General features: G+C 65.6%; 54 protein-coding genes (1 of these 54 only partly in view). 25 read left to right on the top strand and 29 right to left on the bottom strand.

The genetic code is table 11. The annotated features are described in order from the left end of the window. Together IT430_03055 and IT430_03050 are read right to left on the bottom strand one after the other, a co-directional pair. Nucleotides 1–671: the 5' portion of a serine hydroxymethyltransferase gene (locus IT430_03055; GenBank protein ID MCC6906896.1), read on the bottom strand. The gene continues 595 nt to the left of window position 1, outside the view; only the first 671 of its 1,266 coding nucleotides appear in the window; its start codon is at nucleotides 669–671; its stop codon lies off the left edge, out of view. Nucleotides 672–874: 203 nt separating this feature from the next. Continuing rightward, nucleotides 875–2,113, bottom strand: a complete 1,239-nt coding sequence (locus tag IT430_03050; GenBank protein ID MCC6906895.1) for a hypothetical protein — start codon at nucleotides 2,111–2,113, stop codon at nucleotides 875–877. Nucleotides 2,114–2,538: 425 nt separating this feature from the next. Between IT430_03050 and IT430_03045 the strand changes: the two genes are divergently transcribed. Genes IT430_03045 through IT430_02995 form a run of 11 tightly spaced genes read left to right on the top strand, consistent with a single transcriptional unit; the run spans nucleotide 2,539 to nucleotide 12,145 of the window. Then, on the top strand, nucleotides 2,539–2,826 hold the full coding sequence (locus tag IT430_03045) for a co-chaperone GroES (protein MCC6906894.1): 288 nt from the start codon (nucleotides 2,539–2,541) through the stop codon (nucleotides 2,824–2,826). Next, complete coding sequence (locus IT430_03040) at nucleotides 2,823–3,428, top strand: hypothetical protein (GenBank protein ID MCC6906893.1); 606 nt, start codon at nucleotides 2,823–2,825, stop codon at nucleotides 3,426–3,428. The genes IT430_03045 and IT430_03040 overlap by 4 nt, the downstream gene beginning before the upstream one ends. 8 nt (nucleotides 3,429–3,436) lie before the next feature. Then, nucleotides 3,437–4,780, top strand: coding sequence for a 3-phosphoshikimate 1-carboxyvinyltransferase (aroA, locus tag IT430_03035; GenBank protein MCC6906892.1), 1,344 nt, complete (start codon nucleotides 3,437–3,439; stop codon nucleotides 4,778–4,780). Beyond that, nucleotides 4,777–6,216, top strand: a complete 1,440-nt coding sequence (locus tag IT430_03030; protein ID MCC6906891.1) for a deoxyribodipyrimidine photo-lyase — start codon at nucleotides 4,777–4,779, stop codon at nucleotides 6,214–6,216. Before aroA ends, IT430_03030 begins: the two co-directional genes overlap by 4 nt. Next, a complete protein-coding gene (locus IT430_03025) occupies nucleotides 6,213–7,838 on the top strand; it encodes a hypothetical protein (protein MCC6906890.1) in 1,626 nt (541 codons plus the stop codon). The genes IT430_03030 and IT430_03025 overlap by 4 nt, the downstream gene beginning before the upstream one ends. Further along, nucleotides 7,838–8,542 (top strand): MBL fold metallo-hydrolase, encoded by a 705-nt coding sequence (locus IT430_03020; GenBank protein MCC6906889.1) that lies wholly within the window; start codon nucleotides 7,838–7,840, stop codon nucleotides 8,540–8,542. The genes IT430_03025 and IT430_03020 overlap by 1 nt, the downstream gene beginning before the upstream one ends. Nucleotides 8,543–8,570: 28 nt before the next feature. Next, the gene (gene thiE / locus IT430_03015; GenBank protein ID MCC6906888.1) at nucleotides 8,571–9,602 is read left to right on the top strand and encodes a thiamine phosphate synthase; all 1,032 of its coding nucleotides are present in this window, start codon (nucleotides 8,571–8,573) and stop codon (nucleotides 9,600–9,602) included. A gap of 55 nt (nucleotides 9,603–9,657) precedes the next feature. Then, entirely contained in the window at nucleotides 9,658–10,395 is a 738-nt protein-coding gene (gene lptB / locus IT430_03010; GenBank protein ID MCC6906887.1) for an LPS export ABC transporter ATP-binding protein, read from the top strand. A 15-nt stretch (nucleotides 10,396–10,410) separates the two neighbouring features. Continuing rightward, on the top strand, nucleotides 10,411–11,241 hold the full coding sequence (locus tag IT430_03005) for a hypothetical protein (GenBank protein MCC6906886.1): 831 nt from the start codon (nucleotides 10,411–10,413) through the stop codon (nucleotides 11,239–11,241). Nucleotides 11,242–11,273: 32 nt separating this feature from the next. Beyond that, nucleotides 11,274–11,789 carry an NADH-quinone oxidoreductase subunit C gene (locus IT430_03000; GenBank protein ID MCC6906885.1) on the top strand — a complete coding sequence of 172 codons (516 nt, stop codon included), beginning with the start codon at nucleotides 11,274–11,276 and terminating at the stop codon, nucleotides 11,787–11,789. Then, nucleotides 11,786–12,145 (top strand): DUF4286 family protein, encoded by a 360-nt coding sequence (locus IT430_02995; GenBank protein ID MCC6906884.1) that lies wholly within the window; start codon nucleotides 11,786–11,788, stop codon nucleotides 12,143–12,145. The genes IT430_03000 and IT430_02995 overlap by 4 nt, the downstream gene beginning before the upstream one ends. Here the strand turns inward: IT430_02995 and IT430_02990 are convergent. Genes IT430_02990 through IT430_02980 form a run of 3 tightly spaced genes read right to left on the bottom strand, consistent with a single transcriptional unit; the run spans nucleotide 12,099 to nucleotide 19,761 of the window. Continuing rightward, nucleotides 12,099–12,956: an rRNA pseudouridine synthase gene (locus IT430_02990; GenBank protein MCC6906883.1), complete on the bottom strand. Its 858-nt coding sequence runs from the start codon at nucleotides 12,954–12,956 to the stop codon at nucleotides 12,099–12,101. The genes IT430_02995 and IT430_02990 overlap by 47 nt on opposite strands. Before the next feature lie 30 nt (nucleotides 12,957–12,986). After that, nucleotides 12,987–16,784 (bottom strand): hydantoinase B/oxoprolinase family protein, encoded by a 3,798-nt coding sequence (locus IT430_02985; protein MCC6906882.1) that lies wholly within the window; start codon nucleotides 16,782–16,784, stop codon nucleotides 12,987–12,989. A 40-nt stretch (nucleotides 16,785–16,824) separates the two neighbouring features. Further along, on the bottom strand, nucleotides 16,825–19,761 hold the full coding sequence (locus tag IT430_02980) for an NAD-glutamate dehydrogenase (protein MCC6906881.1): 2,937 nt from the start codon (nucleotides 19,759–19,761) through the stop codon (nucleotides 16,825–16,827). A gap of 79 nt (nucleotides 19,762–19,840) precedes the next feature. On the opposite strand from IT430_02980, the gene ribF reads away from it, so the two are divergent. Beyond that, nucleotides 19,841–20,758 carry a riboflavin biosynthesis protein RibF gene (gene ribF, locus IT430_02975; protein ID MCC6906880.1) on the top strand — a complete coding sequence of 306 codons (918 nt, stop codon included), beginning with the start codon at nucleotides 19,841–19,843 and terminating at the stop codon, nucleotides 20,756–20,758. After that, nucleotides 20,755–21,756: a bifunctional oligoribonuclease/PAP phosphatase NrnA gene (locus tag IT430_02970; protein MCC6906879.1), complete on the top strand. Its 1,002-nt coding sequence runs from the start codon at nucleotides 20,755–20,757 to the stop codon at nucleotides 21,754–21,756. Before ribF ends, IT430_02970 begins: the two co-directional genes overlap by 4 nt. Before the next feature lie 24 nt (nucleotides 21,757–21,780). On the opposite strand, the gene pyrE is transcribed toward IT430_02970, so the two are convergent. After that, complete coding sequence (gene pyrE, locus IT430_02965; protein ID MCC6906878.1) at nucleotides 21,781–22,308, bottom strand: orotate phosphoribosyltransferase; 528 nt, start codon at nucleotides 22,306–22,308, stop codon at nucleotides 21,781–21,783. A gap of 144 nt (nucleotides 22,309–22,452) precedes the next feature. Between pyrE and IT430_02960 the strand changes: the two genes are divergently transcribed. Both IT430_02960 and IT430_02955 read left to right on the top strand, forming a co-directional pair. Continuing rightward, a complete protein-coding gene (locus IT430_02960) occupies nucleotides 22,453–23,640 on the top strand; it encodes a glycoside hydrolase family 57 protein (protein ID MCC6906877.1) in 1,188 nt (395 codons plus the stop codon). A 223-nt stretch (nucleotides 23,641–23,863) separates the two neighbouring features. Next, nucleotides 23,864–24,907, top strand: a complete 1,044-nt coding sequence (locus IT430_02955; protein ID MCC6906876.1) for a hypothetical protein — start codon at nucleotides 23,864–23,866, stop codon at nucleotides 24,905–24,907. A 126-nt stretch (nucleotides 24,908–25,033) separates the two neighbouring features. Here IT430_02955 and IT430_02950 read toward each other — a convergent pair whose 3' ends face one another. Further along, nucleotides 25,034–26,119, bottom strand: a complete 1,086-nt coding sequence (locus IT430_02950; protein MCC6906875.1) for a hypothetical protein — start codon at nucleotides 26,117–26,119, stop codon at nucleotides 25,034–25,036. A 257-nt stretch (nucleotides 26,120–26,376) separates the two neighbouring features. Beyond that, nucleotides 26,377–26,613, bottom strand: coding sequence for a 50S ribosomal protein L31 (gene rpmE, locus IT430_02945; GenBank protein ID MCC6906874.1), 237 nt, complete (start codon nucleotides 26,611–26,613; stop codon nucleotides 26,377–26,379). A gap of 598 nt (nucleotides 26,614–27,211) precedes the next feature. Between rpmE and IT430_02940 the strand changes: the two genes are divergently transcribed. Genes IT430_02940 through IT430_02915 form a run of 6 tightly spaced genes read left to right on the top strand, consistent with a single transcriptional unit; the run spans nucleotide 27,212 to nucleotide 33,174 of the window. Next, on the top strand, nucleotides 27,212–28,264 hold the full coding sequence (locus IT430_02940; protein MCC6906873.1) for an MFS transporter: 1,053 nt from the start codon (nucleotides 27,212–27,214) through the stop codon (nucleotides 28,262–28,264). A 56-nt stretch (nucleotides 28,265–28,320) separates the two neighbouring features. Then, entirely contained in the window at nucleotides 28,321–30,567 is a 2,247-nt protein-coding gene (locus tag IT430_02935; GenBank protein ID MCC6906872.1) for a molybdopterin oxidoreductase family protein, read from the top strand. Between the two features lie 39 nt (nucleotides 30,568–30,606). Beyond that, complete coding sequence (locus IT430_02930) at nucleotides 30,607–31,230, top strand: 4Fe-4S binding protein (protein MCC6906871.1); 624 nt, start codon at nucleotides 30,607–30,609, stop codon at nucleotides 31,228–31,230. A 41-nt stretch (nucleotides 31,231–31,271) separates the two neighbouring features. Next, the gene (locus IT430_02925) at nucleotides 31,272–31,820 is read left to right on the top strand and encodes a Rieske 2Fe-2S domain-containing protein (GenBank protein MCC6906870.1); all 549 of its coding nucleotides are present in this window, start codon (nucleotides 31,272–31,274) and stop codon (nucleotides 31,818–31,820) included. After that, the gene (locus IT430_02920; protein MCC6906869.1) at nucleotides 31,817–32,059 is read left to right on the top strand and encodes a hypothetical protein; all 243 of its coding nucleotides are present in this window, start codon (nucleotides 31,817–31,819) and stop codon (nucleotides 32,057–32,059) included. The genes IT430_02925 and IT430_02920 overlap by 4 nt, the downstream gene beginning before the upstream one ends. Further along, nucleotides 32,056–33,174 (top strand): tellurite resistance/C4-dicarboxylate transporter family protein, encoded by a 1,119-nt coding sequence (locus IT430_02915; protein ID MCC6906868.1) that lies wholly within the window; start codon nucleotides 32,056–32,058, stop codon nucleotides 33,172–33,174. The genes IT430_02920 and IT430_02915 overlap by 4 nt, the downstream gene beginning before the upstream one ends. Nucleotides 33,175–33,907: 733 nt before the next feature. On the opposite strand, the gene IT430_02910 is transcribed toward IT430_02915, so the two are convergent. Then, complete coding sequence (locus IT430_02910) at nucleotides 33,908–35,152, bottom strand: PAS domain S-box protein (protein MCC6906867.1); 1,245 nt, start codon at nucleotides 35,150–35,152, stop codon at nucleotides 33,908–33,910. A 539-nt stretch (nucleotides 35,153–35,691) separates the two neighbouring features. Here IT430_02910 and IT430_02905 point away from each other — a divergent pair. Then, nucleotides 35,692–35,964, top strand: coding sequence for a hypothetical protein (locus IT430_02905; GenBank protein MCC6906866.1), 273 nt, complete (start codon nucleotides 35,692–35,694; stop codon nucleotides 35,962–35,964). Between the two features lie 187 nt (nucleotides 35,965–36,151). On the opposite strand, the gene cadA is transcribed toward IT430_02905, so the two are convergent. Next, nucleotides 36,152–38,587, bottom strand: coding sequence for a cadmium-translocating P-type ATPase (gene cadA, locus IT430_02900; protein ID MCC6906865.1), 2,436 nt, complete (start codon nucleotides 38,585–38,587; stop codon nucleotides 36,152–36,154). A gap of 729 nt (nucleotides 38,588–39,316) precedes the next feature. Here cadA and IT430_02895 point away from each other — a divergent pair. Next, on the top strand, nucleotides 39,317–41,851 hold the full coding sequence (locus tag IT430_02895; GenBank protein MCC6906864.1) for a response regulator: 2,535 nt from the start codon (nucleotides 39,317–39,319) through the stop codon (nucleotides 41,849–41,851). Nucleotides 41,852–42,005: 154 nt separating this feature from the next. On the opposite strand, the gene IT430_02890 is transcribed toward IT430_02895, so the two are convergent. The 5 genes from IT430_02890 to IT430_02870 all read right to left on the bottom strand — a co-directional run bounded on the left by IT430_02890 (nucleotide 42,006) and on the right by IT430_02870 (nucleotide 47,250). Beyond that, nucleotides 42,006–42,290: a hypothetical protein gene (locus IT430_02890; protein MCC6906863.1), complete on the bottom strand. Its 285-nt coding sequence runs from the start codon at nucleotides 42,288–42,290 to the stop codon at nucleotides 42,006–42,008. Further along, nucleotides 42,287–43,936, bottom strand: coding sequence for a TerC/Alx family metal homeostasis membrane protein (locus tag IT430_02885; protein ID MCC6906862.1), 1,650 nt, complete (start codon nucleotides 43,934–43,936; stop codon nucleotides 42,287–42,289). Before IT430_02885 ends, IT430_02890 begins: the two co-directional genes overlap by 4 nt. Nucleotides 43,937–44,093: 157 nt before the next feature. Continuing rightward, the gene (locus IT430_02880; GenBank protein MCC6906861.1) at nucleotides 44,094–44,597 is read right to left on the bottom strand and encodes a cation:proton antiporter; all 504 of its coding nucleotides are present in this window, start codon (nucleotides 44,595–44,597) and stop codon (nucleotides 44,094–44,096) included. 145 nt (nucleotides 44,598–44,742) lie between these two features. Continuing rightward, nucleotides 44,743–46,548, bottom strand: a complete 1,806-nt coding sequence (locus tag IT430_02875; GenBank protein ID MCC6906860.1) for a chloride channel protein — start codon at nucleotides 46,546–46,548, stop codon at nucleotides 44,743–44,745. A gap of 351 nt (nucleotides 46,549–46,899) precedes the next feature. After that, a complete protein-coding gene (locus IT430_02870; protein MCC6906859.1) occupies nucleotides 46,900–47,250 on the bottom strand; it encodes a hypothetical protein in 351 nt (116 codons plus the stop codon). Between the two features lie 246 nt (nucleotides 47,251–47,496). Between IT430_02870 and IT430_02865 the strand changes: the two genes are divergently transcribed. Beyond that, complete coding sequence (locus IT430_02865; GenBank protein ID MCC6906858.1) at nucleotides 47,497–47,778, top strand: hypothetical protein; 282 nt, start codon at nucleotides 47,497–47,499, stop codon at nucleotides 47,776–47,778. 23 nt (nucleotides 47,779–47,801) lie between these two features. On the opposite strand, the gene IT430_02860 is transcribed toward IT430_02865, so the two are convergent. Further along, nucleotides 47,802–48,743 carry a hypothetical protein gene (locus tag IT430_02860; GenBank protein ID MCC6906857.1) on the bottom strand — a complete coding sequence of 314 codons (942 nt, stop codon included), beginning with the start codon at nucleotides 48,741–48,743 and terminating at the stop codon, nucleotides 47,802–47,804. Beyond that, a complete protein-coding gene (locus IT430_02855) occupies nucleotides 48,743–49,537 on the bottom strand; it encodes a hypothetical protein (protein ID MCC6906856.1) in 795 nt (264 codons plus the stop codon). The genes IT430_02860 and IT430_02855 overlap by 1 nt, the downstream gene beginning before the upstream one ends. Before the next feature lie 62 nt (nucleotides 49,538–49,599). On the opposite strand from IT430_02855, the gene IT430_02850 reads away from it, so the two are divergent. Beyond that, a complete protein-coding gene (locus IT430_02850) occupies nucleotides 49,600–50,097 on the top strand; it encodes an N-acetyltransferase (GenBank protein MCC6906855.1) in 498 nt (165 codons plus the stop codon). A gap of 5 nt (nucleotides 50,098–50,102) precedes the next feature. Here IT430_02850 and IT430_02845 read toward each other — a convergent pair whose 3' ends face one another. From IT430_02845 to IT430_02790, 12 genes are all read right to left on the bottom strand, one after another. Further along, the gene (locus IT430_02845; protein MCC6906854.1) at nucleotides 50,103–50,903 is read right to left on the bottom strand and encodes a hypothetical protein; all 801 of its coding nucleotides are present in this window, start codon (nucleotides 50,901–50,903) and stop codon (nucleotides 50,103–50,105) included. Next, nucleotides 50,900–53,239 carry a phage tail tape measure protein gene (locus IT430_02840; protein MCC6906853.1) on the bottom strand — a complete coding sequence of 780 codons (2,340 nt, stop codon included), beginning with the start codon at nucleotides 53,237–53,239 and terminating at the stop codon, nucleotides 50,900–50,902. The genes IT430_02845 and IT430_02840 overlap by 4 nt, the downstream gene beginning before the upstream one ends. Nucleotides 53,240–53,242: 3 nt before the next feature. Next, nucleotides 53,243–53,680, bottom strand: a complete 438-nt coding sequence (locus tag IT430_02835; GenBank protein MCC6906852.1) for a hypothetical protein — start codon at nucleotides 53,678–53,680, stop codon at nucleotides 53,243–53,245. Further along, complete coding sequence (locus IT430_02830) at nucleotides 53,677–53,895, bottom strand: hypothetical protein (protein ID MCC6906851.1); 219 nt, start codon at nucleotides 53,893–53,895, stop codon at nucleotides 53,677–53,679. Before IT430_02830 ends, IT430_02835 begins: the two co-directional genes overlap by 4 nt. A gap of 20 nt (nucleotides 53,896–53,915) precedes the next feature. Beyond that, a complete protein-coding gene (locus IT430_02825; GenBank protein ID MCC6906850.1) occupies nucleotides 53,916–54,437 on the bottom strand; it encodes a hypothetical protein in 522 nt (173 codons plus the stop codon). Next, entirely contained in the window at nucleotides 54,409–54,597 is a 189-nt protein-coding gene (locus tag IT430_02820) for a hypothetical protein (GenBank protein ID MCC6906849.1), read from the bottom strand. Before IT430_02820 ends, IT430_02825 begins: the two co-directional genes overlap by 29 nt. A 1-nt stretch (nucleotide 54,598) precedes the next feature. Further along, entirely contained in the window at nucleotides 54,599–54,742 is a 144-nt protein-coding gene (locus IT430_02815; GenBank protein MCC6906848.1) for a hypothetical protein, read from the bottom strand. Nucleotides 54,743–54,770: 28 nt separating this feature from the next. After that, a complete protein-coding gene (locus IT430_02810) occupies nucleotides 54,771–55,373 on the bottom strand; it encodes a hypothetical protein (GenBank protein MCC6906847.1) in 603 nt (200 codons plus the stop codon). Further along, nucleotides 55,373–55,804 carry a hypothetical protein gene (locus tag IT430_02805; GenBank protein MCC6906846.1) on the bottom strand — a complete coding sequence of 144 codons (432 nt, stop codon included), beginning with the start codon at nucleotides 55,802–55,804 and terminating at the stop codon, nucleotides 55,373–55,375. The genes IT430_02810 and IT430_02805 overlap by 1 nt, the downstream gene beginning before the upstream one ends. Before the next feature lie 16 nt (nucleotides 55,805–55,820). Further along, nucleotides 55,821–56,246, bottom strand: coding sequence for a hypothetical protein (locus tag IT430_02800; GenBank protein ID MCC6906845.1), 426 nt, complete (start codon nucleotides 56,244–56,246; stop codon nucleotides 55,821–55,823). Next, complete coding sequence (locus IT430_02795; GenBank protein MCC6906844.1) at nucleotides 56,243–56,629, bottom strand: hypothetical protein; 387 nt, start codon at nucleotides 56,627–56,629, stop codon at nucleotides 56,243–56,245. Before IT430_02795 ends, IT430_02800 begins: the two co-directional genes overlap by 4 nt. Before the next feature lie 6 nt (nucleotides 56,630–56,635). Further along, a partial coding sequence (locus IT430_02790; GenBank protein ID MCC6906843.1) for a hypothetical protein occupies nucleotides 56,636–57,060 on the bottom strand: 425 nt, incomplete at its 5' end.

Below are 57,060 nucleotides of genomic sequence, written 5' to 3'. Positions count from 1 at the left end.
ATGTGCGCATGCGGGAAGGGCGAAGGGTGCGCGCCGGTGGCGCACAACCCGGCGATGTGGGCGATGTCGGCCATGAGAATGGCGCCGCATTCATCGGCCACGGCGCGGAACTTCGCAAAGTCGATCGTACGCGGATAGGCCGAGTAGCCGCACAGGATCATCTTCGGCTTGTGCTCGAGGCACACGGCGCGCATGGCTTCGTAGTCGATGTGCTCGAAGCGCGGATTGGTCGCGTCGTAGACGAGCGGATAGTGCACGGGCTTGAAGTAGCGGCCGGAGAAATTGATCTTCATCCCGTGGCTGAGGTGGCCGCCGTCCTTGAGCACCAGTGACGCGAACGTGTCGCCGACCTCCATCATCGCCATGAAGACGGCCATGTTGGCCTGCGCGCCGCTGTGGGGCTGCACGTTGGCGAACTGGCAGCCGAAGAGCTTTTTGGCGCGTTCGCGGGCGAGGTTCTCGATCTGGTCGTGGAACTCGCAGCCGCCGTAGTACCGCGCGCCGGGATAGCCCTCGGCGTACTTGTTGGTCAGGCAGGTGCCCATCGTGTGCATGACCATCGTCGAGACATGGTTTTCGGACGCGATGAGTTCGAGCGTCGTCTCCTGCCGGCGTGCCTCGCGGGTGATGATCTCCGCGGCCTGCGGATCGCGTCCGGCGAGTCGGTTCAGAAAGTCGGCGGAAAGTTGGTCCACGGAAAGTTCCCTCGGTGGCGAAGATTCGCGAATTCGATGGTGCGCCGTCGAGCATGCTAGGAGGCAAGGGCGGGTTTCGGCATCAGGGCGGAGCGGCGCGTGGCACTGAGCATAAAAATCGGGGCCGGACTTGATCGCCGGCCCCGGAAAGAGTGACGGGTTTGCCTCACGCGCGGTCCTCAGCGCACCTGCACCACCTCGCTGGTCCCGCACGAGCCGAGGTCCAGCAGTTGAATCAGGCCGCCGCAGGCGGCTGCTGACATGTATCCCGTAACCTGCCCGGCGCCCTCAAGATCGGAGGTGAATGCGGGGCCGGTTCGGACGACCAGGCCGCGCGGCTCGAGCCCTATCACGGAGCCGCTGCAGGGGCGGCCCGGAGGAATCGTGAACTGCCCGGCTTGCGGTGAGAAGAGCAGCACGACCCGGGCTGTGGGCGTGCTTCCGGTCCAGGACAGCGTCGCCGCGCCGGAATTCGGACAGGACGTCGTGATGCTGCACGCGAATCCGCCTCCGGCCTGGAACTCGTAGCACCCGATATCGATGATGGGCGGGGGCCCGGCGCCGGTGTCGATCGTGTTGGGATCGTCGACGCGACGAGGCAGTCCGTCGAGGTCGAGCGTCATGTCGGGAGGAAGCGTCAACGTGCTGCCCGCATCGATGCACGGCGAGCCGGGCGCGAGCCGGTAATTGCCCGCGCCGGAATCGACAAAGCGAGGATCGACGCTGATGTTCCCCAGACCATCCTGGAGCGGATCGGTATTGCAGAACATGAACGTGGCCGTGCCGGCGATGGCATAAGGACCGTTGTCCCAGACGAGGCAGTTGGTGTAGGTTGACTGTCCGAAGTACGACATGTCCCAGATGCCGGCGCTGTCGACGCCGAGGTTGGCGACGACGGTGACGTTTGTGGCGTAGATGGCGCCGCCCTGGTTGGTGATGCCGCCGCCGAATCCCCACGAGAGGTTGTTGTGCGCGATCAGACAGTTCTCGATATAGAGGTTCGACTCGTACGCGCCCATTCCGCGGCCCTCATTGTTGGCGGAGATGCAGTTGACGACGTGCCCGCCGCCGCCGCGCGTCGAAAAGACGCCGTCTGCGCGCCCAGTAATGGTGAAGCCGTCGAGGCGGCGATCGACGCCATAGGCAGCGGCATCGAAGAAGACACCGCCGACGATGCGCGTGACGAGCGGACCCTGAGTGGATTGCACTGTGACGACCTTGTTTCCCCAGCCGAATCCCGTGTATGTGCCGGGATCGACAAGGATGAGGTCGTTGGGATGCGCTGCATTGATAGCGTCAATGATCTCCGGGTAATCCTGGGGCACGCGAATAGTGTCCCCGAAGACCGCACCGGCGAAGGTCGCGGCGACTGCAACAGCCGCGCGCATTGACAAACGGGACAGGGAAGCAGACGGCATGGAGCACCTTCTTTCAAAAGGGAAGATGATGAACAACCGGCTCGAGCAAGAGCCGCCGCCCATCACAGGAGATTAGCTTCGCCTGAGCGCGGGCGCGCGCAGGCAAGCCACCCTGAATGTCGCCTGCGACTGAAACGCAGGATCAAACGCGCTGCGCACGAATCGAAGCAGGGCGTGTCCGCAAGTTGGTGTCCTGAAAATGCAGCTGCGCTCTGCTCTCGCGGCGTTCTTTATGGCGCCGACTCCGCCGAGAGGATGAACCAAGGGGCAGCTCGCGGAAGTCTTGCAGATGCGGAGTCCCTATACTTGCCATTGAGTCGATCGTGCTTGCAGGCGCGAGTGGCGCTGCAAGCCGTGATCGCCAGGCAGGAAAGCCGCCAAACGTGAGCACGGATTCATCCAAACAGTCCACACCGAGCCAGTCGATCGAGATCGTCGAGCCCATCGGCGCGCGCGTGCTCATTCGCAAGGATGAGGACCGCAAGCAGACCAAGTCGGGTATTCACCTGCCCGACAAGATCGAGATCCCGACGCTGACCGGCCGCATCGTCGCGGTCAGCGCGCAGGTCGAGCATGACGAGGATTACCCGATCCGCCAGTACGACCGCGTGCTCTTCAACCCGAAGGATGCGATCCCGGTGGACTTCGAAGGCGACAACCGCCTCTTCGTCGTGCCGGTCGAGAATGTCGTCGCCGTATTTCGCAAGGAATGAGAGGCGCAGGCCTGGCGCTGCGTCTGCCGGCCCTGCTCGCGCGGGCGAATGAATGGCAGAATCGACTGCGTCTCCAGCACGCATCCGCGTCGCGATCGATTGTTGCGCTTGGCTTTCGGCGTCTGGCCGAGCACTTTCCCACGACGTTGCTCGATGTGGCGCGCGTCGTCGCCGTCGAGCAGGTTCCCCCGCCGCCGTTGAAGCAATGGGGACTGCCGGCTGACGTCGCCGATGCCGTGGCGTTTCCTGATGCGGCAGGCCTGACCTTGGGCGAACTGGTTTTCGTACGACGCGGACTTGAGTGCGACGAGTCGCTCATCTTCCACGAACTCCTACACGTCATCCAGTGGCGGCAGCTCGGGCCGCGCGCATTCCTGGCGATGTACGGCTTACTCCTGTTGCGACAGGGCTACCACACCCACCCGCTGGAAGAGACGGCCTATGGCCTGCAGCGCCGATTCGACGGCGGCGAACTTCACGGGATTGACGTGGAGCCGCTCGTGCAACGGGCGCTCCAGGAGGCGGTGTCCCACTTCGTGCGGCAATCGCTCATGCAGCGTTTGGCGCTGGGCGCAGCGCGGTGGTGGGACCGCCTGGCTTAGAATCACTCATGGCTTCGCCTCCGGCACATGGTGATGCGAGAGCGATCGCGCCGCTCTCGGCGCCGTTTCGGTTCTCCATCACGCCGCCCGGCTCCAAGAGCCTGACGAACCGCTGTCTGCTGCTCGCGGCGCTGGCCGAGGGCCGATCGACGCTGCACCGGCCGCTGCGGGCCGATGATACTGAGGTCATGGTCGCGGCGCTGGGGCAACTCGGAATTGACATCGAGATCGAAGAGGGCGATGAGCCGCAGTCGTGGAAGGCGCTGCACGTGACCGGCGCCGGCGGCGCCTTGCGCGGCGGTGCCGCGCTCGATCTGCACAACGCCGGTACGGCCGTTCGGTTTCTTACCGCTGCGAGCGCGCTGGCGGATGCGCCGGTCGTGATCGACGGCAACGCCCGGATGCGCCGGCGGCCCGTCGGTGAATTGCTCGAACTCCTGCGGTCACTGGGTGCGAAGATCGACTGCCTTGAAGGCGATGCGGCGCTGCCGCTGCGCGTTCATCCGGCGGCGCTGCAGGGCGGGTCAGTCGCGGTCGGACCGACGCTGTCGAGCCAGTTCATTTCCGCCCTGCTCATGATCGGACCGCACATGCGCGAAGGGCTGTCGATCCGGGCTGCGTCGCTCACGTCGCCCGGCTACATCGCCATGACGCTGGGGTGCATGGACCGATTCGGCGCGACGATTGACGCGACGGCTCCGCTCGATCGCATCGACGTCGCCGCCGGTGCGTATGAAGGCGTGGACGTGAACATCGAGCCGGATGCGTCGAGCGCGACGTACTTCCTCGCAGCGGCGGCGCTGAGCCCCGGCTCGGTGTGCACGATCGAAGGCCTGGGCAAGGGATCGCTGCAGCCGGATGTGCGCTTCGCCGATGCGCTGCACGAGATGGGGGCGAGTCTCACGTTCGGCCGCGACTTTCTCACGATCTCCGGGGCCAAGGAACCGCTGCGCGGCATCGATTTCGACTGCATCCTCATGCCCGACGCCGCGATGACACTCGCCGTCGTTGCCGCGTTCGCCCAAGGTGAGTCGGTGCTGCGGGGCCTGTCCACGCTGCGGCACAAGGAGACGGACCGCCTCGCCGCCCTGCAGGCGGAACTGGCCAAACTCGGCGCCGCCGTGGAGATCGAAGATGATGAACTGCTCGTGATCGAACCCGCCGCCGACGCCCGGCAGCGGCGCGACGAGATCGTGATCGAGACGTACGACGATCACCGCATGGCCATGGCGTTCTCAATCGCCGGACTGGTGCGGCCGGGCGTGTGCATCGCCGATCCCGGCTGCGTCGCCAAGACCTATCCGGGCTACTGGGCCGACTTCGATCGGATGCGGGACTCGATCGCGTCATGACCACAATCGTCTGGTTTCGCCAGGATCTGCGGCTCGATGATCAGCCCGCATTGCGTGCCGCTGTCGATCGCGGCGAGCCGATTGTTCCGGTGTACATCTGGTCGCCTGCCGACGAGAGAGATTGGCCCATGGGCGCGGCGAGCCGGTGGTGGCTGCACCACTCGCTTGTCTCTCTGGATGGCCAACTGAAACGGTGCGGCTCACGACTCATCGTTCGAATCGGGCCCGCCCGCGAAGAGCTGCCAAAGCTGATCGCGCAATCCGGCGCTACTGCAATCTACTGGTCGCGCCGCTACGAACCGGCAGCGGTCAAGGCCGAGCGAGAAGTCGAGAAGCTGCTGAGCGGTCGCGGTGTAAAGTGGGAGTCATTCAACTCGTCGCTGTTGCACGACCCCGAGCTGGTCAGGACGAAGACGGGCGGGCCGTACCAGGTCTTTACGCCGTTCTGGAGAGCGCTGCAGGGTGGACCGGAGATCGGCCAACCGATCGCATCGCCCCGACACCTTGCGGCGCCGAGGAAGTGGCCCGCGTCGGTAAAGCTCGAACAACTCAAACTGTTGCCGACGCCTGACTGGGCTTCAGGCTTCGCTTCGAAGTGGACGCCGGGCGAGGCGGGCGCGAAGGCGCAGATCAAGCGGTTCCTGGAAGAGATCGCGGCGTACGACGGCGAGCGAGATCGCCCCGACCGTGACGGCACATCACGACTGAGCCCGCACCTGCACTTTGGTGAAGTATCGCCTCGGCGCGTGTGGGCGGAGGTGATCGGACACGAAGCCAAGAGCCGCCGGAGTGGGCCGTCGAAGGGCGCGATGTCGTATCTGCGAGAACTTGCCTGGCGTGAGTTTGCTCATCACCTGCTGCATCACTTTCCTCAAACACCCGAACGGCCCCTGCGCGAGCAATATGGCCGCTTTCCTTGGCGTCGGAGCAGGAAGGACTTGAGCGCGTGGCAGCGCGGCATGACCGGCTACCCGTACGTCGACGCCGGGATGCGCCAGCTCTGGTTCATCGGCTGGATGCACAACCGGGTGCGCATGATGGCGGCTTCGCTGCTGGTCAAACAGCTGCTGCTCGATTGGCGGCACGGGGCCAGGTGGTTCTGGGATACGCTCGTGGATGCGGACCTGGCCAACAACACGCTAGGGTGGCAGTGGTGCGCCGGGTGCGGCGCTGACGCGGCTCCGTACTTTCGCATTTTCAACCCGATGACGCAGGGGGAAAAGTTCGACCCACAGGGAAGGTACGTTCGGGAATGGGTGCCGGAGTTGAGCGGCCTGCCCGACGAATTCATCCATCGACCCTGGGATGCACCAGCGCACGTGCTTCGAGCGGCAGGCATCACGCTCGGCCGCACCTATCCTTTCCCGATCGTCACTCATGAAGACGGACGCCGGCGGGCGCTCGAGGCACTGAGCGCGGTCAAGGAGAGCGCATGAATCGACGGAGCCGCGTGAGATCGATGTTCGCTGCAGTCTGTGCGACGCTCGTGCTCGCGTCTGCGGTTCCTGCACGGCAGGAGCCCGTCAATCCGGCGCGGATCAGCCGTATCGATCTGATCAACGCCTACGACCGGCTCGACGCACAATTCATGCTGCGCCTCGCGGATGGCCTTGCCGAGCCGCCCGAGGGTGTGCAGCCGGCTTCTGATGTCTGGCGACAGTGGACGTTGCAGGATGTCGCTGAACTCGAGCGTCTCAACCTGCAGGTCGATCGCGCGGCGGCGTCATTCCTCGGTGGAGATCTGGGCCGCGTCGTGTTTCTGCTGAACTCGGCTCTTGCGGTGCGGCCGGGTGATGCCTCGGACGCAGCCTTTCTCGCGCTGGCTCGCTCGCTGCACCTCGAGATCGATCCTGCCCGTCCGAGCGTGCGGCAGATGTCTGAAGGCGGCGACTTCGACGGCGAGTGCACGTTCCGCGTCTCATCGATCTACCCGCTGCCTGAGGGCGTGGAAGCGCCGCAGGAAGCCGGGTTGATGATTGTGTTCGACGAAACGGGATCTTCCACGAGTTCGATCAACCAGTTGATGCTGTCCATCGACGCATCGCGCCGCGTGAGCGGCGCGGTCACGGCGCACCTCGATGGACCCTGGCGGGCCGGCACGCGCGAAATCAAACTGCGCTCGGGCGAGATGCGCCTGAGGGGATTTGCCTTTGATCAGCCGCCGCAGACCTTCGCGCCCATCGGTCGCTGGACGGTGCTGCCCGAGGCGCTCGACGAAGCGCAGCGGCGGCTGGGCGCCCGGCTCGACGCAGCCGGCAAAGCCGATGCCGCGCAGGAGCAGCTCCTCGCACAGACACTGCTCCGTCAGCGCCTGACGCTGCTTGAAGATCCTGATTCGCGCGCCGACACAACCGGCCTGCTCATCGATTACTCCGAACTGATCGGTTCGCTCGATCGCGAATGCACGATGATTGAGGCCGGAATCGACCCATACTCCGGTCGCAGCGGCGACACGTGGCACGGTGTGCCGCTCGGGGAAGAACTGTACCTGCCGGCCCGCATCTACGTACCCGCCGAGGTGGATCGGCAAGGGCCGATGCCGCTGGTCATTGCGCTGCACGGCGCGGGAGGCGACGAGAACTTCTTCATGGAGGCGGGCGGCGACGGCATCATCAAGCGCCTCGCCGACAAAAAGGGCTTTGCGGTCGTGAGTCCGCAGGCGTCGCCGCTGATGGATGTCGGCCTCGCGTTCGATTCGATCGTCGCGCTGATGCAATCGCTCTACGACATCGACGAGAATCGCATCTACGTGCTGGGCCATTCGATGGGCGCCATGATGACGGGTGGAATCTCGGCGGCGCGGCACGATCGCATCGCCGCGGCGTGCTGGCTGGCGGGAGCGAGCTACTCGCGCGGCTCGACGATTCCGCCGACGCTGGCCGTCGCCGCCCAGCTCGACTCCATCATTGCGCCCTCGCGCGTGGAGGCGGTGGTCGCCGAGGCGAAGCGCGGCGGCATGGACGTCGAGTATCGCCGGATGGAGCACTACGGCCATGTACTGATGATCGGACCGATTCTGCCTGAAGTGCTGGACTGGCTGCTGGCGCGGCGCCGGTAATGAACTCCACGCAAGGAGCACCAGTGGATTACCGCATCATCAGCATCGGAACTCTGGCCGCGCACCCGCTCTGGGGCGAGCGCGGCGAAGTGCGCACGCCACACGCGACGACGACGCTGCTGCGCGGCGGCGATCGGTCGATCATTGTCGATCCATCGCTGCCGGGCGAAATTCTCGAGGCCCGCCTGCGCGAGCGATCCGGGCTGAGCGCCGCGCAGATCACCCATGTCTTTCTCACTTCGTTTCGACCGGATCTCCGACGCGGCCTGCGCCTCTTCGATCACGCGACGTGGTGGATCGCCGCCGCCGAGCGCGAGGCGGTGGGGCAGGCGCTCGTGGCGCAGTTCGAGCAAAACCGCGATGAGGGTGAACCGGACATGGCGGAGATTGTGCGCGATGAGATCGCGCTGCTGCGCCGCTTCGAACCGGCTCCGGATCACCTCGCGGATCGGGTCGATCTCTTCCCGCTGCCCGGGCGCACGCCTGGCAGCGCCGGGCTGCTGCTGGCGCTGCCGCGCTACACGCTGCTGATCTGCGGCGACGCGATCGCGACCATCGAGCACCTCGAGAAGGGGCAGGTGCTGGCCGACTGCTTCAACCTTGAGCAGGCGCGAGAGTCGTTTGCGGAAGCGGTGGAGATCGCGGACCTGCTCATTCCCGGCCGCGACAACCTCGTGGTGAACCCGACGCGCCGGCCGTTCTAGATTCGCCCGCATCCGCATAGCATTGCCCGTGAGTCGCTCACCCGCCCGCATCCTCGATGCCAACGCGAACCGCGCCCGCGAGGCGCTGCGCATCATGGAGGATTACGCGCGGTTCATCGCCGACGACCGCGATCTGGCGGCGCAACTCAAGTCCATCCGCCATGAGCTGCGCTTGGCTCTGGATCGCCTGCCGCCGGGCTGGCTGGAGGCGAACCGCGATTCGCCCGGCGACGTCGGCCGCACGATCAAGACAGAAAGCGAGGGCCGGCGCGAGAGCGTCGCGGCGATCGTGATCGCGGCGGGCAAGCGACTGAGCGAGGCGCTGCGCAGTCTTGAGGAGTACCTCAAGGCGATCGACGCCACGGCGGCCGCTTCGATCGAAGCACAGCGCTACCGCGCCTACGAAGCGGAGCAGCGGCTGCAGCTTCGCCTCGGCACGGCGACCTGCCCGCAGTGGCGGTTGTGCGTGCTGATCACCGAGTCGCTGTGCACGCTGCCATGGATCGAGGTGCTCGAAGCGGCGATCGGCGGCGGAGCAGACTGCATCCAGTTGCGCGAGAAGAACCTAGAGGACGGCAAGTTGCTCGGTCGCGCCACCGTCGTCGTCGATCGTTGCCGCGCCGCGGGCATTGCAAGCATCATCAACGATCGCGCCGACGTGGCGCTGCTCGTCGGCGCCACGGGCGTGCACCTCGGGCAGACCGATCTACCGGTGGGACACGTGCGGCGGCTGGCGGGGCGGCAACTCATCGTCGGCGTTTCGACGAGCAACCTGGCGCAGGCGGAAGCGGCGGCGAAGGCGGGCGCCGATTACTGCGGCGTGGGCCCCATGTTCCATACGACGACCAAGGACAAACCGCACCTGGCCGGCCCCGAATACCTCCGCCAGTACATCGAGCGCGTTCCGCTGCCGCACCTGGCCATCGGCGGCATCACCAGCGCCAACGTGCGCCAACTCGCCGCAGTTGGGGGGCGAGGCGTGGCGGTGAGTTCGTGCGTGTGCGCCAGCGACGACCCGTGCGAGGCTGTGCGACAGTTGCGCGAGGCGCTCGGACCGTGAAGCCGACGTCGCGGCACTCACCGCTGCAAACCCAAACGCCTACGATCCGGACCTGATGCAACTGCTCCAGGTCAGCAACCTCGTCAAGACCTACGGCCAGCGGGCCGTCGTGGACGGCGTGTCATTCCACGTGGACCGCGCTGAGATCGTGGGGCTGCTCGGCCGCAATGGGGCGGGCAAGACGACGAGTTTCCGCATGAGCATCGGCATGACGACGCCCGATGGCGGGCAGGTGGTCTTCGACGGGCATGACGTGACGCGCGAGCCGATGTTCCGCCGGGCCAATCGCGGGATGGGCTATCTCAGCCAGGAGCCGAGCATCCTCCGCCGCGCGACGGTGGAGCAGAATCTCATGGCGTTTCTCGAACTCCAGCCGCTGGGCCGGCAGGAGCGCACCGCCCGGCTTAATGATCTTCTCGCGCAATTCGGCCTGACCAAGAACCGCCACCAGTCTTCCAGAACCTTGTCGGGCGGCGAGCGGCGCAAACTGGAGATCGCCCGCTGCCTGATCAAAAACCCCGATCTCATCCTGCTCGACGAACCGTTCTCGGGGGTCGATCCGCTCGCCGTGGAGGACCTGCAGCGCGAGATTCTGCGACTTCGCGAGCAGCGCGGCATTGCCATGCTCATCACCGACCATAACGTCCTGCAGACCCTTCGCGTGTGCGACCGGGCCTACATCCTCAACGACGGTCGGATTCTGGCCGAAGGTCCTCCGAAGGACCTGATTCGCGATGAGATCGTGCGCCAGTCCTACCTAGGGTCGATGTTCCGCGGCGATGAGTTCGACTGACCGGCAGGGGGTCAGATGAGGCGAACAGCAAGAACGCGGCTTGTGCCGGCGATGCTCCTCGCGACGCTCATGCTGGGCGCGAGCGGGTGCGGCATCGCGTGGACGGACCGTGAAGGCTTCATCCGCCACGACGGCGTGTATGTTTTTCATGCACCGGGCATTGCCGGCGAAGTGCCACACGACCACTACTTCGCAGCGGGCCTGCTGCGGGCGGGCGTGCAGGAAGTGCGCTTCGTGAACTGGGCGACGATGGCGCCGGGGCGCAACCTCACCGACGTGTCGCTGCACGAGGCGCAGGCGCGGCGGCTGGCGGATCGCGTTCGCGGATTCAAGGCGACGTCGCCCGAAGCCCGCGTCATCCTGACCGGGCACAGCGGCGGCGCCAAGATTGCGATCCGCGCTGCCGAGTTGCTTGACGTCGGCTCCGATGCGGTCGAGCAGGTGTGGCTGCTGGCGCCGGCGCTCTCGCCCGACTACGACTTCGGGCCCGCGCTGGAGCGCGTGCCGCGCGTCGTGGCGTTCAGTTCGCCGCACGACGGCCTGCTGCTGGGCGCGGGCACCTCGCTCTTTGGCACTTCCGATCGGTACTTTGGCGATGCAGGCGGCCGCGTGGGCTTTGTCTACGAGCATCCTCGCTTCGAGCAGTGGGGCTACGACCCCGCCTGGCTGGCGTTTCGAAACAGCGGCGATCACATGCAGGTGCTCGGTCAGCGATTTGCATGGCAGGTCATCGGACCGTCGATGCTGAGTTGGATCCCTCCGGCGACCCGCGAGACGGCGGATCTGGCAACGGGGGGTGTAATCGCCGACCACGATGCGGATGCCGCGCCCGAAGCGCGTCCATGACCATCGGCGGCGGATTGCTACAATTACCGACTATGAATCCCACGCAGATCGCCGCCGCCCTCGAGCAGAAGTTTCCCGGTCGTATCACGGCATCGCTGCCGGAGGACAAGCATCCGCGCATTCACGTCGAGGCTGCCAACTGGCGAGAAATCGCCGAGTTCCTCGCCCGCGATCCGGACCTCGATTTCGATTTCCTCCTGTGCATTTCGGGTGTGGACTACGTGGGTGATGACAAGCTCTGCGCCGTCTACGACCTGCGCTCGATGACGCACAAACACGAATTCGCGGTGAAGGTGTACACCGACCGCAACGCGCCGTCGATCGCGAGCGTTTCGGACGTCTGGCCCGCCGCGGACTGGCACGAGCGCGAGATATTCGACATGTTCGGCATCGACTTTCCGGGGCACCCCGACCTTCGGCGCATCCTGCTGCCCGAAGACTGGGTCGGCCATCCGCTCCGCAAAGACTACGTCTTCCCGCGCGAGTACCACGGTATTCCCGGCTCGTACGAACTCGACTGGCAGCAGAAGCCGACCTACCCGGCGTGAGATTGCACCGAGGGGGCGACGTGCTGCTCTACACCGTCGCATGCGAATTCGATTCCGTTGAGGTGGCCCGGCAGTGGGTGGAGTGGCTCGAGCGCGAGCATCTCGCGGATGTCTGCCGCGCGGGCGCCGAGTCGGCCGAAGTCATCCGCGTTGACGCGGCATCGATCGCGTACCAGGTGCAGTACCGCTTCCGCACTCGCGCTGCGTTTGAGTCCTATGAGAGGGATCATGCGCCGCGTTTGCGGGCTGAAGGGTTGAAGCGCTTCCCACTGGAACTCGGCCTGCGCTACAGCCGCTCGACGGGCGAGGTCATTGCCCGCTCCGCGCCCGCCTGCCCGAAGTCCGCTTTGACTTAGGCCGCACCGGCTTGCCCAGGCCGGCGGCCTTTCGCAGCGCGCTCACCTCTGCGGCGCGTAGCATGCGCCACTGTCCGAGGGCCACGCCGCTGAGTTTGAGCGGGCCCACCGCGATGCACCGGACTTTGCGCACCGGGTGATCGAGCGCCGCCATCATGTCGCGAATCTGGCGATTACGCCCTTCGCGCAGCTCCATGGTGAGATGCGTGCGATCGCGGTCGCGCTTGAGCAGTTTGAGGCGGACGGGCTCGGTGCGTTCGACCTTGTTGCGGCGGCGGTCGTGCAGCACAATGCCGCGCTGCAGGGCCGCAACGCCCTCGCCATCGAGACTGCCCTTGACTACGACTTCATACGTCTTGTGCACCTCGTAGCGCGGATGCGTGAGGCGATTGGCCAGTGCGCCGTCGTTGGTCAGCAGCAGCAGGCCGGTCGCGTCGGCGTCGAGCCGCCCGACGCAAAAGAGGCGGGGCTTGCCCGGCAGGGGCACGAGATCGATTGCCCGGCGCCGGCCGTACGGATCGCTGTTGGTCGAGACCACGTTGGTGGGCTTGTTGAGCATCACGTAGTAGTGATCGGCGGGATGGTCCGGGCGCCGGCGGCGCACCGGATGGCCGTCCACCTCGATCCGGTCGTTCACGGGATCGACCCAAGCGGGCAGCGACTCGATGAAGGTGCCGTTCACGCTGACGCGGCGCTCCTCGATGAGTTGCTCGCAGTGGCGGCGCGAGTCGATGCCTGCCTCGGCGAGGACCTTCTGAATGCGCACGCCGCGCGACTTGTCAGCATATGGCGATGTTCGGCGGCGGGGCATGGGTCCAATGGTAGGTCCGGTTCGCTGCGCTCACGTGACCTTGCCCCACCCGCCCCCGCCGGGCGTCTCGATGATGAGGCGGTCGCCGGGCTTTGCGTCGCAGCCGTCGATCGAAGCCAGTTCGACGACCGCGGAGTCGGTGCGAATGAGGCTTTGCCTGCCGCACGCGCCGCTTTCACCCCCGGCGCAGCCGAACGGCGGGACGGTGCGATGCTGCGTGAGCACCGAGAGCGCCACGGGTTCGAGGAACTCGATCTCGCGCACCACGCCGTCGCCGCCGCGATGGCGGCCGAGCCCGCCGGAGGCGCGCCGAATCGCGAACTGGCGCACGCGCACCGGGTAGCGATGTTCGAGAACTTCGACGTCGGTGATGCGCGTGTTGGTCATATGCGTGTGGACGGCGTCAGCGCCTTCGCGCTGCTCGCTCGCCCCGGCGCCGCCGCAAATGGTCTCGTAGTAGCCGAATCGCTCGTTCCCGAAGAGGACGTTGTTCATCGTGCCCTGCGAACATGCGGCCAGGCCCAGCGCCTTGATGAGCGTGTCCACAAGGCGCTGACTCGTTTCGGTATTGCCGCCGACCACTGCCGGGCAGCGCGCCGGATCGGCGCTGAAGCGCGGGTTGAGAATCGTGTCCTCGGGCAGAATCATGCTGACCGATTCGAGCAGACCCTCGTTGAGCGGCAGCGGTCGGCCCACGAGCAGGCGCAGGACATACATGACGGCGCTGTGGACGATGGCGGGAGTCGCATTCAGGTTACCGGCGTGCGTAGGGCACGAGCCGGTGAAATCGATGACCGCGCGCCCGCCACGAGTGGTGATGCTGACTTCCAGCGCCGAGCCGTCGTCAAGTTGCTCGGCGGCATGGAAGACGCGATCGCCCAGATGCGCCAGAGCCTGGCGCGTCGTGTCGGCGGCCTGCGATCGCAGTGCCGCCATGAACGCAGCCACGACATCGGGGCCGTGCGTCCGGGCGAGTTGGCGGAGCATCTCGGCGCCGTGGCGGTTGGCGGCGAGGGCTGCGGCGAGGTCGGCGAGGTTCATCTCCACCTGGCGCGAAGGATGAGGCGAATCTTCGAGCAGCGCGCGAATTGCAGGCCAGTCCACCACGCCGCCGCGCGCCAGGAGCATGGGTGGGATCACCACGCCTTCTTCGGCCAGGGTGCGCGCCGCGGGCGGCATCGAGCCCGGCCGCGTGCCGCCGATCTCGGCGTGATGGGCGCGGTTGGCGACGTAGCCGAGCAGCGCATCGCCATCGAAGACCGGCGTGATGAGCGTGATGTCAGGCAGATGCGAGCCGCCGAATGCCGGGTGATTGGTGATGGCCACATCGCCAGGCTTGAGCGCGATCGCATCGCGCACGGCGCGGACGCAGCAGCCCATCGCGCCCAGGTGCACGGGGATGTGTGGGGCGTTGGCGACCAGCCGCGCCTCGGCGTCGAGCAGGGCGCACGAGAAGTCCAGACGCTCCTTGACGTTCGTCGATTGAGCGGTGCGGCGGAGCAGTTCGCCCATGTCCTGAACGATCCCGCGGAACCGGTTCGTGAACAGCTCGAGGCGGATGGGGTTAATCGCGTCGCCTGTCGGGGCTTGCTCGGCCGGCCGCTGCTGCGTGGCCGCGACAGATCGCTCGATGATGATGTGCCCGCCGAGGGCCCGTCGGCAGGTCCAGCCTGGTTCCACCAGCGTGGTGCTGTGATCATCGACAAGCAAAGCCGGGCCGGGGACCGGAGAAGAGGACACGAACGCTTCGCGGTCGATGATCGGAACGCTCGTGTCTGCGGCGTCGAACCGCATGTGGATGGCGCGCGTTGCGGGCGGCGGGTCGTGCCGGTGCGTGTGCGGCGTCGCGCGCCGCTGCGGCGCAGGAGTTGAAGCAATGACGCGAAGCGATTCGAGCTCAATGCGGCCCGGAGGTCCATAGCCGAAAATGCGCTGGTGCTCGCGAGCGAAGCCGGAGCCGAGCGCAGGCAGATCGGTGATCTCGACCGTCAGTGTCGAGTCCTGGCCGAGTACGCGCATCTCCGCAAGGCGGCGGCGGATCTCGACTGGCTCATCGGCGGTGCAATCGCGCTCCACGAGTTCGATCGCCTCGCGGTCGAGGTCGGCGAGCATCGCGGCCAGATCGTGGGGCGAAACGTCATCGAGCGGGCGCAGCACCTGGCGCTGCGCAAAGCGCTCCACGCGCGCATCGAAGAGGCCCGCGGCACTGAGCAGCCCGGCGTCGGCGGGTGCGATGACGCGGTTCATGCCGAGCCGATCCGCTATGGCGCAGGCGTGCTGGCCTCCGGCGCCGCCGAAGGCGATGAGCGTGTGCTCGGCAGGATCGAGGCCGCGCCGCAGGCTGATGCGCGCGATGGCGTCGGCCATGTGCGCGTTGGCGATGGCGAGCAGGCCGGTGAGCAGGGTCGTTTCATCGATCGCCTCGCCGGCGCCGCGCCGAACCTCGGTGAGCAGCTGCTCGCAGCGGAGAACGGCTGCGGCATGATCAAGCGGCGTCTGGAAACGCCGCTCATCCACGCGCCCCAGCAGCAGGTTGACGTCGGTAATGGTGAGCGGGCCGCCGCAGCCGTAGCAGGCCGGTCCCGGCGCGGCGCCGGCGCTGTGCGGGCCGACGCGCAGGCGGTGGCCGTCGAACCAGCACACGCTCCCGCCACCGGCGGCGACGCTTTCAATAGAGAGCGCCGGGGCGAGCAGCCGCGCATCGCCCACGTGGTGCTCGAAGTCGTATTCGAATTCGCCCGCCCAGCGCGCCACGTCCGTACTCGTGCCGCCCATGTCGAACGAGATGACGTGCTGCTCGCCCGTGGCGCGGGCCACGGCTGCGGCGCCGGCAATGCCGCCGGCCGGTCCGCTGAGCAGGCTGTCGCACGGGCGGTAGTGCTTCGCCGCCGCCAGTCCGCCGGCGCTGGTCATGACCTTGATCGAGTCCGCCTCGATGCGCTCGCCGATGCGCCCGATGTAGCCGCGAATGATCGGCGCAAGATACGCGTCCACCAGCGCCGTTTCAGCGCGCGGCAGCAGGCGCATCAGCGGAGCGGCCGCGGATGATCGGGTAACAGATTCAAATCCCGCCTCCCGGAGCACAGCTTCGACGGTCCGCTCGTGTTCGTCATTAAGCCATGCGTTCTTGAGCGCCACCGCCGCCGCTGAGATGCCCCGCGCCGCGAGTCGGGCGGCTTCATCGCGCAGGTGATCGAGATCGACCGGCGCCAGCACGAGGCCGCCGGCGTCGATCTGCTCGCGCACTTCGACGACGGCGTCGTGCAGCGGCTGCGGCTTGAGAATGTCGATGGCGAACAGATCAGGACGCTGCTGCGTGCCGATGCGAATGAGATCGGCAAAGCCGGCGGTGATGAGCAGGGCGGTGGGGCCGCCGCGCCGCTCGAGCAGTGCGTTGGTGCCGCGCGTCGTCGCGAGACGCAGTTGCATGGGCGGCAGCAAACCGTTCAGCGGCGTTCTCGTCACGAGGTGCGCCGCGAGCACCGGCGCTTCCAGGCCCGTTTCGATCTCGCACAGACCCGTCGGCATTGGCGCGGCGGAGTCGGTCGTGACGACGTTGCGCCGGGCGTCAAACGAGCCGATGCGCGCCGCCCGGGGCGAGTCGGCGATGCGGCGCAGCATCGCGCCAACGAAGAAGTCATCGGGCGCGTCGACCGGCAGCCGGAGCCGGACTTGATTCGTGCCGATCGATTCGACGATGGTCGCGCGCAGGGCGCCGGTGCTGAGCACCTTGGCTCGATGCTCCCGACCCTGCGGATCAAGCGCGAGGCAATCGGTGAACGTGCCGCCGGTATCGATGCACAGGCGCCAGACGCTCGAGTCGTGCATGGCAGCATCCGCCCGCGGCCCGGGTCAGCCGCTCAGGTGGTCAGATCTTGGGCGCGACGTGCAGGCCCGCCCGCGTGCCGCCGATGCGAAGCAGTTCCGCGATCTCCGCCGCGTGCTTGAGGCTGGACGCCTTGATCTCCTCAACGAGTTCGCGGTTGTGCCGGTCGCGCCGGAAGTACGCAAGCGTGAGATCGACGAGGTGGCTGTCGGGCGTGTCGCGGAAGTAATCAAAACCCTCGCGGTAGATGAGGCGCGAAGCGAGGGTGGCGCAGACGATCTCCTGCCGGTAAGACTTGGGCAGCACCGTCCACACGCGGTCGCCCGCCTTGGCCAGCAGCGACGGCGGGATGTGTTCGGTAATGCACTGCTCAACCAGATCGGGATGATTCTCGGCGACGCGCTCGTAGTCGGCAGTGAGCGCGTCGTTGACGCGGCGGATCTCGCGGCTGAGCAGGATGCTCAGATCGACCAGCGGTGTGGTGGGCCGGCGCTTTCGCTCTTCGAAGAGCAGCCGCGCCTCGAGCCCGGCCACCTCGCGCAATCGCTGGAGCACCTCATGGACGTACTGAGACTTGATCTCAAGGAACTCGGCCTGGCTGATCATGAGGCTGGCCATGATCTCGTAACTCGAGCAGATCACGCCGCACTTGTTGGCCGATGAGTCCTTGACGATGATCACGCCGGTATCGAACAGCAGCCTTCGGGCCTCGCCGGTGATGAAAAGATTGGCGCCTTCGACAATGATCGGGCTGCTGGGCTTGCCGTCCGCGGTGAGGAACTTCTTCCAGTTGGCGACGTTGATCGTTTCTGGCCGCCCGCCGGCCGGCACGAACGCGTCGGCGATCACGCGGTTGTGCATCTCGTTGCGGATGCGCGAGCCGTCGGGGTCGGACACGAGGGTGAGCGCGCCCTGCGGCGAGAGGCGGCCGCGGTCGAACTCGGCAATCGACTTGCTCGCGGTCACGAGGCGGAGTAGTTCCTGGTGGTTGAGGCCCTGCAAATCTTCCGCGCAGCCGAAGCCGTCGGCGATGCCGACGATCCTGACGTTGCTGCCGTAGTCGCGGATGACGATCTTGATGAGATTGCCCGCCACGTCGCCGTCGGGCCCGCCGGTGATTTTGAGCGTAAAAGGCTGCTTGCGCGGGTCGATGCCGTTGGACTTGAGGGCGACTTCGAGGAAGACGTTGACGCCTTCGCTCGTGACGCCGTATTCCTTGTGATTGATTCCCGCCCCGGGCTTGGAGCTCATCAGCGCGTTGGGGAAGCGGTAGCCCCGCGCCGCGGCCCGCTCGACGATCCAGTTGATGTGGCCGGGGGTGATGTTCTCGTCGGGCCCGAGGTAGATCCATTCCTTGACGCCGAGGTGATCGACGATGCGCGACTGGGTCTTCTCGTCGTCGGTGATCAGGTCGAGCAGCCCATCGGCGAAGGCGCGCACGCAGCGGTTGATCGTCTGACCGGGGCGGACGAGGATGACGGCCTTGGCGCCGCCTTCGGGGATGTCCTTGTTCTTGAGTTGCTGGGCGTAGCCCAGTTCGAACACTTCGTCGAAGTGGCGCTCGGTCTCGCGGATGAACTGCTCGTCGCTGCCGGGGCGGACGACGCGGACGCCGCCGCGGGCCGTCTGCCGGAAGCGGACGTGGAAGGCGTTGAAGTCGCGGCCGTGGATGAAGAAGATGCCAAAGGGCCTTTCGTTGCGCGGGGCGACGCGCATCATGAGGTCCGGCGAGAGCCGCAGCGCCAGGGCGTAGCGTCCGACGACGTAGTAGTTCGTCTTGAGCGTGGCGGTGATGGCGTCGAGGATCGTCGTGAAGATCTCGCGCGTCACTTCATCCTCGATCGCCGCGTTGATGTGCTCGCGCACCTTGTGCTCGCGCAATTCGTAGTCGGCGTCGTCGAGTTCGTTGTCGGGATCGAAGCGCTCGCGGAACAGGTTCACGAGCATGAGGCTCAGTTCGATGCTCTTCTCGGTGATCTCGCGGATGCGGGCCCGGCTGTAGTAATAGCGATTCGTCTTAACGAGCAACTGGTGGGCGAGATCGCAGTAGGTGTGCAGGATGTCGGCGCCGCCCAGGCCCACTTCGGAGTGTTCGTAGCCCAGCGCGAGCGTCTCGCGATCGAGCCACTTGAGACGCAGCAGGTCGCGGTGCAGGCGCTGCCAGAGCAGTGAGTTGGGGTCGATCTGTCCGCCGTCGGGCCCCTGCACGACTGCGGAGATGATCACGACCGACTCTTCTTCGCCGGCCTGGATGGCGTCCACGTAGGCGCGATCGACGTTGATGCTCAGCGTCTTGAACCTGTTGGCCACACGGATGAGCATGCGCTTGGCCGGCACGTTGGCGACGGCGAGGATGATGCGCGAGTGGGCGGGGTAGAGGCTGTTGTCGATGACGACGGCGCTGCCCTTGGAATGGCTCACTTCCTGGTAGAGCCGCGCGTGGCCGAGGATGCGCGCCGGCGGGCAGTTGAGCACGCTGTCTTCGGAGAGCAGTTTGAAATGCTCGCGCAGCGACTGTTCGGTCCAGGGTTCGCCGCGCTGTTTGGCCAGCGCGAGGGTCTTTTCAAAAGTGTTGCGCACGGCCTCCTGGTTCAGGTCGCAAGGCTGGCTCTGGCCGACTTCAAAGATATCGATGACCAGTTCGGCGTCATGCGAGCAGTAGAGTTTGGCCGAGCGAATGAGATCGTCGCCGAAGTCATACATGAGCAGATCGACGAGCAGCCCCGGATAGTCGCGCGGCAGGACGTAAGTAACGCGACGGCCGTCGTTGCTGCGAATGCGGACGCGTGGCTCCTGTCCCGAGGCCCGCAGGGCGAGCACGGCGCGCATGTGCTCCATGCGCGTCGCTTCATCCACGTTGCGGAAATAGGTTTCGGGCATCTGCTGGAAAAACCAGGGGACAAAATCTTCCGCCGCCTGGCTCAAGCCATCGCCCAGTTGCCGAATGACCTCTTCGCGATCGATCTGAACGTCTGCCATGCGACAATCCTTGGCGGGCGTGGCATGGAACGCCACAACGCATTGGCAGATTTGCGGTGGCGGGCCTAGTGTTGCCGCTATGCCCGGCCGGACCGTGGTCACGATCGGTAATTTTGACGGCGCCCATTCGGGGCATCAGGCGCTCATTCGCGCCGCCCGGCAAGCCGCCGGCGACGCCGGGCGAATCATCGCGATGGTCTTCGACCCGCATCCCGCCACGGTGCTGCGGCCTGACGCCGTGCCGGCGCGGCTGACGAGCCTACCGCAGCGGACGCGGCTTCTGCGCGACCTCGGCGTCGATGAAGTCGTCCCCCTGGAGCCCACGCCCGAACTGCTCGGGACTTGCCCTGAATCCTTTATCGCCGGCGTCAACGAGCGCCAGCAGCCCGCGGCGATGGTCGAAGGTCCCGACTTTCGCTTCGGCAAGGACCGGGCCGGAGACGTGCGCCTCCTGAAGGACCTCGGTCTGGCGCTGGGCTTTGAAGTGATCATCGTGCCGCCCGCCCAGGCCGTGCTGAGCGATCACACGCTTGTCACGGTGTCGAGTTCGCTCGTGCGATGGCTGCTCGAGCACGGCCGGGTGGATGACGCGCGGCGTCTGCTGGGCCGGCCGTATGAAGTGCAGGGCGAAGTGCTTCGCGGCGATCAGCGCGGCCGAGTGCTGGGGGTGCCGACGGTGAATCTGCTTCCCGAGACGATCCTCCCGGCCGACGGCGTGTACTTCGGCCGGGCCAGCGACCCGCAGGGGCAGTGGCTGCCCGCGGCGATCAACGTCGGCGCCGCGCCGACCTTTGCCGGCGGCCGGCGCCGCTGCGAAGCGCACCTGATTGACGGCCACTGGCCGCTGGACACCTACGGCTGGACGTGCACGGTCCAGTTTGAGGGCTTTCTGCGCAACGAACTGTGCTTCGACGGCGTTGAGGCGGTGCGCCGCCAGATCGGGCGCGACATCGATCGCAGCCGGGACCTGCTCGCGAGGCACGCACTGGCGTCATGACATCGAAGTACGAATCCAACGTCGAACTGCACACGATCGCCGATCGAATCAGCCGGGCCGGGCGCATCGCCATCACGACGCACGTCAAGCCGGACGGCGACGCCATCGGCTCGACCATTGCCCTGGCGCGGGCGGTGGAGCGGCTCGGAAAGCGCGCTGAGGTGTGGTACAGCGGCCCGGTGATGGATGTGTTCAAACGGCTCATCGCGCCGACGGCCATCAGCGTCGTGGCCGAGTCGGTCCAGCCGGGTGACGAGATTGATCTCATCCTCGTGACCGACACCGGCGCACGCTCGCAACTCAATGAGCTCGGCGGTTGGCTGGAGCGACACCGCGAGAAGATCTGCATCATCGATCACCACATCCAGGGCGACGCCGATCTCTCGGATTGCCGATTCGTGCGCGCCGACGCGTGCGCCGCCAGCGAGATTGCGATCGATCTGATTGACGCACTGGGCGTGGAGGTGGATCGGGCGATCGCCGAGCCGCTCTATCTCGGGATCGCGACCGACACTGGCTGGTTCCGATTCTCCAATACCACGGCTGCGACGTTCCGCCACGCGGCACGGCTGGTGCAGGCGGGCATCGATCATGCGGCTCTGTTCCGCGCCATCGAGCAGACCGACCCGCCGAGCCGACTGCGCCTGCTGGCTCGGGCGCTGACGTCGCTGGAGATCGTGGCGGCGGGCCGCGTGGCGGTTTTGACGCTGCGCAAGGCAGACTATGAGGCCGCCGGGGCCACGCCCGATGACAGCCACGGCTTTTCCGATCTGCCGCTGAGCGTCGAGTCAGTTGAAGTCGCCTGTGTGATCGCCGAGACCAACGGCGGGAGCGTGAAACTCAGTCTGCGCTCCAAGCCCGGCCCGGACGCGATCGACGTGAATCAGGTGGCACGGCAATTCGGCGGTGGGGGGCATGCCCGGGCCTCGGGCGCGAAGATGGACGGACCGATGGACGCCGCCCGGCTGCGCGTCGTTGCGGCCCTCGACCGGCTGTGACCCCGATCGCGTGATGGCGCTGCGCTACTCGTCGATCCCGAGGTCTGCTTTGGTGAACAGGCTCTCGAAGCGGTAGCCCGCGGCTTCGATGTTCTCGCGAGCGCCTTCCTGGCGGTCGATGGTGGCGATGATGGTGTCCACTACAGCGCCCAGTTCGCTCAACGCCCTGGCTGCCTCGAGCACCTGCCCGCCGGTCGTGGCGATATCTTCGACGATGATGATTTTCTCACCGGCGTTGAGCGTGCCCTCGATCTGCTTGGCTGTGCCGTAGTCTTTCTTGGCGTTGCGCACGAAGATGCACGGCAGGCCGGTGGCCAGCGATGCCGCCGTCACCAGCGGGATGCCGCCCAGTTCGGCTCCGGCGAGGCGATCGACGCTGCGAGGTTCGATGCGCTCGGCGAACAGACGACCGAGTTCGCGCAGCACGTCGGGCTGCGTCGAGAAGAGGTACTTGTCGAGGTAGTAGCGGCTCTTGCGCCCGCTGCGCAGCGTGAATTCGCCGCGGAGCAGCGCCACCTCGGCAATCCGCCGTGCCAGTGCGTTGCGATCCATGCCGCAAGAATAGTCCGCTGCGGCCGCGGGGTGGACGCACCGGCCCTCGGCGCGGCCGAAGAATCCTCGCCGCGCCTCCGCGCGCAGCGTCCATACCATCTACTCCCGCCGCTCGGCCGAATGAGCGGGCCACTGGAGAACCGCATGGCTTCCGTCTGCTTCTACTTCCAAGTGCACCAGCCCTTTCGCCTGCGGCGCTACAGCGTCTTCGATACCGGCTTTGACTACTTCGACGACGCCAAGAACAGCGAGATCTGCCGCAAGGTCGCCGACAAGTGCTACCGGCCGACCACGCGGCTCATTCTCGACCTCGTCCGGCGGCACGAGGGCAGGTTCCGCGTGAGCTACGCCCTGACGGGCGTGCTCATCGACCAGTTGAAGCAGTGGGCCCCCGACGTGCTCGACCTGTTTGTGCAACTTGCCGAGACCGGCTGCTGCGAGTTCGTCTCCGAGACGTACTATCACTCGCTGAGTTTCCTCTACAGCCGCGAGGAATTCCGCGAGCAGATCCTCAAGCACCGAGCATTGATGAAGGACCTGTTCGACGCCGAGCCGACGACGTTCCGCAATACCGAACTCATCTACAACAACGACCTCGCCCGGTTCATTTCGGGCCTGGGGGAGTACCGGACCATTCTCTGCGAAGGCGTGGACGGCCTTCTGGGCTACCGCTCGCCGACCTTCCTCTATCGCCCGCCCACGGCGCCCGAGATCACGCTGCTGCTCAAGAACTACCGCCTCAGCGATGACATTGCCTTTCGTTTTTCCAACCGCGGCTGGGCGGACTGGCCGCTGACGGCTGAGAAGTTCGCCGGCTGGGTGAACCAGATCAACGGCAACGGCTACGTGTGCAACCTCTTCATGGACTACGAGACCTTCGGCGAGCACCAGTGGGAAGAGACGGGCATCTTCGCTTTTCTCGATGCGCTGCCTGAAAAAATCTTCGACGTCAATCCCGGGCACAACGACTTCCTCACTCCGAGCCAGTGTGGCCTGAAGTACCAGCCCGAGGGCGACTACGACGTGCCGCACATGATCTCCTGGGCCGACACCGAGCGCGACCTCTCCGCATGGCTGGGCAATGCGATGCAGTCCAACGCACTGCTCGAAATCTACAAACTCGAGGATGCGGTCAAGGCAAAGGGAGACGAAGGCCTGCTCTCGGACTGGCGCAAACTTACGACGAGCGACCACTTCTACTACATGTGCACGAAATACTTCGCCGATGGCGACGTGCACAAGTACTTCAACCCGTACGAAAGCCCGTACGACTCGTACATCAACTTCATGAACGTGCTCGACAGCATCCGCAGCCGCGCCGCTGAGCAGTGAGCGTGGCGCTCCGGCTGCCGCGGCGGGCGAGGTGGGTCCCGCCAAGCTGGACACCCTGAACGGGTGTCGGGCGCGGCGGTTTCAAAGCCCAAATTTCGCGCCGACGAAAGGTCATCGCAAGACTCGTCCCTCCCGGCGACATGAGCACGGGGCTGTTTGACGCCGCGATTGCCGCCGGCGTCACCCCAGATTTCCATCAACCGAATTGAGAGGACCTCAGCACATGTTCGCCGCCATGCTATCGGACACCTTCCGGCAGATCCCCCTGCGCCACGCGCGCTGGAGCCGTGCCGCCGCTGCGCTCGCCTTCGTTGGCGCCACCGCCGGCGCCGCCACCGCCGCCACCAGCAGCGAGTCGATGCTCAGTTTCCATCTCATGCAGATCGAGGCCGTTATCGGCGGCATCGACGGCGACACCACCGCCCAGGCCGTCGAACTCCGCACGCGCTCTGCGTTTCAGCACTTCATCGCAGGCAAGCGGATCAAGGCCTACGACGCCGCGGGCCAGAACCCCGTGACGCTCATCGAGTTCCCGACGAACATCAACAACTCCGGCGCGGGCGTGCGCATCCTCGTCGCCACGAGTTCGTTTGTGACCAAGACCACGCCCAACGCCCAGCCCGACTTCATGATGACCAACCCCATTCCACCGTCGTACCTGGCCGCCGGGCGCATCACGTTTGAAGATGATTTCGGCTCGGTCGTCTGGTCGCTGGCCTACGGCGGCTCGGGCTACACCGGCCCGACCAACGGCACGCTTGACAACGACCTCGACGGCGAGTTCGGACCGCCCTTCAGCGGACCCCTGCCCTCCACGAACACGCAGGCTCTGCACTTCCAGGGACTGTCCAGCGATCGCAGCACGAGCAACAACGTGGACTACCGGCTCACGCCAGGGCCGGCGGTGTTCTTCAACGTAGCCGGCAGCCGCTTTGCAGTCGGCGATGGAACAGAGTTCAGTTTCGAAGTCGTCGGCCACTGCCCTGGGGGCGTCAATCTCACGTGGTCGGGCGCGACGGCATCGCGCATGCTCGCGATTATCTTCGCGTCGAGCCGCGGCAGCCTGGTGATTCCCAACGGCAACCCGTGCGCGGGCACGCCGCTGGGTCTGGGGCCGCAGAACATTCAGCTCGTCCAGACCATCAGCACCGGCGCCAACGGCATCAACTCCATCAACGGGAATACGAGCGGCGGCGCCTGCGGCGGGTTCCTCCAATTGCTCGACCTGGACACCTGCAGCACCAGCAACGTCGAGCAGATCCCGTAACTGCAGCCTCCAAACCCCTTCGCCTGACCTTGAGTGCACCCTTCCTCGCTCCAGGGCCACGCGAAAACGGAACGACCCCGGAAGCATCTTCCGGGGTCGTTATTGATTCAGCCAAAGGCCCCGCCGTTATCTGCCCGCCACGTCGGCGGCTCGCACCGGCGTGAGGCGCACGGCGTGATAGAAGCCGTCGGCGCCGCGGGCGATACCGGTGATCTGGCCGTGATTGTTGATATTGCTCACGGTGGAAATCTGCCATCCCGAATCGGGATCAATCAGACTGCTCACGCTCACCATTTCGCCATCTCGCCACAGGAAGGCGCCACTGTGAATGAACGCAGGACTCGAATTGCCGACGATCTCGCCGGCGTCGTTGATCGCGGTGGCGTAGGTCTCGATCAATTCCGGACCGTACGGCCCCTGCTTGCCGGCATCGGGCAGCACGCCGAGGTCGATGATCTGTCCGTCGCGCCAAAGGGTTGCATGAAGCAGACCGTCGGGCAGACTCGACGAACCGGCCACCTCGCCCAACGAATTGACATCTCGCGCGCTTCCCTCCACGCCGCCGAGCGTGCCCAGATCAGTCATGCCAGTGGACTGCGACCAGATGAACGGTCGCCGCCGCCAGTGGGCATTCCACGCCCAGCCGACGACGTGGCCGAGGTCGTTCACGCCGTGCGCTTCGCTGTACGCGCCGCCGAGTGTGCCAAGGTCGATCATGCGGCCATCCAGCCAGGCGCAGGCATGCTGCTCGCCGTGACGACCGCCGTGGCCGCGGGTTTGCGCGTCGCCGACGATCACTCCCGCACTGTTGATGTCATTGGCGTGGCTGTACGTGCCGCCCAATGTACCCAAGTCGATCATGATCTCGCCCCGCTTGACAAACGCGTGCTCTTCACCTCGCGTCGTGATGGAACTGCCGACGATCTCGCCGGCATCGTTGATGGCCCGTGCAAAGGTGGGGTGCGCGCCAAGCGAGCCGATATCTGTGAAGGCGCCCCGCGACGAGAGAAAGCCATGGTACTGTCCCTGGGCGCCGTGGAAGATGCCCACGACCTCGCCGCGCGAAGTGATGCCGAACGCACCGACCGCCACGCCGAGATCCGTCACGGCGTGGCGCACCGGCGGCGGGCCGGCGTTTGCCGCCATTGTGCCGATCAACAGGGCGGCCGTACAGAGGACACCCGCGCCCACACTGTGGAGATTCCGCGCCATCTCATGCTCCTTTCTGCCAGAATCCGGAAGTGCCCGTATCGGCCGGAGCCATGCCCCGCGCCCGGGCAGCGGCCGGTCCCGCGTCACGGGCCGGTCGCCTGGTGATTCGCTCCAGGCGGATGTGCGGACTGGTCGCGCACCTTGCGTCAAACCCGGTGCGGCCGGCCGTCAGCGCCCGGGGCGCAATACAAAAGACCCCGGAATGCCTCCGGGGCCTTTGTAGGTACACGACTTAGCCGCTCAGCCGCAGCTGAGAATCACTTGGTCTTTTTCTTGTTCTTGAAGTAGTCAGCGCCTGAGCCGAAGCGCTTCTGGAACTTGTCGACGCGGCCGGTGATGTCCACGAATGAACTCTTGCCTGTGTAGAACGGGTGCGAACCCGACCAGACGTCCACGCGGAGTTCGGGCACCGTGGCCCCGACGGTCATGACGACCTTACCGTCGAAGATGACTTTGCACTCGGGATACCACTTGGGATGGATTTCGTCTTTCATGGCCGGTCTGCTTTCGCCTGCTGGTCTCATCGGGCCGCAATCTGCGGCCGGTTGTGCCGTTGGTAAACTCCCGAGCCCAGCGACGTCAATCGGGTGGTCGGGAAGCCCGTATGATAGCGCTTTGCGCGGCGTCAAACAACGTCAGGAGTCGATGCGGGCGCCGACTTTGCCCCCCGGCCCGACCTGCTGCGGGCGGCGTGGAGAAGCGGCCCGAGCCGTCTCCCGCCCGCTGATCCGGGTGCCGCGGCTGGTCCCGTCCCCGCACGTGCGAGGCGGGACTTCACCGGATCGCAAGATTCCCGGTTGTTCGTCCGGACCAGCGTCTGCGCGTTGCTGGCCGGCAGGGTGATCGTGACGATCGTTCCTTCGCCGGGCTGGGATTCGATGTGAAGCGAGCCGCCGGCTCGCTCGCAGGTGGCTTGAGCAACAGAGGATCCCGCCACGGTCACGCGAAACCTCGACGGTGTAGAATCGACCAATTCGTGAATCGATGCCTTCGGTGAGCGGCGGCGCTCATTGAATCGGCCGGCGGGCGTCGATCCGCTCGACTGCTTGACAGGTGCCCAGGGTGATGGCGCAGGACGCGGCAAGAAACCAGATGCCGGCGGTAGTCAAGGCCTTCACATGGGCCGTGCTCGCGACGGCGCTGCTGGGTATTCTCATCGTCCTTGGCTCAAGAAACCTCGAGCACCTCGACGCGGCTCTCATCGGCTACACGTTTGCGAGCCTCTTTGCCGTCTTCGGGCTGACCTATCGCTACTCGATGTGGCTCCAGCGGCCGCCCACGGCGATGTACTGGCGCCGCGGCTGGCGTGTGTTCTTCCGGCGCGGCGCGCTGGGACGCAATCTCGCCCTCTGGCTGCGGCGCATCGTGCAGGGCTTTGCCCTTAACCTGTTCATCTGGCGCCGCGGCCGCTCGAGATGGGCGGCCCACTGGCTGATCATGTGGGGCTGCGTCATCGCCGCGGCGATCACCTTCCCGCTCGTGTTCGGCTGGATTCACTTCGAGACGCTGCCGGGCAACTTCGAGTGGTATCGCGCCTTCCTCTTCGGCTGGCCCACGTTCGCTTTTCCGATCGACTCGGCGGTCGGGTTTTTCATCTTCCATGGCCTGGTGTGGGCGGCGTTTCTCGTGATCGCCGGCGTCATGCTGGCGATGCGCCGACGGATGCGCGAGCACGGCGCCGCGGCCGTGCAGGAATTCGGCGAAGACTTCCTGCCGCTCATCCTGCTCTTTGCCATCAGCGTCACGGGCCTGATGCTGACGGCCAGTTACACGTGGATGAAGGGTTACGCCTTTGACTTCCTCGCCATCCTGCACGCGATCACGGTGATTTTCACGCTGCTCTACCTTCCCTTTGGCAAGTTCTTTCACATCTTCCAGCGGCCGGCGCAACTGGGGGTTGCGTTCTACCAAGACGCCGGGGCTGCGGGCGATCAGGCTCTCTGCAGGCGCTGCGGCGACGCGTTCGCCTCGCGCATGCACGTGGAGGACCTGATCGTCGTCGAGCGCCAACTCGGCTATCGATACGAACTTCCCGATTCACCGGTGCAGCACTATCAATGGATCTGCCCCCGCTGCCGCCGATCGGCGCTGGCGGTGGCGCAAGGCTCGCTGTGGGCTTCCAGTGGCGAGGGAGCCGACGACTGACGATTGCCGGTTGAAGAACAAGCAGTTGCCCGGGCGGGCGACTCGATTGGAGAGCCATGGCCACACTTCCCGTTGACAGGAGGAGCATCGTCGAGCAGTTCGGCCCGCACCTCGCCGAGATGTCGGGCATCCGCCTCGATCCGGGAGTCGAGCCGGATCGCCTCGTCAAAACACATTGCTGCTTCTGCGGTCAGCAGTGCGGCATTCAACTCAAGGTGAAGGACGACCAGGTCATCGGCTTTGAGCCGTGGCTCGAGTTCCCGTTCAATCGCGGCATGCTCTGCCCGAAGGGCGTGAAACGCTACCTCCAGGCGTCGCATCCCGATCGCCTGCTCCACGCCATGCAGCGCGACCCATCTGCGTCCGGCGGCTTTCGCAACATGGAGTACGATGCCGCGATCGCGCGCGTCGCGGACGCCGTCAGGCGCATCCAGAGCGAGCACGGCGCGGATGCGTTCGCCGTGCTTACCGGCGCGAGCCTCACCACCGAGAAGGCCTATCTCATGGGCAAGTTCGCCCGCGTGGCGCTGCGCACGGCCAACATCGACTACAACGGCCGGCTGTGCATGGTCAGCGCCGCCGCCGGCAACAAGAAGGCGTTCGGCATCGACCGCGCCGCCAACCCGTGGAGCGACATTCCCAGAGCCGAACTCGTCTGGATCAGCGGCGCCAACGTCGCGGAATGCGCGCCGATCACCACCGATTACGTCTGGCAGGCGCGCGAGAACGGCGCGCGGATCATCGTGGTCGATCCGCGCATCACGCCGATCGCGCGCACGTGCGACCTGTTCCTGCCCGTCAAGCCCGGCCGTGACGCGGCCTTGTTTGCCGGCGTCACGCATCTCATGATCGAACACGACTGGCTCGATCACGACTTCATCGAGAAGCACACCGTGGGCTTCGACGCCGTGGCGCAGAGTGTCAAAGAGTGGACGCCGGCGCGGACGGCCGAGGTCACGGGGATCACCGAATCTTCGCTGCGGCGCGCCGCGGAGTGGTGGGGGACGGCCGCCACCAGTTTCCTCCTCCACGCGCGAGGCATCGAGCACCACGCGCACGGCGTGCAGAACGTGCTCGGCGCGATCAACATCGTGCTCGCGTCCGGCCGCATCGGGCGCGACGGCTGCGGCTACGCCACGATCACCGGCCAGGGCAACGGCCAAGGCGGCCGCGAGCACGGGCAGAAGTGCGATCAGTTGCCCGGCGCGCGCGACATCGTCAATCCTGAGCACCGCGCGCACATCTGCAAAGTCTGGGGCATTGAGGATCGCGACCTCCCCCAGGCCGGCGTGGATGCTTACGAGATCATCCGCAAGATCGATCGCGGCGAGATCCGCGGGCTGCTGAGCATCTGCTTCAACCCGAAAGTCTCGCTGCCGGACAACAACTTCGTCACGCGCGCGCTGGAAAAGCTCGACTTTTACGTGGCGATCGACTTCTTCCTCAATGAGACGGCGCAGCATGCCGACGTCGTGCTGCCCGGCTCGCTGCACGAAGAGGACGAAGGCACGGTCACGCAGATCGAAGGCCGCGTCATCAAGATCAACAAGGCCGTGCCGTGTCCCGGCGAGGCGCGGCAGGACTGGCGGATCATCCAGGACATCGCCGCGGCGCTCGGCCGCGACCGCGGCTTCACCTTCGCGTCGCCGCGCGAGATCTTCGACGAACTCCGGGCAGCAAGCAAAGGCGGCGTGGCCGATTACTCGGGCATCACCTACGAGAAGATCGAGGAGCAGTTCGGCGTGTTCTGGCCGTGCCCTTCAGAGGACCACCCCGGCACGCCGCGGCTGTTCGAGTCCGGCTCGTGGAACCCCGTGGCCAAGGGCGCGGGTCCGTTCTACTTCCCCGATGGCAAGGCGCGATTCAACGTCGCCGAGTACCGTCCGCCTGTCGAGGATACGGACGAGGACTTTCCGCTGATGTTGACGACCGGCCGAGTGGTGAGTCAGTTTTTGTCGGGCACGCAGACGCGTCGCATCGGTCCGCTGGTCGAGCAATACCCCGAGCCGCGCGTCGAACTGCACCCTCGCCTCGCCGATCAGCATGGCATCGCCACCGGCGACTGGGTGATGATCGAAAGCCGGCGCGGCGACACCACGCTTCGCGCACTGGTCGTCACGACCATCCGCCCGGATACGGTCTTCATCCCATACCACTGGGCCGGCCGGCGCAGCGCGAACCAACTCACCATTTCCGCGCAGGATCCGATCTCGAAAATCCCCGAGTACAAGGCCTGCGCCGTGCGCATCCACAGGGTTGATGGACCGCCGGAGTGGGAGGCGCGATTCGAGCCGCAGCAGTAGCCCGAGCGCGATCCGCGCGAGGCAGATCGTGGAGAGAGCATGCCCGTACCTGACCATCTCGAGTTCTTCATCGACCCGAACCGGTGCATCGGCTGCCAGGCGTGCGTGCAGGCGTGCAGCGAGTGCGACACGCATCGCGGTCATTCGATGATCCATCTCGAATACGTCGAGCGCTCCGTCTCCACCCAGACCACGCCGGTCATTTGCATGCACTGCCACTCCCCGACGTGCGCGGAAGTGTGTCCGGCGGACGCCATCAAGCGCACCGGCGACGGCGTCGTGCAGAGCGCCCGCAAGCCGCGCTGCATCGCCTGCAACAACTGCGTGCTTGCGTGCCCTTTCGGCGTGCCGAAGATGAAGTCCGAGTTCGATCTCATGATGAAGTGCGACATGTGCTACGACCGCACCTCCACCGGCCGCAAGCCCATGTGCGCCACCGTCTGCCCGAGCCAGGCGCTTTTCTTCGGTACGCGCGAAGAGATCGAGCAGTTGCGCACGCGGTCGGCGCCGATCAACCGTTTCCGATTCGGCGAGCAGATCGTCACGACCAAGGTCAACATGATGGCGCCGCGCGCGGCGCGGCCCGAGTACATCGACGTCGCCGCAGCGATGGAGGAGGAGTCGCGCGGCGGCGATATCATGCTCAACGTTCTCATGGCCTAAGCCGGGTGGTGCGACTGCGCCGGCGCGGAGGTGTATGCACGATGGCCAGACTCGAAGTGGACAGCGCCGCCAGAACGCCCGACGGCCGGCCGGAGAGCCAGCAGCCCAAGTGGCGGCGCGACTTTCCCATCGACCTGCCGCAGGATGAGTACGTCGCGCGCCGCGACTTCACCAAGTTCATGGTGCTCACCAGCCTCGCGTTCGCCGTCGGCCAGGTGTGGATCGGATTTGAGAACTGGCGCCGCCGTCGGCGCGGCGAGCCGGCCATCGTCGAGATCGCGCGCGTCGTCGATGTGCCCGTCGGGGCCGTCATCACCTTCGCCTACCCCGGCCCGCATGATTCGTGCCTCCTCGCCCGTACCGGCGAGCGGACGTGGCTCGCTTACGGCCAGGAGTGCACGCACCTCGCGTGCGCCGTCGTGCCGGAACTGGGTGAAAGCCGCCTGCGCTGCCCGTGCCATCACGGCTACTTCGATCTCACAACGGGCCGGCCCACCGCCGGCCCGCCGCGGCGCCCGCTGCCGAGGATTCTGCTCGACGTGCGCAACGGCAGCGTCTATGCAACTGGCGTGGAGGTTCGCACGACATGAATCAGCCTCGAGGCCGCAAGAGTCCGCCCTTCTCCCGTGAACAGCGCCTCGCCGTCGTGCATGGCATCCTGTGCTTTGTCCTTATTCTCGCCGTGCTCCAGTTGTGGCTGCTCACGGCGACGATGAATGCGTGGCTCGGCGGAGACTACGCCGTCATCTGGCCGGCGGCGATCGTGAGTATCCTCTGCTTCGCTCTCAACCTCGGCCTGCTGCGCTACCTCTACAGGATGGAGCGATGAACCCGCCATCGCCGAGCCCGCCGCCGGCCGCGGTCTCAGCCGCGCGGGCGGCCGAGGCTCACTCAACCCTGAGCGGGCGAGTGCTGGCCGGCGCGCGCGATCTGCATCCCGCGTACTTCGCGCTGGTGATGGCCACCGGCATCATCTCCAATGCGTGCCACCTGCTGGGATTCCACCTGATCGCCCTGGCGCTGCTGTGGCTCAACGTCGTCTTCTACGTCAGCCTCTGGAGCATGACCGCTATCCGCCTCGGGCGCTTCCCATCGAGATTCGTCGCCGACCTGCGCGACCACAACCGCGGCGTGGGCTTCTTCACCATGATCGCCGGCACGTGCGTTCTCGGCAGCCAGTGCCTGATCATCCTCGCGCTCCCCGAACTCGCCACGGGCTTGTGGGTTCTGGGGCTCCTGCTCTGGATCGTTCTGACCTACACCGTTTTCGCCAGCCTCACGGTCAAGCAATCCAAGCCGGAACTGGCGCGCGGCATCAATGGCGGCTGGCTCGTCGCCGTCGTGGGCACCCAGGCCGTCTCGCTGCTCGGCGGCCAGGTGTCGCACTACCTCGAACCGTCGCGACAAGCCGTGCTCTTCGCTTCGCTCATGTTCTGGCTCGGCGGCGGAATGCTCTACGTCTGGATCATTTCGCTCATCTTCTACCGCTACACCTTCTTCGCACTTGAGCCGTCCGACCTCGCTCCGCCGTATTGGATCAACATGGGCGCGATGGCCATCTCCACGCTCGCCGGCACAGTGCTCATCGACAACGCCTCCACCTCGGCGCTGCTCGAAAGCCTCGCGCCTTTCCTCGGCGGCGTCACGCTGCTGTTCTGGGCGACGGCCACGTGGTGGATTCCCATGCTCATCATCCTCGGCGTGTGGCGGCACGGCTACCGCCGTTTCCCGCTGCGCTATGACCCGCTCTACTGGGGCGCCGTCTTTCCCCTGGGAATGTACACCGTCTGCACCTACCGCCTCACGCAGGTGCTGCCCGTCGAGTTCCTCACTCCCTTGCCGCGCGCTTTCATCTACATCGCCCTCGCCGCGTGGGCGCTGACTTTCTGCGGCTTGATCGGCACGCTAGCGAGAGTGGTGCGCGGCCCACGCGGCAATGCCTGACACGCCTTGCTTCAGCTGGCAAGCGCGGCGAGCATGATTCATCTCATGCGTTGGCGGCTTCACGGACAGGGGCCGCCTCGACCTCAAGGACGAGGCGGCAGTCGAGCAGCTATCGACCGCCAGCCGGTGCGATCAAGGGAATCTGCCAGGCGCGGCACCAGTTGCGGCGCGTCGGGTCGAGCTGCAACGGCTACCGACCCGCCGCTGCTTTTGCCTCCAGCACGCGGGGCAGCAAGAGTCCTTCGTAAAACGAGCTTAATCGCAGGATTCGCTCGGCTTCCGCAAGCTCGGCGTGTGCTTCGTCAACGCGATCGACGGTGGTGAGGAACCGGCCGAGAGTGAGCGCGACTTGGCGGACTCCCGAGCGTCCAAACCGCCAAACTCGATGTCGAGCGCCAGCGCCTCGCGCAGGAACTCCTCGGCGGTCTGAACCTGTCCTTCTTCGGGAGGATCATTCCGAGCAGACGACGGCTCCGGGCGCGGTGCGGGTGATCGGCTCGGACTTGTCCTCGTAGTTGCGCATCGCGATCTCGAGCTGCGTCCTCACCTCGGCAACGATGCCGAGCGCGTAGAGCATTTCGGCGTCGTTGAGCCTGTCGTCGGCTCTGGGGCCTGACTCGTCGCGGAGGCCATCAAGCGCGCGTTGGATTGCCGTCTGGGCACTTTGAGGGGAACCCACATCGAGAAGCACTCTCGCCCGCAGCAGCGCGAGATTGAACTGCGCCTGCCCAGCCTACGAACTCTTTGCACATGGACTTGCCCGGAGTGGTGAGCCGTTGTGCTCGGTGGGAAGCACGAGCGTGACCGTGGTGCCTTTGCCCGGTTCGCTGTCGATATCGATTGAGCCCTTGGCGCGACTAACGATTGACTTGACGAGCCTGAGCCCGAGGCCGGCTTCCGCGTCTTGGGTTCCGTTGGTAAAGGTGGAGTTCAGGATGCGCTCCCTTGTCTCAGGGCGCATGCCCTCGCCGTTGTCGGTGACGCGGACGCAAATCGTGTGGCCGTCGGCACACGGCACGGCCCAGATCTTCAGAATGGCTGGCTCGGTGCCGCGCAATGCGCGGCTGGCGTTGTGGGCGAGGTTGAAGACCGCTTGGGTCAGTTCGACGCGCCCGATCTGCACGAGCGGCAGGTCGTCGGGGATCGCGGGCTCCAGTTTGACTTGGCGCGGCAAAACGCCGGTGAGCAAAGGCGTCACCTCACGCCACCATTCGTTAAGGTCCGTCGCCGCGTTGTCCTGTCGTTCAGTACGGGCCATCAGCAGGCGCAGCCGCTTGCAGAGGTCGCCGATGTAGTCCATGGCGTTCTCGATCGCTTTGACGTTGTCGATGGCGTCAATGCTCTCGTGCTTGTGCAAAGCACTGAGGTGACAGCGGATCGGCTGCAACGCGTTGCCGAGGTCGTGCAAGATGCCGGCGGTCAACGTGCCGATGGTGGCCATCGCTTCGGCGACATGAAGTTCCTCGGACTTGCTTCGGAGTTCCTGCGAGCGGAGGTCGAGCAGGCGCTGGGTCGTCAGGCGCTGAGATTGGGATTCGACGTCCGCCCGCTTGCGTTCGGTGACATCGCGAATGACGGAGGAAACGAGCAGTTGCCTACCCATACGAAGCGGACTGAGCATGATTTCAATGGGGAACTCGCTCCCATCGCGGTATCGGGCGTACAGGTCAAGCCCGGTGCCCATAGCGAGGATGCGCGGCTCGGCGACATAGCGGGCAAGATGCTCGACATGCCGCTTGCGAAAACGCTCCGGCATGAGGATTTCAACAGGTTGATCGAGCAGTTCGTTTCGACTGTAACCGAACAACTGCTCGGTCTGCCGATTGACGAGGATGATCTTGCCCTGCTGGTTGACGACGACCATGGCGTCCGGCGCTGAGTCGAGCACCAGCTGCGCGAGTCTGCCATTGCGCGTGAGAGGGCCACGAGGTGAGTGCGCTGTGAGACCAGACTGGTTGGTTGTGGTTTGGCACGCCATGAACATCCACCTTGTCGGAAAGCCGCAGGCGGATCACTTGATTCCCACGATGCCGGGCCACCCGTGGCAGGGCACTCGATCTCCGTCCTCGGCCACAGCATTTTACCTATGGGATGCAAAGGCGATGCATAGGGGCAATCTCTCCCTTGAGACCGGCGGATGCCCTTTCTCGTCAGAAAAGGCCGGTTGTCGCGTCTCCGGTCGTCGGCTGCCAGTCCCCACGGTTGAGCTGCGCCTCCCCTGGGATCGTCTTGCGCATCAGCAGAAATCTCATGGCCATTCCGACCTCGGTGCCGCAGGGCTATCACCGCGACGCTGCAAAGTGTGGGAAGAACTGCGCGCGACGATCGCCATGGTCGAGGTGCTCAGGAATTGGCCTTCCGCGGTCCGCCGCCGTCGGCTACTGGATGCCTACGCGATGGGATATTGAAGTCGCGCGCGAGGCGGCAAGAGCAACTCTGCTGTTGAACTCACGCGAGGCGCAACCAGAGCACTGTTCTCGCTCTATCATTTTCAACCTGGACACCGGAGCATTGATCATGAGCAAACGAAGCATCAGCGCAGACGAGGCGAAGCGCATCGGCGATTCACTTCACATCCGCTGGGACACAGTCGACCTGGACCAGTTCCGACGCGGACTGGAAGTGGAATTCGAACATGGCCTGCGCGATCCGGACACTAACGTCACCAACGACGACGAACTGCTGACCGGCAAGATCGCATGGGCGCACCTCAAGGAGTTCCCGGATTACTACACGCGACTGGACAAGCTCGAGGCCGACGCCGACGCGTACTGGACTTCGCGCCGGTGAACAGGGCCTACTCTGCCAGCGCCGGCTCCCGGAGCCTGCGTCCGCAGCTCCACCCCGGTGGCGATCCCATCGCTCACCGCAGCGCGGGTTGCGGGAGCACGCCCTCGGCGTTGCCCTGCACGCGCCGCGCGATGCGGCGGATGAGGTAGTCGCCGTGGTGCAGCGAAAAAGTCCCAGACCTGCGGCATCAGCGGTTTGATGCAGGCCCGCGGAAGACCAGAAGCCGCAGCGCGTTGGCGAGCACAACAAGCGTGCTCCCTTCATGCACGATCACTGTCGGACCGATCCCGGACCAGCCGCCGACGGATGCGGTGACCAGCACCGCGATTACGCCCAGCGCGATGAACAGGTTCTGGAGGATGATCGCCCGCACCCTGCGCGACAAGGCGAACGCGAAAGGCAGGCGGGAGAGGTCGTCGCCCATCAGCGCCGCATCCGCGGTCTCCAGAGCCACCGCCGTCCCCGCGCCTCCCATGGCAATGCCCACGGTCGCGTTGGCGAGCGCCGGGGCGTCGTTCACGCCGTCTCCGACCATCGCGACGCTGCCGTAGGTCTGAACCATCTCGCGGATCGCAGCAACTTTGTCCTCGGGGAGCAGGCCGGCCTTGACCTCGTCCACGCCGACTTCGCGGCCCACGGCTTCGCCCACGCCGCGGTTGTCGCCAGTGAGCATCACGATACGTTGGATCCCCAACCCGCGAAGCTGATCGAGCACTGCCCTGGCTCCTGCGCGTGGCTGGTCCGCGACACCGATGACGCCCAGCCACCGCTCGCCGTGCCGCACAACCACGATGCTGCGGCCGGCCTTCTGTAACGAATCGACGGCGGTGTTGATTGGCGATGGGATCACGCCATCGCCTTCCCAGAGTCGAAGGCTCCCGATCTCCACAACCTTTCCCTCCACCTCCGAGCGCACGCCTTTGGCCGTCACGCTCTGCAACTCGCCGGCTTCGGGAAGCACGATACCCGACGACTGCGCGCGTCGCACGATCGCGGCCGCGAGCGGGTGCTGCGAGCGCCGCTCCACCGCGGCAGAAACTCTGATCAACTCCTCTGCGCTTATGCCGTCGGCGGGCCGCAGGTCCGTCACCTCGGGCTTGCCGATGGTCAGCGTGCCGGTCTTGTCGAACGCGATGGCGTTGATCGTGCCGAGGTTCTCAAGGTGCGCTCCACCCTTGATGAGGACGCCGCGCCGTGCCGCCTGGGCGATGCCCGCGAGCACTGCCGCGGGTGTTCCGATCGCCACAGCGCACGGCGAGGCCGCGACCAGCAGCGTCATGGCTCGATAGAAGCTCAGGCTCCACGTCCAAACGCCCAGCAGCGGTGGGACGATGATCAACAGCGCTGACGCGGCGAGCGTGATGGGCACAAAGATGCGCTCGAATCGCTCCGTGAACAGTTGCGTGGGGGCCTTGAGGGTCTGGGCCTCGGTCACGAGCCGGACGACGCGGTCGAGCGTGCGGTCGCCCGCGGCCCGAGTCGTCTCTACTTCGAGCGCGCCCTCGCCGTTGACGGTTCCGGCGAAGACCTCGGCGCCGGGCTCCTTGTCCACGGGCACTGATTCGCCGGTGATCGGCGCCTGATCCACAGCGCTGCGGCCAGCCCGAACATTCCCATCCACCGCGATGCGATCTCCGGGCCTGACGATGACGATCTCGCCTATTGCCACCTCGCCCACGGGCACCTCGTGCTCCGTGCCGTTGCGCAGCACGCGGGCCATGGGCGGGGCGAGGTCCGCCAGCGCCTTGATGGCGTCGCGGGCTCGGCCCAGGCCGTAATGCTCCATCGCGTGAGCGAGGGAGAAGAGGAAGAGCAGGAACGCCCCCTCGGCCCACGCCCCGATAGCCGCGGCCCCGACCGCCGCCAGGAGCATCAGGAGATCAATGTCGAACGTGAACCTGCCCCGGCGGAGTTTCTTGAGTGTGTGGCTCACCAGGTCGAACGCACCGAATCCGTAAGAAACGAGGTACAGCCCGACCGCCGCGATGTGTGGCAATCCCGCCCACCGTTCCAGCACCCACGCCGCCATGAGCAGCACCCCGGCCGCGAGGCTCCACGCGAGTTCCGTGTTCCGGGAGTACCAGTTGGGCCTCGGCGTCGGAGCGGCTGCCGCAGGAGCGGCCCGCCCGATCCCGAGCAGTCGGCGGAGCGCCAGCGCCACTCGATCCTCGGACGTCAACCGCTTGTCGAACTCAATGCGAGCGACTTGGCCGGCCATGTTGACCGACGCGGCCAGAACTCCCGGTTCTTTGCGCAGCCCATCCTCGATTCGCAGCCCGGCATCCTCGCTATCGACGGTGCTGAAGTGCAGCAGCGCGTGCCCGTATCGCTCAGTGATCCCGGCCCCCGCCGCCCGCACCTGAGTCTCCACCTGTGCCATCGTCACCCGCGCGGGGTCGTAGTGGATGCACAGTCGAAGCGTGCCCTCCCTCCCCGCATCCCCCGCCACCACAACTCTCTCCGCACCTCCCATCCCCGCATCTTCCGTCCCATCATCAACGTGCGCGCGTTCGACGCCGGGCACCGTGGCGGCAAGGGCCATCAGGCGCTGGACGCACGCATCCCGCGCATCGAACACCGCGGGGAGCAGGATCGGCAGGTCGATGCGCAGGGTCTGGGTCATGGTTGCGTCCGATGGCCGATTACGCAGGCCATCGCCCATCTACGGGGATGACCTCACGAGGACGTCGAGATCGCTCTCGGAGGTAGCGCGGCCGGCCGCGAAACTGTGACGTCCATCGTAGTTCGAGTCCCGCACGGGGTCCGATCCGAACGGTTTCAAACCGTTGGTTGATTTTGGCGGAGGGCTCTTGGCGCTCGCGCGCAGCGTTAACCTCCAACCGCCGTGGAGCTGGCAAAAACGCGGTTGACGGCGAGGCACTGGAAGCGGCGCGAGGCTCCTCCTCTGACGACTGGCACGCGCCGACCGGCTCCCCAGCGGGTTTCACCTGCGCCGTTCCGCGCTCGCGCGCTGTTAGCCGGGCATCGCGTTCGAACTCGGCGCGTGCTGGTGAACGATGCGCGAGCGTTCCTCAATCTGCTCATACCTTCAGGCGGTATCGAACTGCCGCGCGATCAGGCACCTGCTGGTACTTGTCAGGCGTGAAAGAGTTCAAGCAGCCGGGCAGTACACGGCGAAATAGGGCCGAGGGTCGCTCCGCGAGCAGCCAGTCGGCTGGGGGCGAACGGGCACCCGCTTTGATCCTTGGCATCACCAGCTAACCCGGGTCCGCCAATTGGCCGATAAGTGGTGCTGGTTATCCACCGAAAGCCGAAACTGATCTGGCCTTCGGGGCCGCTGGCTGAGTCTGTCATGCCGAATCAAAGTCAAGACACAACCCGTGAACCGGAGATGCCCGGGATTCCCTGGGTATTGAGATCGGGATGGCGCCTGTATGGCGCCCTGTTTCTCGCGCTGGCGATTCCCACCGTCATTCTCATTTCAAGCATCTCGATCCGCTTGCGCGGTCAGCTCGAGTCTGAGCTGGAGAACAACAACGCCCTGGTCAGTCGGACGCTCGCGCTCGCCATTGACGAGGAGTTCAGCAGTCTCTGTGACCATGCCCGCAGCACCGCTTCCGCTCCCGCCCTGCGCGAGGCGATCGAGGGCGGGGACCAGGCAGCGGTTCAGGCGCGCCTCGAGTCGTTCGTCACCGGCAGTCCCCGGCTGACGCGAGCATTCGTAACAGACACGCAGGGAGTCGAGCGGTTCGATTATCCGCACGACCCAGCAGTGATCGGCAAGAGCTTCGCGGATCGCGACTGGTTCCGTGGTGTTTCGCAGCGTCAGGACACCTACGTCTCGGAGATGTACCGGCGCGCCGCGCTGGGACAGCCTTACGTCGTCGCCATCGCGACACCGATTCGCGATACAGCCCGGCAGACCGTCGGATTCCTGGTCGGGCAATATCCCCTGACTGACGTGCAAAGCCGCATTGCAGACCTCGCGCCCAATGGCGAGGTCGGGTTCCTGCTTGTCGATCAGAACGGCCACTCCGTACAGGTGGCTCAAGACGGTGCAGTTACGTCGCCGGCAATTGAATACTTAGAGTCGCCGATCGAACTCGCCGCGGGCAAGACAACCATTCTCAGGCCCGAACACGGCCCACGCTGTGTCGTCAGTACGAGCTCGGTACCTTCAGCGGGGTGGAAGGTTGCGGCGTTTCAGTCCACCGCCTCGATCCAGGAATCGATTGCGTCGCTGCTCAGCACGATTGGAGTGCTCTTTCTGCTCTGCGGATCGTGCATGGCCGGATTCGGCTGGGCGCTGACCCGCACGCTTGTGCGCTACAGCAAGTCGCTCGAACGCAGCGATCATAATCTTCGCCTGGCGAAGACCGCCGCCGAGCAGGCGAACCGCACCAAGAGCGAGTTCCTCGCCAACATGAGCCACGAGATCCGCACTCCCATGATGGCCATTACCGGCTATGCGGACCTCCTGAACGACTCTTCCCAGAAAGTCGTGGCGCGCCAGGAGGCCGTCGGGATCATCCGCCGAAACGCCAGTCACCTGCTCACCATCATCAATGACATACTCGACCTCTCCAAAATCGAAGCGGGAGAACTGGCCATCGAGCAGGTCTCCTGTTCACCGTGCCGTGTGCTCTATGACGTGGTGTCCCTGATGCGCGTACGGGCCGTCGAGAAGGGACTGGCCCTCAAGACCCGGACCGACGGATCGATTCCCGAATTCATCCAGGCCGACCCCACGCGATTGCGGCAGATTCTCATCAACCTCGTCGGCAACGCGATCAAGTTCACCGACTCGGGCTGGGTCAAGATCACCAGCAGACTCATCCAGTCGGAGGATGGGGGGAAGCCGATGCTGAAGATCGACGTCATCGACTCAGGCGTTGGCATGAGCGCCTCCCAATTGGGGAGGATCTTCAAACCCTTCGCCCAGGCGGATTCATCGACCACCCGCAGGTACGGCGGTACCGGTCTCGGACTGACCATCAGCCAGAGACTGGCGCACATGCTCGGCGGACGGATCGAGGTGGACTCGACGCCGGATCGGGGAAGCACCTTCTCGCTCTACATCGCCACCGGGTCGCTTGAGGGTGTGCGGATGATCGAGGACTGCAGCGAGGTGCTTGCCGAGCGCGAGCCAGGTCCGGATGACTCGATACCGGTGCGTCTGAGCGGGCACATCCTGCTGGTCGAGGATGGCGCCGATAACCGCGCACTGTTGGCGCTCTATCTTCGTCTCGCGGGCGCTGACGTGATCGAAGCAGAGAATGGACAGGTGGCTTGCGAGATCGTAGAGGCGGCGCGTGAACGTCAGGAGGCATTCGACGCCATCGTCATCGACATGCAGATGCCGGTGCTGGACGGCTACGGCGCCATGCAACGGCTCCGGTCGCAGGGCGTTGACACACCGGCAATAGCCCTGACTGCCCACGCGATGCCGGAAGATCGCCGTAAATGCATCGATGCCGGCTGCACCGACTATCTCAGCAAACCTGTGAGCCGCGCTCTGTTGCTTCAGACCCTGGCGAAGTACATGAAGGGCGCTGAGCCGGCACGAAGCGCCGGTGTCGAGCCCGCGGCTGCGGCAGGCGAGCAAGCCCTCACCAGCACACTTTCGGACGATGCGGTGAAGCCATACCTGGAGGCATTCATTGCCAGTCTCGCCAGTCGCGCTGCAGAAATTGAGCGTGTCCTGGCCGAAGAGGATCTCGATGCGCTTGCGGATCACATCCACCAGTTGAAGGGCAGCGGCGGTCTGTTCGGCCTTATGCCATTGAGCAGGCAGGCGGAAGTGGCTGAGGAACACCTTCAACGCCGCCAGTCGATCGAGGCCATAACGCGGGAAGTCGGCACGCTCGTTGATCTCCTGCATCGCGTGAAGTTGAGCGATGCAACTCGGCTCATTGTTCATCGCTAGTGCCGTAGCGCACTGGTTGAACCGACGTACAGTTGTCAATGACGTTGGCGCTGGCCATCATCCTCGCCTGGATGACGTACTCGCGTTGTCGTGCGCAGCCGTGAGGTTTTGCCATCGAACCCCTGGCCACTGCTCTGTCGGCCCGCGCGCAACTTCATAACTCGGATTCTTCCTGTTCCTTCTGCTGGCCCGACGGCGAGGATTCGATACACGAGGCGGTTGGAGCGCGGTCGGGCACGCGGTAGCCGGCCGCTCTTGTCATGAACGTGCCGAGCAGCAGGAAGGTGCCCGTCAGCCACAGCAGGGCCAGGAAGCCGCCGGAGATCTGAAGGAGGCGGCCGCCCAGGTGATCCTTTCCCGCCGCGCCGGCGGTGAGCAGCCCGTAGGTGAGCACAGGTGAGCCGACAACGAAGACGAACTTGAGGATGAAACGCTTCACGAACTTCTCCTTGAAGGATGGGGACGATGGACCGCGGCTTCAGTGGCGCGCGGGCCGGAGTGGAACGAAGTGACAATCGATGATCCGGTTGATTCGCCAACGCCGATTCGTCTTGAATCGCCGCGTTCAATCGCGGCGGCAGCCCGTCGCCTGCCGGCGCGCACCTTGTGCCACCGGTAGAGCACATAGAGCATGGGCGTCAGGATCGGCACCGTGAGCGACCACATGGCCCACGACGGAAGCTCGGTATACCTGCTCAGCGCCATTGCGGCGAACCAGAGTAGCGCTACTGCGGGAATGATGAGCAGCCGCGGAAAGCGGATGAGAACCGCATCGAGGCGGGAGCGAAGACTCCGTTCGCGCACGACCGCGTGCCGCGCGATCCGCCGTGCCCAGAGGAACTCGCTGGCGAGAATGCCGATGCCAAGCGGTCCCAGGATTGTCAGCCCCGGTCCGGGCAGCGGCGAGATCACCAGGCCCGTGAGTACGAGGAGCGAACCGACCGTCAGCACGGCCACGCGGCGAAGCGTGCGATTGGACCGCCACAGGGCGATCGCCAGGCGCCAGGCGTCCACCGCCGACGCCGGCCGGCGCCGCACATCGGGCACGAGACCTTCCTCGACGGGCGTTTCGGATGCGCCGACGCGCGCCAGCAGCGAAGCCGTGATGCCCGAGATGAGCAGCCCGAGAATGACCGCCAGAGAGATTTCGGCGGGGATCTTCCACGCGGTGTGCACGAGGCACATCTTGATGCCCACGAACAGCAGCACCGCCACGAGCGCGCTCTTGAGGTAGCGGAACTGCATCATCGCCGAGGCGAGGCAGAAGTAGAGCGAGCGCAGGCCGAGGATCGCCATGATGTTCGAGGTGAACACGATGAAGGGATCGCCGGTGATGGCGAAGACGGCGGGGATCGAGTCCACCGCGAACATGAGGTCGGTCGCTTCGATGACCACTAGCGCCACCAGCAGGGGCGTCGCATGCCAGACCCCGCCGATAGGCGAGATGAGCCGCTGCCCGTCCAGATCGGCGCTCAGCGGGATGATGCGGCCCATGAGCCGCACCAGTCGGCCGCGCCTCGGGTCGTGAGCATCCTCGCGCGAGAAGGCCATTCTCAGGGCCGAGACGACGAGGAGGCCGCCGAACAGATAGACGATCCAGGAGAACTCGGCGATGACCTTCGAACCGACGCCGATCATCAGACCGCGCATCACCAGCGCGCCGAGAATGCCCCAGTAGAGCACGCGGTGCTGAAAGGCCACCGGAATCGCCAGCGACGAGAAGATCATCGCGATGACGAAGACGTTGTCGATCGAAAGGGACTTCTCGACGAGGTAGGCCGTCAGGTAGACCTTCACCGCGCCGGCGCCATCAAGCGTCGTGGTCTCCCCGGCCGAACCGACGACCGGCACCGCGCGGCCCAGGCCGAGGGTGTTATTCTCATACAGGAAGTAGACGACGCCGCTGAAGAGCAGGGCGAGCGATATCCACACCGCTGACCAGCCGACGGCTTCGCGCCTGCTCGGGGCGTGCGCTTTGCGGTTGAAGACTCCCAGGTCGATGGCGAGCAGGAGCAGGACGATCCCGATGAACCCCGCGTACACCCACGGCGAAACCGCGGGGGCCACAGTAGCAAGAGATGACATGGTCTGGTGTTCCGGCGTCGGAGGACGATCGAGCGAACGCGAGCCGCACTCCGATCAGTGCGCTCACGGTCGCGATGGTCTTGCCGGGGCCAGTGCCCACCTGCGTCACCGGGTCGGCCGAAAGGCGCCAACCGTCCTGACGATGAACGCACCCGTATCAACGGGCGGCTACTCCCCAACGCGGGAATGGCACAATGGTACGCGACGCGACCGATGAGTCCAGCACGCCCGCGAGGAGCACAATCGCGATCAGCGCCGCCAGCCGCATCACCGCCCAGCCGATCGTGGCCAGACCCGAGATCGCGTCTTCCGAATCCAACCCGGCATCGGAGAGAGTCGCGAAGACTGGAATGAGCACGAGTACGAGCACCGTCATGATGTCTTCGACGAAGAGCCAGCCCACGGCGATGTGCCCATGGGTTGTGTGGAGCAAGTGCTCGTCCATCAGGACGCGCAGGAGCACGACCGTGCTCGCCACCGCCATCGCTATACCAAGAACAAGGCCGGACCTGAGCGGCCAGCCCAGCAGGTGAAAAACGAGCAGCGTCGCGAGAGTGGCGATGATGCTCTGTCCAAGTGCCCCAGGGACCGCCACGCTTCGTACGGCCATGAAATCCTTAAGTTGAAAGTGCAGGCCCACGCCGAACATGAGCAGGATCACGCCGACTTCCGCCGCCTGCTGTGCGAGTTCGATGTCGCCGACAAGGCTCCGGTGCGATCAGAGCGGCGTGCCGGCTGGCCCACGGCGCCGAGCGAGGTTGCCAGCTTCGCGTCTTCCCGGGGCTTCATCTATGACATGCGTCCCGTCACTTCTGTTTGCCGCGCGCGAGCAGTGAACTCCAAGAGAGGTGGCGCTCCGCGTGATCGGTTTCGGACAATCGTTTGCTATGGGCGCTGAGCAGATCACTTCGGGTCACAATTCCCACAAGCTTCGATGTGTTCCGATCAATGACCGGCAGGCGGCCAATGTCGTGACGGACCATGTGGTCGGCGGCATCGCGCAGCGTGTTGTCCTGATACACGACGACCGGCGGCTTGGTGGCCAGTGTGGCGATCGCAGCGCGAGGATCATGGGCGGGGTCCATGATCTGCTTGCGGGTAATGACCGAATGCAGCACGCTGAGTTCGTCTAGCACGGGATAGCCCTGGTGCGACGCCTCGCGGGTGTGGGAGTGCATCCACTCGCGCACTTCGCCGATCGTCTGATCGGCGCGAAGCGTAATAAGGTCTTTCGTGAGGACTTCACGCACCAGAACCTGCGCAAAGAAGTCAGCTTCGTACTCAGTGGGGACTCGCACGCCGCGGCGGACGATCTTCTCGGTCATGATGGTGTTGCGCATCAGCAGCGACGAGATCAGAAACGAAGCGGCGCACCCGCCAAGGATGGGAAGCAGTCCGAGCGGTTGTAGAGTGGTCTCAAATGCGAAGACGGCGCTGGTGAGCATGGCCCGTGAGGCGCCGGCGAAGATGGCGGCCATGCCCACGAGGGCCGCGATGCGCGGATCAACGTCCGCCCCCGGGATGAGCGCATCGGCTGCGGTCCCCACGAGTGCGCCGAGCGCGCCCCCGATCGTGAACAGTGGCGCGAGGGTTCCGCCGGAGGTTCCGCTTCCAAGCGCGATAGACCACGAGATGAATTTCCACAGCGCGAGAGAGGCGACTGCAGCGAGCATCAGGTTGCCTGAGACGATGTCGGAAATGTTGTAGTAGCCGACGCCGAGTGTTCGCGGGAAGAAGTAGCCGACAAACCCGACGACAAGGCCGCCGATGGCGGGCCACCACATCCAGTGGATGGGCAATCGTTCAAAGCAATCTTCAATGGCATAAACCGTGCGGGTGACGACGACGCTGGCGAGGCCGACCAGCCCACCGATGAGCGCGTAGACCGCGAGCGCCTCGCCGCCCGATCGCTGGAGGTCTGGCATGAGGAAGACCGGGTCGGTTCCCTCGAAAATCCAGCGAATCCCTGTGGCAGTGACGCAGGCCATCGTAACGGGGACCAGAGAGCGCGGGCGGAACTCGAACAGAAGTAGTTCGATGGCGAGCAAGACGGCGGAAACCGGCGAGCCGAAGGTCGCGGCCATGCCAGCCGCGGCGCCGGCAGCGAGCAGCGTCTTGCGCTCCGATGCGGTCGTGCGCAGCAGTTGGCCGATGAGCGAACCGAGCGCCCCGCCGGTGGCGATGATGGGTCCTTCAGCGCCGAATGGTCCGCCGGTCCCGATCGCGATGGCGGAGCTGAGTGGCTTGAGGAATGTGAGTCGCGGCGGAATGCGGCTCTGGTCCTGGATCACTCGCTCCATCGCCTCAGGGATGCCGTGGCCGCGAATGGCGCGAGAGCCGTAGCGGGCCATGACGCCGACGATGACGCCTCCGATGACGGGAATGGCAATGACCCACACGCCAAGATGGTGATCTAGCGGCGTCTGCGGGTGAAGCGACAGCGTGCCATGAAAGCAGAGGCCCGTGATGAACCAGATGAGGTGCATCAGGACCTGTGCCGCGAGCGCCGCCCCCCCAGCGATGATAACCGAAATAAACGTGATCCAGAGAACGCGGCGATCGACCGGCTGGACCGGCTCTGGCGCCGCCACAGATCGGATCGCGTCGGACATAGACGGCGCAACCGGCAGGCCCTGGTCCGAGCGTGCGGTTCGTTCAGGATCATCGCGCATGTGGTAACGCAGTGTAGGCCGGGGTGAGCGCGAGCACAAACGCGGAGGCGCCTGTAGCGGCTTTGCATCAATATGAAGCGATCGGTCGTCGGTTCAGCACAGCAGTCGCATTACTGCAGCTGATGGTGGCAAGGCTGGCGAGAAGCACCGGCAGCATGGAGTTAGCATTGTGCGGTGCCATGCCGTCGTCCGCAGAACGGAGAAGCCAGATGGCACGCGGCAAGGGCAGCTCGGCCGAATACTTGTTCGCCCCCGGGAGCAATCATCTCGCGCGTCCGATCCGATCGTGCTTCAGCCCGGTCCGGCCGAAGCAACCGTCTCGTCAGCCATTCCGGCTATCGGGAGTCGCTCACGGCAGTAGCTGAGGGTCTCATCGCGCCGGCGCGCCGTGCTGAACGTATCGCTCGTGGCGAGATACGCGCTGCCTGTGTCCGTCATGTCAAAGTAGTGCTTGTCCGGGCCGGGGTCGTGCCTTTGGTAGTGTGCCTCGTCCGCCGCGAGGGAACGACAGTTCTTCACCGCCTGAATGGTGGCTTCGCGGGTCGAATACACCCCGCTCTGAACCAATCGCGGGCCGAAGATGGCGTACGCCGCAAAGTAGAACGCGCGTTCGCCGGTCTGGCGCACAATGAAAACGGCCATGATGGGGTGTTCCTGCGTGGGTCGGGACAGCCCGGATCGCGGGATTCTATGTCCCGTCCGGTAAACGCTTCCAGAGAGGCAATTTGCAGAGACGCCCGTTGTGGACCAGCGCGGTTTCCCTGTGTCCGCCGCCCGCAGGGCTCGATGATTCTTGGGAGCCCTCGAAGCTCAGCTACGCCATTAGCCGAGGGCACACTGGGCAGAATCCGCAGCCGGCGGGCGCACCGTTGCGATAATCTTCCAAAGATGGGAGAGGCGTCACGCGAGCGCTTCGCGCTCAACCCGTCCAGAAGGGACCACATCATGGAACGGTGCGAAACCTGCGGTAATGAATACAGTAAACCGATGGAGGTCATCAAGGACGGCCAGTCGCACTTCTTCGACAGTTTCGAGTGCGCCATCCAAGCGTTGGCGCCGACGTGTGCCCATTGCGGTTGCCGCGTCATCGGTCAAGGAGTGGAAGCCGACGATGAGACCGTCTATTGCTGCAAACACTGCGCGCAGCAGGAGCACGCGGAGGTGAATTGACGGGCCAGCGTGCGACCCCCGTTTCAGCGGCCCCGCCGTCGACATCCGCACCGCCGTTCCTCGCGCGCTTCAGCCCGATCGATCGCGGCCGCATCCGCAAATCGGTGTGAAGCAATCTGCGGCCCCGACGCTTCGATTGCTGCCAGCCCCGCACCGCCGTCGAAACCACTGCAATCCGTATCGCACGCCATCGTCAACGTCGCTGTTCCGCCCGTCGCCGCCGGGTGCATCGCGGTGCCGGACCCACCGCACAGACAGGCGGTGCTGCTCAGCCCGTTAGGGATGACCAGCGGCCACGATGAGTAATTCGCACATTGGCGAGCGTCGAAACTCGCTGCGCCGAAGAAGATCGGGATGGGAATCGTGCCGGCGGGTGAGGCGGTGACCCAGAGGACGAAGCGGCGCGTGGTGCCGACGACCTGGTAGTCGAGAACGGCGCTGGTGATCAGCACGCTGAACGTGTTGCTCGTGCCGGTGCAGTTGGCGTTGGCGTACTGTGTCGCGTCGATGCCGGTGTCGGGCAGGACGACGCACATGTGCCACTGGCGGCAGACTGTGCCGGGTAGGATCTCAGCGCACGGCAGGTCGGGATCGCGGATGGGCGTGTGCGCGCCGTCGTTCCAGTTGAAGGGCAGCACCAGATCGGGCATGGCGGCGGAGAGGTATTTGTACGAAGCCCACGTGCCCGGCGCGGCGACGCAGTTGTTGTTGCGGAACGTGCGGCAGTTGGTCACGAACGTCAGGCCGCTGAGCGTCACGGTCAGGCATGCCTTGCCGCTGGCGTTGTGGCAGCCGGCCGTGGGCAGCGCGTGCTTGATCCCATCGCCACACACCCAGCACTCGCAGCACAGGCAGTGCGGGCAGTCGACACCCTCCTTGCAGCAGCAGCATCTCGTGCTCGTCGCCGGCAGACCGGTCGGGCCGAGCAGGAGTTTGTTGCCGGATGGACCGAGGATGAGGGGCATCACGGACAACTTTCGAGGTTGACATCGCTGGTCTGGTCCGTGGTGGGCGTGGCGCCGACGCCGATGACCACGCCGGCCACGTTGCGCGAGAGCGTGATGATCGATCGCTGGGCCGTGATGCGCAGGACGTTGCCGACGATCGCGTGGGTGACGCCGGTGACGAGCGTGAGTTGCACGGTGCTGTTGACGTTGGTGTCGATCTTGAGACAGCCGCTGGCGTCGAACGCCAGTCCGCTCGCGCCGGCGAGGCAGACGGCCGCGCAACCGGCGGGCAGTCGGACAATCGCCTGCCTGAGCGTGCTGATCGAACTTTCCACCCAGAGGATCTGCGCAGCGCCGCTGTCGCCGCTGAGCAGTCGATCCGTCAGGCCCGGCGACACATCGGCAAATTCGTCATCACTGCTGGCCATGCCGATCTTGACAGGCACCACGCCGCCCATGGCGGCGCGGACGATGGCGCCGGGCGCGGCGGTTTCGAGGAGAATTGCGAACTTCCCGGCGTGCTCGGCGGCTGGAACTACTCCGGTGAATGCCACGCGTTCGAGTTCGAGTGCGTCAGTGGGGGCGATGATCGGGTCCGTGATCGCCAGCACGCCGAAGCGGTTGACCGTTGAACCCGTCGAATTGAGCACGAGAATCACGTCGTTGTCGCGCCGCAGGCGCTGGGGTTCGCGGGATTCCTCGTGCTGGCGCCGGCGCAGATCGACGGCTGCATCGACGAAGGCGTTGTAGGCCCCTGCGGGAATTCGGAGCGGGTCGCCGGATTTCACCTTGCGCAGCGAATCGCCGCTCATGGGTGCATTCCCCGTAGAATCGGCAGCCCGCGCGACGGTCGGGACGCGATGGAGGTTGAACGGTGCTGATTCGCCCTGAGGAACCACGAGACGCAGACTCCATCCACGCAGTGCTCGCCGTGTCGTTTCCGACGGACGCGGAAGCGCGGCTCGTGGATGCACTGCCGGGAGGCGGTCACCTGACTGTGTCGATGGTGGCGATCGATGAGGATCGCGTAATCGGCCACGTCGCGTTCAGTCCGGTGCGTGCTGAATCCGGCGCGGCCGGTGTTGGGCTCGCACCGGTTGCCGTGCTCGAATCGCACCGGCGGCGTGGGATCGGCGCGGCGTTGATCGAAGCCGGACTCGACGCGTGCCGGTCGCTGGATGCTGGATGGGCCGTTGTGCTGGGCGAGCCGGCGTACTACAGCCGTTTCGGGTTCGTGGCTGCATCTCAGTTCGGGCTGCACGATGAGTATGAGGGCGGTGATGTGTTCCAGGCACTTGAACTCCGCGCCGGGTCGATGCCGCATGGTGCGGGCCTTGTGAAGTACGCGGCCGAGTTCAGGATGGTGGAGTGATGGCTTCATATGCCCAGACCCGTGAAGTCGCCGCTCTCGTACACACGCTCGACGTAGACCGCGATGGGCCGCTTCACAATCGCGCCGGCGCCGGCGTCTTCAGCCTCGGCGTACCGCACCCAGAGGTACTCCCAGCCCTTCTTGTCGATGCCAGTGATGTCGCCGATGCTCAAACCGGTGCGGTTGGGGCGCGAGGCGAAGCGGAACGTGAGTTCCCAATCGCCCTGGCCGCGTTTGGAGCCCGAGACACCCAAGAACAGGCACTCACCCGCGTTGAAGCCCTTGAAAGGGGCATCGTTGACCCGGCCGGTGAGGGAGAAGAGCGTACCTTTATATGTGGGGGTCACCAGACTGTCATCGAGGTAGTGCGTCTCGGTGAACTGGTAGACCGGCACCACGATGTCCACACCCTCGACACTGTCGGCGGTGACACCGATGGCTCCTTTGAAGTCAGGCGCGGTCTTTCCGGGCGGCGCGTACGAAGCGATGGTGGCCGACGACTGGGTGATGTGCTCGCTGCCGCCGCCGGTCTCGAAGGTGAAGGTGCTCTCGCCGGTGTCGGGCGGATCGGTGGATGATTCGACCTGATAGATCACCGTCCCGTCGTAGAGATCGGGCCCGGCCTCCTCGACACGCACCTGGTAGAGCGGCAGCCCGCCGTAGAAAGTCGGCACCTCGGCTTCGAGTGCGGCCAGCGCCTCAAGGTCATCGCTCGTGCCGCGCACCCAGTACAGACGCTCGGTCGATGGGCTCCGGCCGCTGCTGGTCGTTCTGCTGATCCCGCGTTCCTGAACTTCCGTGCTCATCCGAAGGCCAGTCCCTTCGTAGAAGCCTCGACGAGGCGCTTGGTGTGGCGGGCCGTCTGCTCGGTGGCGCGCGCGGTTCGCTCGGCGCTGTCATCGCCGGCGGCGAGGCCGCGGACAGCCGAAGCGTCGAAGGTGCCGCGGACACTGACGCGACTGGCGAGCAGATCGAGTTGATCACCGAGGTCAGCCAGACGCTGCAAAGCCGCGGACGCCGGGTCCTGCCCGCTGGCCAGCGATTCCTCGCGCCGCTGCCGGGCCGTCTCGACGGCCTGCGCCAGTTCCTGCTTCGTGCGGGCCAGTGCTTCTTCGGCCTGGCGGATGCGCTCGGCGGTCTGCTCATCCAGATCAGCCAGGGCCTCAGCACGATGGGCATCGACGGCATTGAGAGCTGCTTCCTTCTCCTGCTCGCGCTCGGAATCAGATCGACCGCGGCGGCGCTCGGCCTCGGCGACGGCATCCTTGCGTTGCGATTCGATCCCCGCGAGGTCGGCATCCAGTTCCTGGCGGTTGAGCGCCTTGGCGCCTTCGACGTCGAGCGTCTCATCGAGAATCCCCATGACTTCGGTGAAGCGGTCCGCGAGCCAGTTGGTCACCCGTGCCCAGATGCGCTGCACACCTGCGGCGAGATTCGCCCAGCCCCTGGCGATGCCGGCGGCGAAGTCGGGGAAGTTGCGCTCGAACCAGTCGCGCACCTCGATCCACGCCTTGCGCACTCCCGAGAAGGCGATGATCGCCGCGCGCTGGAATCCGGCGCTGAATCCGGTCCAGGCCTGGCGCAGGGGCGCGATGCCCTGTTCCCACGCCACGCGCAGACCGGCCCAGAGGACCCGCGCGGCCAGGGCGATGTCTCCGGCGGCGAGTGCGTCGCGGATGCCGCTCACGACGGACCCGACGAACTTGCTCAGTTCGCCGAATCGGTCGCGGAGCCACTGGAGGGCTTTCCCGCCCGCCCCGGACCATGCGATGACGGTGCCGCCGAGCAACGCCACGGCGGCGATCACGAGACCGATGGGCGAGATGACGGCGCCGATGATGGCGGTCGCGGCCGCGAAGGCGACTTTCACGGCGGTCAGGGTCGTCACGAGTCCGCCGATCACGAACGCGGCGACCTGTGCCGTGACGCCCAGTCCCACCAGCGCCACGCCCAGGCCGCCGATCACGACGACTGACCCTGCCGCGGTGGCGACGAGCATGCGATTCTCACGCACCCACTGCGCGATCGCAGTCGTGACGCGAGTAATCAGGTGCGTGGCGATGCGCAGGGGCGCCACGATCGACTCGCCCACGGCGATGCCCAGTCCCTCAAGGGCACTCTTGAGGATGATCGCCTGCCCCTTGAGGGTGTTGAGTTGCACGCCCGCAATCCGCTCGGCCGTGCCGGTTGCGCCTTGCAAGGCGTTCTGGTAGTCGCGAAGTTTGTCGGCGCCCTGCGAGAGGAGTTCAGCCACGCCGGCGGCCTGCCGAGCCTGGAAGATGCGGCCGAGGATTTCGAGGCGCTTGCCCGAGCCCATGCCTTCCATAGCGCGGTTGAGATCAGCGATGATCGCCGCCAAGGGCCGCACGTTGCCCTGCGCGTCGAGCACTCTGACGCCCAGTTCATTGAGCGTGTCGGCCGCTTCCTTACTCGGGCTGGTCAGTGCGAGAATGGCGCCGCGCAAGGTCGTGCCCGCCATTTCGCCCTGGATGCCGGCGTTGGAGAGCAGTTGGATGGCCGCGACGATCTCCTCGAAGGCGATGCCGGCGCTCTTGGCGATCGGCCCGACGAACTTCATCGCGTCGCCCAGTTGGAGCAGGTCGGTGTTGGCGGTGGTCATGGCCTTGGTCAGCACATCCACCGCTTCACCGAGCCGGTCGGCCTCGATGCCCATGCCGGCCATGATCTTGGCGGCGATGTCGGCGGCTTGCGCGATCTCGAGTTGACCCGCAGCGGCGAGATTGAGTGTCGGGCCGATGGACTTGAGGATCTGCTCGACACTGAAGCCCGCCAGCGCAAAGAACCCCATCGCATCCGCCGCCTGGCTGGCGGAGAAGACCGTCGTCTCGCCGAGACGCTTGGCTTCGTCAGAGAGACGCTTGAAGTCCTTCTCATTGGCGTTGGTGAGTGCGCGGACGCGCGCCATGCTCTGCTCGAAGGTGGCAAACGCGATGCTGCTGAGCGCAAAGGGCGTGCCGATGACGGCCGCGGTGGCGACGAGGCGCTGGCCGACCGAGCGCACGCCGTCGCCGAAGGCCTTGAGTCGCGCCTGGGCCCGCCGCAGGGCGCGGAGCAGGCGCGAATCGTCGCCGCCGATCTCGACGAAAGCGCGGCCGGCGCGGATGCCCTGGGTGGCGGCCATTGCTCAGGTCCCCCTCACACTGTTGCGCCACAGTTCGGGGAGTTTGGGCCGCTCCTTCTCCAGGGCCGGCTGCATGTAGGGACGCGGCGCGATGCGGACGCGGCGCTCGGTGCGCTTGCCGCGCCGGCGGCGGGTGACGGTCGTCGTCCGGCCGTGTTCGAGCACGCGCGGCGCGGCCGAGGTCTTGAATCCCACCGGGCCGACGACGACCGAGTCGCTCTGTTTGTCATAGCCGAAAAGGATGAAGCGCCGCAGCAGGCCCACGTGCGAGTGGGGCGGCGCTCCTGGCTTGCTCGTGTCCTTGCGCTTGCGGATGCTCGTGCGGGCCGTCTGGCGGATGAAGGCCCCGGCCTTGCTCAGCACCCGGCGGCGCGCGGCATCGACGGCCCGTTTCACCTTCGGGCGGTCGAAGAACAACTGCTTGATGCGCAAATCGATCATGGTGATTCCCGGGCCGGCCGCGGCACCCGCCCTTCGATGAACACTTCCTTCAGTACCGACACGTCCGCCTTCATGACGCCCGCCTGGCGTGCGAACGGGTCGAAATCGCTGGGCCGGAACGCCCGCTGGTGCTTGGCGCTGCGCTGGGTGTTGGCGATGAGGGCCATGATCGATGAGGTTCTTGCCCACTGCTCGCGCTGGCGCTGCTCGGCCATGATGAGCAGGTCGCGCAGTGTCAGGCCGGCGGGATCGATGCCGAGGATGCCGGCGCAGCGCCAGATGAGTCGCCACAGCGACTCGCCGTGTGCGAGTTGCCAGAGGTCGCCCTGCTCCGCGCCGCTTCGACGATCCGCTCGATCTCGCCGCCGGCGATTTTCGCTTCGACCACATCGCGGGCCTTGTCCATCGCCTGCCGGACCACCATCAGCACCCGCCCGAGGTTGGCCCGGTCCCTCGGGCTGGGGCAGAAAGCCACCAGTTCATCGAGCAGCGCCGCCGTGGCGGAATCAATCGCGTCGCCGGCCATTGCGGCGCCGAAGGTTTCATCGCTGATCTGCTTTGCATCCGCCTGCGGCTTGACCAGCGCGTAGAGGATGTCGCACAGCAGAACCGGATCGCGCATGAGGCGTTCGAGCAGATCGCCGCCGCTGATGACTTCGAGCAGGTCCGTGCCGGTCAGGCTGCGGATGCGCTTAAGGGCCGAGACGTTGATCTCGACGGTCCACTCGTTACCCGCGTTGTCCTTGAACGTCTTCACTGGCGGCTACCTCCGGTGGGCTGATTGCGGCGGCTCCTGGCTCCGCGCTGGGGATGTTGCGCGCCGCTGCACTCATGCGCCGATCCCGGGCTTCTGTGTGGCAGACCCAGATGAACCAGAGCAACAGCGCCCCGTACATGCCGATCAGGATGAATCCCATGTCAGACTCCTTTCTCTGGAGTGGCGGTGCAATCGGCTCGCTGCTCGAAGAGTTGAGGATCGATGACGGGGAACGCGGCGAGCAGTCGGCGGCTCGCCCAGAACACCAGCAGCCAGACAATCCAGCAGGCCAGTATGGTGTACATCCAGCATCCCATGGGCCGATTCTCCCGCTCACGGCGTCGAGTCGTAGAGCACGCCAAGGTTGAGAACGGCCGTCGCGGTCGATGAGGCGTTGCTCGCCATGAGGCCATCGACCGAGTCGCCCGCGAGTGGATTGACGATCTGCTGACCGTCGAGCCAGAACCAGGTCTCGTTCTTCACGAGATCGATCGACAGCGCCGTTACCCCGGTGTCACGAATGCTCAGGTGGCCGCGCTCCCCGAGTTTGGCGCCGATGGCGACGAGTTCATCCCCGCTGAACGCCAGCGCGATCGCCACCTGCTCGGCCGCCGTCACCGCGGTGTCCTGCGCAGGGAGCACATCACCGGCCCCGCCCGAGAACGTCACGTCATCGCCGGCTACGCCATCCACATCCACGTCGTAGCGCCGCCCGCCATCCCAGTAGATGTCGATGACATCACCGATCTGAAGGGTGGTGCCGGCGAGCGTGAGCACACCCGTGGTGTCGGTGCTGCGCGTCGAGAGCGTGCCCGCCTCGGCCGCCGGCAGCGTGATCGGGCCCTGGCGGATGGCGCCGTCGGCAGTGCGCTGGAGCGTGGCCCCCAGCGGCGCGCCGCCGATCTCGCCGGAGAGTGACAGGGTACTGCTGGGCATCACGCACCTCCGATCCACGAGGGCGGCGTCGCCGAGTAGGCGACCTTGGCGGTCACCGAGACGGTGATGCCTTCCTCGAGCGGCTCGCTGCGACTGAAGGAACTGATCATGAAGTCGGCCTGCAATCCCTCGCCGCCGGTGTCATCGAGGACCTGGAAGCCCAGGATGGCGTTATTGAGGTAGGCGTTGCGAATTGCGGTGAAGCCCGCGTCGGCGGTGTCCCACACCATCTCGAACTCGATGGTGGCGGATTTGAGGGTCGCGACGTTGGCGCGCCAGCCTGCATTGCCGCGGGTGGTCAGATCCGCCTCGGCCGCTTCGAGATTGAGCGTCACGTCGCGGACATTGGTCAGTTCGGTCCAACCGCCGCCAGCGCCCTGGCCGTCCACCTTGTAGTTGAGGACGGCCTCCATGCCGAGTTTGAAGCCCATGGGAAAGTCCTTTCGTCTACGTCCTCACCCTGTAGGTGACCGACACGACACTGGTGAATGCGCGCTGCTGATCGAGATGCTCGGGCGAAATGAGGGGGTCGGTTGTCGTACTGAGCCACGCGGCCTCCGGCGCGCCGGCCAGCCGCTGGTGACTCAGGTGCTCGGCGATTTCCTCAACGAGGGTGATCAACGCGTCGGCGTCCGGATCGCCCGCCACCTTCTTCTGCACACCCACATCGATCGTGCAGTCCAGCCACGAGTCGCGCCGACCCGACGCGGTCCGCGCCACAGTCCGCGGCACCACCGTCACGTGCAGATTCGCCAGGTCTTCAAGTCCGACGCTCGGCACAAGATGGCGCTCGGCGGTGAAGGGCATCGAGAACGAGGTCCCGTTGAGACTCGCCACCACGGCATCGGCGATGGTCAGGATCGTGCCGCTCACAGATTCTCCGTGCCCACGTGCTTGGTGTGGATGCGAAGTGTGGTGCGATTCACATCGCTGTAGCGCCACGGGGGTTCACTGCCCGGCGCCATAGCCTCGTAGGTGTACGTGGCGATCGAATCAGTCTCGATGATGCGATCACCCGGCTGGGGTAGGGTCACTTCACCTGCGAGGACGAGATCGGCGGCGCGAATGAGAAAGTCCCGCGATTCGATGCGCGTGAGCCCGCCCGCGTGGTCGTCCTGTTCGAAGACGGTGCGGCCGATCGTCGCCGCCACCTCCACCTCGCCGCCCCCGCGCTGGTAGGTCACCAGCCGCGTCAGGTGCTGGTGACGCTGGTCTTCGAGCCATGATGCGCCTTGTCCAAGCAGATCGGGAGTCATGATGCATCACACCGTCGAGAGTGCCGCGCCGTCGTTGCACACCACACGCCAGGCGAGGGTGCCGTTGTTGTCGATGGCGTGGAGGCGGATCGAGTCGTTCACATCCGCCATCGTGATCGTGTTGTTGCCGGTCTGGTTGATCGCCGAAGCGACGGTGATCACGCAGGTGCCGCCGTCGGTCTTGATGAACAGGAGCAGTTCCTGCCCCACAAACGTCGGGATCGCCAGGGTGCGCGTCTCGGAGCCGCCAGTCACGATGGGCACATAGCCCGACTGCGCGACGGGAATCGCGCCGGCGTCCCCGGGATCGGGAATCGCGCCCGTCAAAGTGCTCTGGAGGCCGATGACGGAGTGGTCGACGAGCACGCGCGCCGTGGCATCGGTGTCCGCTGCGGCCCGTACGGTCTTGCCGAGGTAGGTGTTGCCCGTCG

The organism is Phycisphaerales bacterium (assembly GCA_020852515.1).
Classification (GTDB): Bacteria; Planctomycetota; Phycisphaerae; order Phycisphaerales; family UBA5793; genus UBA5793.
This window is presented reverse-complemented; position numbering and strand designations above follow the sequence as displayed.

Bases quoted from the DNA above. Each gene is read 5' to 3' on its own strand.
- IT430_03050 (MCC6906895.1), bottom strand. From the start codon at position 2,113: ATGCCGTCTGCTTCCCTGTCCCGTTTGTCAATGCGCGCGGCTGTTGCA.
- IT430_03040 (MCC6906893.1), top strand. From the start codon at position 2,823: ATGAGAGGCGCAGGCCTGGCGCTGCGTCTGCCGGCCCTGCTCGCGCGG.
- aroA (MCC6906892.1), top strand. From the start codon at position 3,437: ATGGCTTCGCCTCCGGCACATGGTGATGCGAGAGCGATCGCGCCGCTC.
- IT430_03030 (MCC6906891.1), top strand. From the start codon at position 4,777: ATGACCACAATCGTCTGGTTTCGCCAGGATCTGCGGCTCGATGATCAG.
- IT430_03025 (MCC6906890.1), top strand. From the start codon at position 6,213: ATGAATCGACGGAGCCGCGTGAGATCGATGTTCGCTGCAGTCTGTGCG.
- IT430_03020 (MCC6906889.1), top strand. From the start codon at position 7,838: ATGAACTCCACGCAAGGAGCACCAGTGGATTACCGCATCATCAGCATC.
- lptB (MCC6906887.1), top strand. From the start codon at position 9,658: ATGCAACTGCTCCAGGTCAGCAACCTCGTCAAGACCTACGGCCAGCGG.
- IT430_03005 (MCC6906886.1), top strand. From the start codon at position 10,411: ATGAGGCGAACAGCAAGAACGCGGCTTGTGCCGGCGATGCTCCTCGCG.
- IT430_03000 (MCC6906885.1), top strand. From the start codon at position 11,274: ATGAATCCCACGCAGATCGCCGCCGCCCTCGAGCAGAAGTTTCCCGGT.
- IT430_02990 (MCC6906883.1), bottom strand. From the start codon at position 12,956: ATGCCCCGCCGCCGAACATCGCCATATGCTGACAAGTCGCGCGGCGTG.
- IT430_02985 (MCC6906882.1), bottom strand. From the start codon at position 16,784: ATGCACGACTCGAGCGTCTGGCGCCTGTGCATCGATACCGGCGGCACG.
- IT430_02980 (MCC6906881.1), bottom strand. From the start codon at position 19,761: ATGGCAGACGTTCAGATCGATCGCGAAGAGGTCATTCGGCAACTGGGC.
- ribF (MCC6906880.1), top strand. From the start codon at position 19,841: ATGCCCGGCCGGACCGTGGTCACGATCGGTAATTTTGACGGCGCCCAT.
- IT430_02970 (MCC6906879.1), top strand. From the start codon at position 20,755: ATGACATCGAAGTACGAATCCAACGTCGAACTGCACACGATCGCCGAT.
- pyrE (MCC6906878.1), bottom strand. From the start codon at position 22,308: ATGGATCGCAACGCACTGGCACGGCGGATTGCCGAGGTGGCGCTGCTC.
- IT430_02960 (MCC6906877.1), top strand. From the start codon at position 22,453: ATGGCTTCCGTCTGCTTCTACTTCCAAGTGCACCAGCCCTTTCGCCTG.
- IT430_02955 (MCC6906876.1), top strand. From the start codon at position 23,864: ATGTTCGCCGCCATGCTATCGGACACCTTCCGGCAGATCCCCCTGCGC.
- IT430_02950 (MCC6906875.1), bottom strand. From the start codon at position 26,119: ATGGCGCGGAATCTCCACAGTGTGGGCGCGGGTGTCCTCTGTACGGCC.
- rpmE (MCC6906874.1), bottom strand. From the start codon at position 26,613: ATGAAAGACGAAATCCATCCCAAGTGGTATCCCGAGTGCAAAGTCATC.
- IT430_02940 (MCC6906873.1), top strand. From the start codon at position 27,212: ATGCCGGCGGTAGTCAAGGCCTTCACATGGGCCGTGCTCGCGACGGCG.
- IT430_02935 (MCC6906872.1), top strand. From the start codon at position 28,321: ATGGCCACACTTCCCGTTGACAGGAGGAGCATCGTCGAGCAGTTCGGC.
- IT430_02930 (MCC6906871.1), top strand. From the start codon at position 30,607: ATGCCCGTACCTGACCATCTCGAGTTCTTCATCGACCCGAACCGGTGC.
- IT430_02925 (MCC6906870.1), top strand. From the start codon at position 31,272: ATGGCCAGACTCGAAGTGGACAGCGCCGCCAGAACGCCCGACGGCCGG.
- IT430_02920 (MCC6906869.1), top strand. From the start codon at position 31,817: ATGAATCAGCCTCGAGGCCGCAAGAGTCCGCCCTTCTCCCGTGAACAG.
- IT430_02915 (MCC6906868.1), top strand. From the start codon at position 32,056: ATGAACCCGCCATCGCCGAGCCCGCCGCCGGCCGCGGTCTCAGCCGCG.
- IT430_02910 (MCC6906867.1), bottom strand. From the start codon at position 35,152: ATGGCGTGCCAAACCACAACCAACCAGTCTGGTCTCACAGCGCACTCA.
- IT430_02905 (MCC6906866.1), top strand. From the start codon at position 35,692: ATGAGCAAACGAAGCATCAGCGCAGACGAGGCGAAGCGCATCGGCGAT.
- cadA (MCC6906865.1), bottom strand. From the start codon at position 38,587: ATGACCCAGACCCTGCGCATCGACCTGCCGATCCTGCTCCCCGCGGTG.
- IT430_02895 (MCC6906864.1), top strand. From the start codon at position 39,317: ATGCCCGGGATTCCCTGGGTATTGAGATCGGGATGGCGCCTGTATGGC.
- IT430_02885 (MCC6906862.1), bottom strand. From the start codon at position 43,936: ATGTCATCTCTTGCTACTGTGGCCCCCGCGGTTTCGCCGTGGGTGTAC.
- IT430_02875 (MCC6906860.1), bottom strand. From the start codon at position 46,548: ATGTCCGACGCGATCCGATCTGTGGCGGCGCCAGAGCCGGTCCAGCCG.
- IT430_02870 (MCC6906859.1), bottom strand. From the start codon at position 47,250: ATGGCCGTTTTCATTGTGCGCCAGACCGGCGAACGCGCGTTCTACTTT.
- IT430_02865 (MCC6906858.1), top strand. From the start codon at position 47,497: ATGGGAGAGGCGTCACGCGAGCGCTTCGCGCTCAACCCGTCCAGAAGG.
- IT430_02860 (MCC6906857.1), bottom strand. From the start codon at position 48,743: ATGCCCCTCATCCTCGGTCCATCCGGCAACAAACTCCTGCTCGGCCCG.
- IT430_02855 (MCC6906856.1), bottom strand. From the start codon at position 49,537: ATGAGCGGCGATTCGCTGCGCAAGGTGAAATCCGGCGACCCGCTCCGA.
- IT430_02845 (MCC6906854.1), bottom strand. From the start codon at position 50,903: ATGAGCACGGAAGTTCAGGAACGCGGGATCAGCAGAACGACCAGCAGC.
- IT430_02840 (MCC6906853.1), bottom strand. From the start codon at position 53,239: ATGGCCGCCACCCAGGGCATCCGCGCCGGCCGCGCTTTCGTCGAGATC.
- IT430_02835 (MCC6906852.1), bottom strand. From the start codon at position 53,680: ATGATCGATTTGCGCATCAAGCAGTTGTTCTTCGACCGCCCGAAGGTG.
- IT430_02830 (MCC6906851.1), bottom strand. From the start codon at position 53,895: ATGGCCGAGCAGCGCCAGCGCGAGCAGTGGGCAAGAACCTCATCGATC.
- IT430_02820 (MCC6906849.1), bottom strand. From the start codon at position 54,597: ATGGGATTCATCCTGATCGGCATGTACGGGGCGCTGTTGCTCTGGTTC.
- IT430_02815 (MCC6906848.1), bottom strand. From the start codon at position 54,742: ATGTACACCATACTGGCCTGCTGGATTGTCTGGCTGCTGGTGTTCTGG.
- IT430_02810 (MCC6906847.1), bottom strand. From the start codon at position 55,373: ATGCCCAGCAGTACCCTGTCACTCTCCGGCGAGATCGGCGGCGCGCCG.
- IT430_02805 (MCC6906846.1), bottom strand. From the start codon at position 55,804: ATGGGCTTCAAACTCGGCATGGAGGCCGTCCTCAACTACAAGGTGGAC.
- IT430_02795 (MCC6906844.1), bottom strand. From the start codon at position 56,629: ATGACTCCCGATCTGCTTGGACAAGGCGCATCATGGCTCGAAGACCAG.